56 protein-coding genes and 2 tRNA genes (1 of these 58 cut by a window edge) are annotated in these 54,027 nt (G+C 67.3%); 27 read left to right on the top strand and 31 right to left on the bottom strand.

What is annotated here, in order from left to right; all coding sequences use genetic code 11:
* Positions 1–1,348, top strand: partial view of an acyl-CoA dehydrogenase gene (locus tag ACTRWB_RS12755; protein ID WP_446902115.1) — the 3' portion only. It extends 443 nt beyond the left edge of the window; 1,348 of the gene's 1,791 nt are visible here — the last part of the coding sequence; the start codon falls outside the window, past its left edge; its stop codon occupies positions 1,346–1,348.
* Between the two features lie 96 nt (positions 1,349–1,444).
* Here ACTRWB_RS12755 and ACTRWB_RS12750 read toward each other — a convergent pair whose 3' ends face one another.
* Complete coding sequence (locus tag ACTRWB_RS12750) at positions 1,445–2,731, bottom strand: D-amino acid dehydrogenase (RefSeq protein WP_193097885.1); 1,287 nt, start codon at positions 2,729–2,731, stop codon at positions 1,445–1,447.
* Between the two features lie 145 nt (positions 2,732–2,876).
* Between ACTRWB_RS12750 and ACTRWB_RS12745 the strand changes: the two genes are divergently transcribed.
* Positions 2,877–3,365: an Lrp/AsnC ligand binding domain-containing protein gene (locus tag ACTRWB_RS12745; RefSeq protein WP_012492860.1), complete on the top strand. Its 489-nt coding sequence runs from the start codon at positions 2,877–2,879 to the stop codon at positions 3,363–3,365.
* Positions 3,366–3,455: 90 nt separating this feature from the next.
* Positions 3,456–4,634 carry a PA0069 family radical SAM protein gene (locus ACTRWB_RS12740; RefSeq protein ID WP_446902114.1) on the top strand — a complete coding sequence of 393 codons (1,179 nt, stop codon included), beginning with the start codon at positions 3,456–3,458 and terminating at the stop codon, positions 4,632–4,634.
* Between the two features lie 52 nt (positions 4,635–4,686).
* Here ACTRWB_RS12740 and ACTRWB_RS12735 read toward each other — a convergent pair whose 3' ends face one another.
* On the bottom strand, positions 4,687–5,154 hold the full coding sequence (locus tag ACTRWB_RS12735) for an NINE protein (protein WP_446902113.1): 468 nt from the start codon (positions 5,152–5,154) through the stop codon (positions 4,687–4,689).
* A 109-nt stretch (positions 5,155–5,263) separates the two neighbouring features.
* Complete coding sequence (locus ACTRWB_RS12730; protein WP_446902112.1) at positions 5,264–6,403, bottom strand: PQQ-dependent sugar dehydrogenase; 1,140 nt, start codon at positions 6,401–6,403, stop codon at positions 5,264–5,266.
* A 152-nt stretch (positions 6,404–6,555) separates the two neighbouring features.
* On the opposite strand from ACTRWB_RS12730, the gene rpsP reads away from it, so the two are divergent.
* From rpsP to ACTRWB_RS12700, 6 genes are all read left to right on the top strand, one after another.
* Complete coding sequence (rpsP, locus tag ACTRWB_RS12725; protein WP_006476550.1) at positions 6,556–6,810, top strand: 30S ribosomal protein S16; 255 nt, start codon at positions 6,556–6,558, stop codon at positions 6,808–6,810.
* Positions 6,811–6,852: 42 nt separating this feature from the next.
* On the top strand, positions 6,853–7,530 hold the full coding sequence (rimM, locus tag ACTRWB_RS12720; protein WP_193097889.1) for a ribosome maturation factor RimM: 678 nt from the start codon (positions 6,853–6,855) through the stop codon (positions 7,528–7,530).
* Position 7,531: 1 nt separating this feature from the next.
* Entirely contained in the window at positions 7,532–8,326 is a 795-nt protein-coding gene (trmD, locus tag ACTRWB_RS12715) for a tRNA (guanosine(37)-N1)-methyltransferase TrmD (protein WP_446902111.1), read from the top strand.
* Positions 8,327–8,459: 133 nt separating this feature from the next.
* Positions 8,460–8,852: a 50S ribosomal protein L19 gene (rplS, locus tag ACTRWB_RS12710; RefSeq protein WP_048249607.1), complete on the top strand. Its 393-nt coding sequence runs from the start codon at positions 8,460–8,462 to the stop codon at positions 8,850–8,852.
* 87 nt (positions 8,853–8,939) lie between these two features.
* A complete protein-coding gene (locus ACTRWB_RS12705; RefSeq protein WP_193097890.1) occupies positions 8,940–9,626 on the top strand; it encodes a CoA pyrophosphatase in 687 nt (228 codons plus the stop codon).
* 120 nt (positions 9,627–9,746) lie between these two features.
* Positions 9,747–10,685 (top strand): CobD/CbiB family protein, encoded by a 939-nt coding sequence (locus ACTRWB_RS12700; protein WP_048249605.1) that lies wholly within the window; start codon positions 9,747–9,749, stop codon positions 10,683–10,685.
* Positions 10,686–10,748: 63 nt separating this feature from the next.
* On the opposite strand, the gene ACTRWB_RS12695 is transcribed toward ACTRWB_RS12700, so the two are convergent.
* The 3 genes from ACTRWB_RS12695 to ACTRWB_RS12685 form a co-directional block, all read right to left on the bottom strand.
* A complete protein-coding gene (locus ACTRWB_RS12695; protein ID WP_048249603.1) occupies positions 10,749–11,066 on the bottom strand; it encodes a hypothetical protein in 318 nt (105 codons plus the stop codon).
* A gap of 66 nt (positions 11,067–11,132) precedes the next feature.
* Entirely contained in the window at positions 11,133–12,074 is a 942-nt protein-coding gene (gene rsgA / locus ACTRWB_RS12690) for a ribosome small subunit-dependent GTPase A (protein ID WP_048249602.1), read from the bottom strand.
* Positions 12,071–13,330 (bottom strand): M48 family metallopeptidase, encoded by a 1,260-nt coding sequence (locus ACTRWB_RS12685; protein ID WP_129514028.1) that lies wholly within the window; start codon positions 13,328–13,330, stop codon positions 12,071–12,073. The genes rsgA and ACTRWB_RS12685 overlap by 4 nt, the downstream gene beginning before the upstream one ends.
* A 117-nt stretch (positions 13,331–13,447) precedes the next feature.
* Between ACTRWB_RS12685 and orn the strand changes: the two genes are divergently transcribed.
* Positions 13,448–14,080 (top strand): oligoribonuclease, encoded by a 633-nt coding sequence (gene orn, locus ACTRWB_RS12680; RefSeq protein WP_412022245.1) that lies wholly within the window; start codon positions 13,448–13,450, stop codon positions 14,078–14,080.
* Positions 14,081–14,096: 16 nt separating this feature from the next.
* Here the strand turns inward: orn and mog are convergent, their stop codons facing one another.
* Together mog and yjgA are read right to left on the bottom strand one after the other, a co-directional pair.
* Positions 14,097–14,717 (bottom strand): molybdopterin adenylyltransferase, encoded by a 621-nt coding sequence (gene mog / locus ACTRWB_RS12675; RefSeq protein WP_419686630.1) that lies wholly within the window; start codon positions 14,715–14,717, stop codon positions 14,097–14,099.
* Positions 14,698–15,303: a ribosome biogenesis factor YjgA gene (yjgA, locus tag ACTRWB_RS12670; RefSeq protein ID WP_446902110.1), complete on the bottom strand. Its 606-nt coding sequence runs from the start codon at positions 15,301–15,303 to the stop codon at positions 14,698–14,700. Before yjgA ends, mog begins: the two co-directional genes overlap by 20 nt.
* A 127-nt stretch (positions 15,304–15,430) precedes the next feature.
* Between yjgA and pmbA the strand changes: the two genes are divergently transcribed.
* Positions 15,431–16,801 (top strand): metalloprotease PmbA, encoded by a 1,371-nt coding sequence (gene pmbA, locus ACTRWB_RS12665; protein ID WP_412022243.1) that lies wholly within the window; start codon positions 15,431–15,433, stop codon positions 16,799–16,801.
* Between the two features lie 83 nt (positions 16,802–16,884).
* Here pmbA and ACTRWB_RS12660 read toward each other — a convergent pair whose 3' ends face one another.
* Both ACTRWB_RS12660 and ACTRWB_RS12655 read right to left on the bottom strand, forming a co-directional pair.
* Positions 16,885–17,385: a dihydrofolate reductase gene (locus ACTRWB_RS12660; protein ID WP_048249596.1), complete on the bottom strand. Its 501-nt coding sequence runs from the start codon at positions 17,383–17,385 to the stop codon at positions 16,885–16,887.
* Between the two features lie 279 nt (positions 17,386–17,664).
* Positions 17,665–17,991: a hypothetical protein gene (locus tag ACTRWB_RS12655; RefSeq protein ID WP_446902109.1), complete on the bottom strand. Its 327-nt coding sequence runs from the start codon at positions 17,989–17,991 to the stop codon at positions 17,665–17,667.
* A 505-nt stretch (positions 17,992–18,496) separates the two neighbouring features.
* Between ACTRWB_RS12655 and ACTRWB_RS12650 the strand changes: the two genes are divergently transcribed.
* Complete coding sequence (locus ACTRWB_RS12650; RefSeq protein ID WP_129514034.1) at positions 18,497–19,894, top strand: sigma-54 dependent transcriptional regulator; 1,398 nt, start codon at positions 18,497–18,499, stop codon at positions 19,892–19,894.
* Positions 19,895–19,935: 41 nt separating this feature from the next.
* Positions 19,936–20,907 carry a thymidylate synthase gene (locus tag ACTRWB_RS12645; RefSeq protein ID WP_446902108.1) on the top strand — a complete coding sequence of 324 codons (972 nt, stop codon included), beginning with the start codon at positions 19,936–19,938 and terminating at the stop codon, positions 20,905–20,907.
* Between the two features lie 100 nt (positions 20,908–21,007).
* Here ACTRWB_RS12645 and ACTRWB_RS12640 read toward each other — a convergent pair whose 3' ends face one another.
* Complete coding sequence (locus ACTRWB_RS12640; protein WP_446902107.1) at positions 21,008–23,536, bottom strand: DUF6600 domain-containing protein; 2,529 nt, start codon at positions 23,534–23,536, stop codon at positions 21,008–21,010.
* Positions 23,537–23,698: 162 nt separating this feature from the next.
* Positions 23,699–24,406 carry an ArsR/SmtB family transcription factor gene (locus ACTRWB_RS12635; RefSeq protein ID WP_129514036.1) on the bottom strand — a complete coding sequence of 236 codons (708 nt, stop codon included), beginning with the start codon at positions 24,404–24,406 and terminating at the stop codon, positions 23,699–23,701.
* Between the two features lie 202 nt (positions 24,407–24,608).
* Here ACTRWB_RS12635 and ACTRWB_RS12630 point away from each other — a divergent pair, with 202 nt between their 5' ends.
* Both ACTRWB_RS12630 and ACTRWB_RS12625 read left to right on the top strand, forming a co-directional pair.
* Positions 24,609–24,749 (top strand): hypothetical protein, encoded by a 141-nt coding sequence (locus tag ACTRWB_RS12630; RefSeq protein ID WP_164991999.1) that lies wholly within the window; start codon positions 24,609–24,611, stop codon positions 24,747–24,749.
* Between the two features lie 130 nt (positions 24,750–24,879).
* Positions 24,880–25,392 (top strand): acyl-CoA thioesterase, encoded by a 513-nt coding sequence (locus tag ACTRWB_RS12625; protein WP_129514037.1) that lies wholly within the window; start codon positions 24,880–24,882, stop codon positions 25,390–25,392.
* A gap of 46 nt (positions 25,393–25,438) precedes the next feature.
* Here ACTRWB_RS12625 and fumC read toward each other — a convergent pair whose 3' ends face one another.
* From fumC to ACTRWB_RS12610, 3 genes are all read right to left on the bottom strand, one after another.
* Positions 25,439–26,833, bottom strand: a complete 1,395-nt coding sequence (gene fumC / locus ACTRWB_RS12620; RefSeq protein WP_446902106.1) for a class II fumarate hydratase — start codon at positions 26,831–26,833, stop codon at positions 25,439–25,441.
* 145 nt (positions 26,834–26,978) lie between these two features.
* Positions 26,979–28,367: a multidrug efflux MATE transporter NorM gene (gene norM, locus ACTRWB_RS12615; RefSeq protein ID WP_129514039.1), complete on the bottom strand. Its 1,389-nt coding sequence runs from the start codon at positions 28,365–28,367 to the stop codon at positions 26,979–26,981.
* A 171-nt stretch (positions 28,368–28,538) separates the two neighbouring features.
* Complete coding sequence (locus ACTRWB_RS12610; RefSeq protein WP_048249584.1) at positions 28,539–28,757, bottom strand: RNA-binding S4 domain-containing protein; 219 nt, start codon at positions 28,755–28,757, stop codon at positions 28,539–28,541.
* 270 nt (positions 28,758–29,027) lie between these two features.
* On the opposite strand from ACTRWB_RS12610, the gene ACTRWB_RS12605 reads away from it, so the two are divergent.
* Positions 29,028–29,429: a hypothetical protein gene (locus ACTRWB_RS12605; protein WP_412022237.1), complete on the top strand. Its 402-nt coding sequence runs from the start codon at positions 29,028–29,030 to the stop codon at positions 29,427–29,429.
* A 116-nt stretch (positions 29,430–29,545) separates the two neighbouring features.
* Here the strand turns inward: ACTRWB_RS12605 and ACTRWB_RS12600 are convergent, their stop codons facing one another.
* The 8 genes from ACTRWB_RS12600 to fdxA all read right to left on the bottom strand — a co-directional run bounded on the left by ACTRWB_RS12600 (position 29,546) and on the right by fdxA (position 33,916).
* Complete coding sequence (locus ACTRWB_RS12600) at positions 29,546–30,328, bottom strand: DUF4088 family protein (protein WP_048249582.1); 783 nt, start codon at positions 30,326–30,328, stop codon at positions 29,546–29,548.
* Between the two features lie 161 nt (positions 30,329–30,489).
* Positions 30,490–30,828 (bottom strand): AzlD domain-containing protein, encoded by a 339-nt coding sequence (locus ACTRWB_RS12595; RefSeq protein ID WP_048249580.1) that lies wholly within the window; start codon positions 30,826–30,828, stop codon positions 30,490–30,492.
* The gene (locus ACTRWB_RS12590; protein WP_193097898.1) at positions 30,825–31,592 is read right to left on the bottom strand and encodes an AzlC family ABC transporter permease; all 768 of its coding nucleotides are present in this window, start codon (positions 31,590–31,592) and stop codon (positions 30,825–30,827) included. Before ACTRWB_RS12590 ends, ACTRWB_RS12595 begins: the two co-directional genes overlap by 4 nt.
* A 115-nt stretch (positions 31,593–31,707) precedes the next feature.
* The gene (locus ACTRWB_RS12585) at positions 31,708–32,607 is read right to left on the bottom strand and encodes an AraC family transcriptional regulator (RefSeq protein ID WP_446902105.1); all 900 of its coding nucleotides are present in this window, start codon (positions 32,605–32,607) and stop codon (positions 31,708–31,710) included.
* Positions 32,608–32,669: 62 nt separating this feature from the next.
* Positions 32,670–33,155: a CreA family protein gene (locus tag ACTRWB_RS12580; RefSeq protein WP_446902104.1), complete on the bottom strand. Its 486-nt coding sequence runs from the start codon at positions 33,153–33,155 to the stop codon at positions 32,670–32,672.
* Positions 33,156–33,274: 119 nt separating this feature from the next.
* Positions 33,275–33,350, bottom strand: a tRNA-Asn gene (locus tag ACTRWB_RS12575).
* 70 nt (positions 33,351–33,420) lie between these two features.
* A tRNA-Asn gene (locus tag ACTRWB_RS12570) sits at positions 33,421–33,496 on the bottom strand.
* Between the two features lie 96 nt (positions 33,497–33,592).
* Positions 33,593–33,916 (bottom strand): ferredoxin FdxA, encoded by a 324-nt coding sequence (gene fdxA, locus ACTRWB_RS12565; protein ID WP_034183076.1) that lies wholly within the window; start codon positions 33,914–33,916, stop codon positions 33,593–33,595.
* A 321-nt stretch (positions 33,917–34,237) separates the two neighbouring features.
* Between fdxA and pncB the strand changes: the two genes are divergently transcribed.
* The 5 genes from pncB to rmuC all read left to right on the top strand — a co-directional run bounded on the left by pncB (position 34,238) and on the right by rmuC (position 40,208).
* Positions 34,238–35,437, top strand: coding sequence for a nicotinate phosphoribosyltransferase (gene pncB, locus ACTRWB_RS12560; protein WP_343494990.1), 1,200 nt, complete (start codon positions 34,238–34,240; stop codon positions 35,435–35,437).
* An 88-nt stretch (positions 35,438–35,525) separates the two neighbouring features.
* Positions 35,526–36,188: a LutC/YkgG family protein gene (locus ACTRWB_RS12555; RefSeq protein WP_446902103.1), complete on the top strand. Its 663-nt coding sequence runs from the start codon at positions 35,526–35,528 to the stop codon at positions 36,186–36,188.
* Positions 36,189–36,231: 43 nt separating this feature from the next.
* A complete protein-coding gene (locus tag ACTRWB_RS12550) occupies positions 36,232–37,662 on the top strand; it encodes a sodium:proton antiporter (RefSeq protein ID WP_446902102.1) in 1,431 nt (476 codons plus the stop codon).
* 81 nt (positions 37,663–37,743) lie between these two features.
* Positions 37,744–38,733: a 2-hydroxyacid dehydrogenase gene (locus tag ACTRWB_RS12545; RefSeq protein ID WP_446902101.1), complete on the top strand. Its 990-nt coding sequence runs from the start codon at positions 37,744–37,746 to the stop codon at positions 38,731–38,733.
* On the top strand, positions 38,730–40,208 hold the full coding sequence (gene rmuC / locus ACTRWB_RS12540; protein WP_446902100.1) for a DNA recombination protein RmuC: 1,479 nt from the start codon (positions 38,730–38,732) through the stop codon (positions 40,206–40,208). Before ACTRWB_RS12545 ends, rmuC begins: the two co-directional genes overlap by 4 nt.
* A gap of 90 nt (positions 40,209–40,298) precedes the next feature.
* Here the strand turns inward: rmuC and ACTRWB_RS12535 are convergent, their stop codons facing one another.
* The 6 genes from ACTRWB_RS12535 to ACTRWB_RS12510 form a co-directional block, all read right to left on the bottom strand.
* The gene (locus tag ACTRWB_RS12535; RefSeq protein WP_446902099.1) at positions 40,299–40,784 is read right to left on the bottom strand and encodes an N-acetyltransferase family protein; all 486 of its coding nucleotides are present in this window, start codon (positions 40,782–40,784) and stop codon (positions 40,299–40,301) included.
* The gene (locus tag ACTRWB_RS12530) at positions 40,781–41,056 is read right to left on the bottom strand and encodes a hypothetical protein (protein ID WP_006476519.1); all 276 of its coding nucleotides are present in this window, start codon (positions 41,054–41,056) and stop codon (positions 40,781–40,783) included. The genes ACTRWB_RS12535 and ACTRWB_RS12530 overlap by 4 nt, the downstream gene beginning before the upstream one ends.
* A 39-nt stretch (positions 41,057–41,095) precedes the next feature.
* Entirely contained in the window at positions 41,096–42,394 is a 1,299-nt protein-coding gene (gene moeA, locus ACTRWB_RS12525) for a molybdopterin molybdotransferase MoeA (RefSeq protein ID WP_446902098.1), read from the bottom strand.
* 111 nt (positions 42,395–42,505) lie between these two features.
* On the bottom strand, positions 42,506–43,123 hold the full coding sequence (gene mobA / locus ACTRWB_RS12520) for a molybdenum cofactor guanylyltransferase MobA (protein ID WP_446902097.1): 618 nt from the start codon (positions 43,121–43,123) through the stop codon (positions 42,506–42,508).
* A 35-nt stretch (positions 43,124–43,158) separates the two neighbouring features.
* A complete protein-coding gene (gene moaA / locus ACTRWB_RS12515) occupies positions 43,159–44,271 on the bottom strand; it encodes a GTP 3',8-cyclase MoaA (protein WP_412022228.1) in 1,113 nt (370 codons plus the stop codon).
* Positions 44,272–44,402: 131 nt separating this feature from the next.
* Positions 44,403–47,555 (bottom strand): Rne/Rng family ribonuclease, encoded by a 3,153-nt coding sequence (locus tag ACTRWB_RS12510; RefSeq protein WP_446902096.1) that lies wholly within the window; start codon positions 47,553–47,555, stop codon positions 44,403–44,405.
* A 721-nt stretch (positions 47,556–48,276) separates the two neighbouring features.
* Between ACTRWB_RS12510 and ACTRWB_RS12505 the strand changes: the two genes are divergently transcribed.
* The 4 genes from ACTRWB_RS12505 to ACTRWB_RS12490 are packed head-to-tail and all read left to right on the top strand — an operon-like array spanning position 48,277 to position 51,349.
* Positions 48,277–49,281: an RluA family pseudouridine synthase gene (locus tag ACTRWB_RS12505; RefSeq protein WP_446902095.1), complete on the top strand. Its 1,005-nt coding sequence runs from the start codon at positions 48,277–48,279 to the stop codon at positions 49,279–49,281.
* 5 nt (positions 49,282–49,286) lie between these two features.
* Positions 49,287–49,946, top strand: a complete 660-nt coding sequence (locus ACTRWB_RS12500; protein ID WP_446902094.1) for an HAD-IA family hydrolase — start codon at positions 49,287–49,289, stop codon at positions 49,944–49,946.
* The gene (locus ACTRWB_RS12495) at positions 49,943–50,344 is read left to right on the top strand and encodes a Rieske (2Fe-2S) protein (protein ID WP_048249560.1); all 402 of its coding nucleotides are present in this window, start codon (positions 49,943–49,945) and stop codon (positions 50,342–50,344) included. Before ACTRWB_RS12500 ends, ACTRWB_RS12495 begins: the two co-directional genes overlap by 4 nt.
* Before the next feature lie 12 nt (positions 50,345–50,356).
* Positions 50,357–51,349 carry a S49 family peptidase gene (locus ACTRWB_RS12490; protein WP_129514056.1) on the top strand — a complete coding sequence of 331 codons (993 nt, stop codon included), beginning with the start codon at positions 50,357–50,359 and terminating at the stop codon, positions 51,347–51,349.
* A gap of 51 nt (positions 51,350–51,400) precedes the next feature.
* Here the strand turns inward: ACTRWB_RS12490 and ACTRWB_RS12485 are convergent, their stop codons facing one another.
* Entirely contained in the window at positions 51,401–52,123 is a 723-nt protein-coding gene (locus ACTRWB_RS12485; RefSeq protein ID WP_343495000.1) for an SAM-dependent methyltransferase, read from the bottom strand.
* Positions 52,120–52,752 (bottom strand): Maf-like protein, encoded by a 633-nt coding sequence (locus ACTRWB_RS12480; RefSeq protein ID WP_193097910.1) that lies wholly within the window; start codon positions 52,750–52,752, stop codon positions 52,120–52,122. The genes ACTRWB_RS12485 and ACTRWB_RS12480 overlap by 4 nt, the downstream gene beginning before the upstream one ends.
* A 230-nt stretch (positions 52,753–52,982) precedes the next feature.
* On the opposite strand from ACTRWB_RS12480, the gene ACTRWB_RS12475 reads away from it, so the two are divergent.
* Positions 52,983–53,621, top strand: coding sequence for a YceD family protein (locus ACTRWB_RS12475; RefSeq protein ID WP_129514059.1), 639 nt, complete (start codon positions 52,983–52,985; stop codon positions 53,619–53,621).
* A 98-nt stretch (positions 53,622–53,719) separates the two neighbouring features.
* A complete protein-coding gene (gene rpmF, locus ACTRWB_RS12470; protein ID WP_047900174.1) occupies positions 53,720–53,899 on the top strand; it encodes a 50S ribosomal protein L32 in 180 nt (59 codons plus the stop codon).
* Positions 53,900–54,027 lie beyond the last annotated feature (128 nt).

Genomic DNA, 54,027 nt, shown 5'->3' with positions numbered 1-54,027 from the left:
CGTGCCGAAGCTGATCTCGGGCGAATGGACCGGCACGATGAACCTGACCGAGCCGCAAGCGGGCTCCGATCTGGCGCTGGTGCGCTCGCGCGCCGAGCCGCAGGGCGACGGCACGTACAAGGTGTTCGGCACGAAGATCTTCATCACGTGGGGCGAGCACGACATGGCGGACAACATCGTCCACCTGGTGCTGGCCCGCACGCCGAACGCGCCGGAAGGCGTGAAGGGCATCTCGCTGTTCATCGTGCCGAAGTTCATGGTCAACGACGACGGCTCGCTGGGCGCGCGCAACGACGTGCACTGCGTGTCGATCGAGCACAAGCTCGGGATCAAGGCGAGCCCGACGGCGGTGCTGCAGTACGGCGACCACGGCGGCGCGATCGGCTACCTGATCGGCGAGGAGAACCGCGGCCTCGAATACATGTTCATCATGATGAACGCGGCGCGCTTCGGCGTCGGGATGCAGGGGATCGGCGTGGCCGACCGGGCCTACCAGAAGGCGGCGGAATTCGCGAAGGAACGCGTGCAGAGCCGCCCGGTGGACGGGTCGGCCAAGCAGTCGGTGACGATCATCCATCACCCGGACGTGCGCCGCATGCTCGGCACGATGCGCGCGCTGACCGAAGGCGCGCGGGCGCTGGCATACGTGGCAGCCGCGCACAGCGACATTGCCCACCGCCATTCGGACGAGGCGACGCGTGGCCGTCATCAGGCAATCTACGAGTATCTGGTGCCGGTCGTGAAGGGCTGGAGCACGGAGATGGTGAACGACGTGGCGAGCCTGGGCGTGCAGGTGCACGGCGGGATGGGCTTCATCGAGGAGACGGGCGCGGCGCAGTACTACCGCGATGCGCGGATCCTGGCGATCTACGAAGGGACGACGGCGATCCAGGCGAACGACCTGGTCGGGCGCAAGACGATGCGCGACGGCGGCGCGGTGGCGAAGGCGCTGATCGCGGAGATCGACGCGACGGTGGCGGCGCTGGGCAAGCTGGACGGCGCGGCGGCGGCATCGATGAAGGCGCAGCTGGAGAAGGGCGCGCGTGCGCTGTCGTCGGTGGTGGATTACGTGGTGGCGAACGTGAAGCAGGACCCGAACGCGGTGTTCGCGGGCAGCGTGCCGTACCTGAAGCTGGCGGGCGTGGTGCTGTGCGGGTGGCAGATGGCGCGCGCGCTGGTGGCGGCGCAGGCGAACCGCGCGAGCGACCCGGCGTTCTTCGAGGCGAAGATCGCAATCGCGCAATGCTATGCGGAGCACGTTCTGGTGCAGGCAGGCGGGCTCGAAGCGTCGATCGTCGGCGCGAAGGGCAACGAGAGCGTGCTCGCGTTGACGGAAGACCAGTTCTGATCCCGCGCCACGCATTCGGCGAAACGAAAAAGGCGCCCCGCGGGGCGCCTTTTCTTTTGAGGCGAGCCGGCCCGCCTTGCCGCGGGCAGCCGCGGCTTATGCGTATGCCGGGCGCGTCTGGCCGGCCACGTCCTTCAGGTAACGATGCACCGACAGGTCGTCGGCCTGGATCGCCGGCATCTTGCCCGAGATCAGGTCCGCGAGCAGTTGACCCGAGCCACACGACATCGTCCAGCCGAGCGTGCCGTGGCCGGTGTTCAGGAACAGGTTCGACACCGGCGTGCGGCCGACGATCGGCGTGCCGTCCGGCGTCATCGGGCGCAGGCCCGTCCAGAACGTCGCTTTCGACGTATCGCCGCCGCCCGGGAACAGGTCATTCACGCACATTTCGAGCGTTTCGCGGCGCGCAGCGCGCAGCTTCTTGTCGAAGCCGACGATTTCCGCCATGCCGCCGACGCGGATGCGCTGGTCGAAACGCGTGATCGCGATCTTGTAGGTCTCGTCGAGCACGGTCGACACGGGCGCGGCCGCTTCGTTGACGATCGGCGCGGTGATCGAATAGCCCTTCAGCGGATAGACGGGGATCTTCATCAGGTTCGAGATGAAGCGGGTGGAGTACGAGCCGAGCGCGACGACGTACGCGTCCGCGCGCACCGTCTCGCTGCCGCACTGCACGCCGGCGATCTTGCCGCCCGCGATCGCGAGCGCATCGATCGGCGTGTTGTAGCGGAACTTGACGCCAAGCGATTCGGCGAGCGCCGCGAGGCGCGTCGTGAACAACTGGCAATCGCCCGTTTCGTCGCCCGGCAGGCGCAGGCCGCCCGTCAGCTTGTGCGATACGGCGGCGAGCGCCGGTTCGGCGTTCTTCAGTTCGGCCGGCGACAGCAGTTCGAACGGCACGTTCGCTTCCTGCAGCACGGCGATGTCCTTCGCCGCGCCGTCGAGCTGCTGCTGCGTGCGGAACAGTTGCAGCGTGCCGCCCGTGCGGCCTTCGTACTGGATGCCGGTGTCGGCGCGCAGCGCCTGCAGGCAGTCTCGGCTGTATTCGGCGAGGCGGACCATGCGGCCCTTGTTGACCGCATAGCGCTCGGGCGTGCAGTTGCGCAGCATCTGCCACATCCACTGGAGCTGGAAGCGCGTGCCGTCGAGGCGGATCGCGAGCGGCGCGTGCTTTTCGAACATCCATTTGACGGCCTTCAGCGGCACGCCGGGCGCGGCCCACGGCGCGGCATAGCCGGGGGAGATCTGGCCTGCATTCGCGAAGCTCGTCTCGAGCGCGGGGCCTGCTTCCCGGTCGATCACCGTGACTTCATGACCGGCGCGCGCGAGGTAATACGCGCTTGCCACGCCCACCACACCGCTGCCCAGAATGACGACTCGCATAGCTGCTCCAGATGGAAGGGACCAGGTCGAGGCCGGGCGCACCTGCGGCTCCGTGTAACCTCTAACTGATCTAGTTTTTTGCGCTATGGTATTGTCGAATGTCCAGTTTTTGTTATCGTATTTTTCCGGTTTTCAGCATAAACAAATGAGAACGCAACGTCAGCCCGTACGCTCGCTCGACAAGCTCGACCGGCGCATCCTCAAACTGCTCCAGGACGACGGCCGGATGGCGATGAAAGACCTCGCGGAACAGGTCGGACTGACCGTTACACCGTGCATCGAGCGCGTGCGGCGCATGGAGCGGGACGGCGTGATCACCGGCTATCACGCGCGGGTCGACCCTGGCCAGTTGGGTGCCGCGCTGCTGGTGTTCGTCGAGATCACGCTTGGCCACAAGGGCGGCAACATGTTCGAGCAGTTCCGCCGTGAGGTGATGAAGATCGACGAGGTGCTCGAATGCCATCTCGTGTCCGGCGATTTCGATTACCTGATCAAGGCGCGGATCGGCGAGATGGCCGACTACCGGAAACTGCTCGGCGATATCCTGCTGCAGTTGCCGGGCGCCGTGCAGTCGAAGAGCTATGTCGTGATGGAGGAAATCAAGGAGACGCTGACGATTGCGGTCGGCGAGTGACGTGCCGGCGGCCCGCTGTCGGGCCCCTTATCCCGCCCTTGGCATGCAGCACCCAATACTGTATAAATATACAGTATTGGGTGCTGGCGAATGGGTGCGCGCATGGACGATCGGTCCGACAACGAATTTCCGATAGCGCCGCCCGCGCCCCGCACGGGGCGCGGTGCGGTCGACAATCTGCAGGGGCGGTATGAAATCGCGCAGCGTGAAGCGGTCGACGACGGCTGGGCGCACGAGTCGGACGATGCCGATTTCCCCGCACCGCTGCGCACGCAGGTATTCGAGGAGCGTGCGAAGAGCATCCTGACGCACAACCAGTCGCCCGACATCCCGTTCAGCGTGTCGCTCAATCCGTATCGCGGCTGCGAGCACGGCTGCATCTACTGCTTCGCGCGGCCGACGCACAGCTATCTCGGCCTGTCGCCCGGGCTCGATTTCGAAAGCCGCATCTATGCGAAGGTCAATGCGGCCGAACTGCTCGAGCGCGAGATTTCGCGCAAGCGCTACGTGCCAGAGCCGATCGCGCTTGGCGTCAACACCGACGCCTACCAGCCGGTCGAGCGCGACCTGCGCATCACGCGCAGCGTGATCCAGGTGATGCACGATCACGGGCTGCCGTTCGCCGCGATCACGAAATCGTCGCTGATCGAGCGCGATCTCGACTTGCTCGCGCCGATGGCCGAACGCGGGCAGGTGATGGCGGCGGTCACGATCACGACGCTCGATGCTGATCTCGCGCGCACGCTGGAGCCGCGCGCGGCGACACCGGCGCGCCGGTTGCGCACGATCCGCGCGCTGCGCGATGCGGGCGTGCCGGTCGGCGTGAGCATTGCACCGGTGATTCCGTTCGTCACCGAGCCCGATATGGAGCGCGTGCTCGAGGCGTGCGCGGAAGCCGGCGCCACGCACGCGAGCTACATCATCCTGAGGCTGCCGTGGGAGGTTGCGCCGCTGTTCAAGAACTGGCTCGCCGCGCATTTTCCCGATCGCGCGGAACGCGTGATGAACCGAGTGCGCGACATGCGCGGCGGGAAAGACTACGACTCGGATTTCTCGAAGCGGATGAAGGGCGAGGGGATCTGGGCCGACCTGTTGCGACAACGCTTCCGTCAGGCCGTCAAGCGGCTCGGGCTGAACGAGCGCACGAACGGCATTCTCGATCTGTCGCAGTTTCGCGGTGCGCCGGTCGCCGCGGCGTCGGTGCCGCGCGGTGCTGCTCGCGCAGCCGGCACGAAGTCGCGCGACGACATGCAGCTGAACCTGTTCTGACCGGCGCGTCATGCAGGCGCACGAAGGGCGCCGGTGTTTAGGAAGGGGGCGCTTACTGCGAAATCTGCTTCGCTGCTTCGACCTGCGATTCGAAATACGTCTGGAACGACAGCGCGAGCGCGGTCATCAGCAGGAACGCGCCGATCAGCAGCGAGAAGATCACGACAAAGATCACGGTCCAGCCCGACCGGCTGTGCTTGCCCGTTTCGGCGTTGAATTGCGCGTCCCACTTTTCGTCGGGGCGCAGCCCGTAGACGAGTGCGGCGAGGAACGCCGCCAGCAGCGAGATCGCGCCGGGTACCGCGAGCCACCAGCCGAGGCCGGCACTGCGCTGGGTTGCGGCGAGCAGGAGGAAGCCCGGAATGCCGACGATCGTCGCGAGCAGGTGTGCCCAGCCGTACACGTCGCGAAAGCCGTACAGATAGAAGCGGTGCGCGCCGAGCGATCCGACCAGGAATGCGAGGGCGGCGGTGAGCGTCTTGGAGCGGAAGCGGCGGGACGGTGCGGTGCTGCTGGACATGGGTGGCGGCGTATTGTCGTTGACATGGGCGGCCGGCGGGCCGGCGCGGGCACGCGGCCCGGCACGCATTCTACGATGCCCGGTCGGGCCCGGTCACCCCCGACCTGCGTCAAGGTGCCGCATAGGTTACGCGGTAGATTGCGCCTGCGTGGTCGTCGCTGACGAGCAGCGAACCGTCGGGCAGCGGCAGCACGTCGGCCGGGCGTCCCCATACCGTGCCGTCGGGCCGCAGCCAGCCGGTGACGAATGGCGTCTGGCGCGCCTGGCTGCCGTCCGCCGATACGACGACGCGCATCACGCGGTAGCCGACCTTCGCGCTGCGGTTCCACGAACCGTGTTCGGCAATGAACACGTTATTGCGATACGACGCCGGAAACATCGGCCCGGTATAGAAGCGCATGCCGAGCGCCGCGACGTGCGCGCCCAGCTTCAATACGGGCGGCACATAACGGCGGCATACGCCGGCGCTGCCGAATTCGGGGTCGGGTGTGTCTCCGCCATGGCAGTATGGAAAGCCGAAGTCGAGGCCGGCACGCGGCGCGCGGTTCAGCTTGTCGTCGGGCACGTCGTCGCCCATCATGTCGCGCCCGTTGTCGGTAAACCAGAGCTCGCCCGAATCGGGGTGCCATGCGAAGCCGACCGTATTGCGCACGCCGCGGGCGACGACCTCGCTGCCGCTGCCGTCGGCCTTCATCCGGGCGATGATCGCGTAGCGGCTGCGATCGGCGAGACAGACGTTGCACGGTGCGCCGGTCGGCACGTACAGTTTGCCGTCGGGGCCGAACGCGATGAATTTCCAGCCGTGATGGTGTTCGGTCGGCAGCGCGTCGGTCACGATAACGGGCGCGGGCGGTTTGGCGAGCCGGTCGTCGATGCGGTCGAGGCGCAGGATGCGCGACACGGCGGATATATAGAGTGCGCCGTCGCGGTAGGCGACGCCGACCGGCATGTCGAGCCCGGACGCGATCACGTAGCGTGCGCTGATCCGGCCCTCGTGCATCACGAATGCATGCACGCGGCCTTCCCGGGTGCCGACATACAGGATGCCGCGCGGCGACCACGCCATTTCGCGCGCGGTCGGTACCGCGTCGGTCAGCACGTCCACATGGAAACCGGGCGGCACGACAAGTTCTTCCACCGGCAATGGCGCGGCAAGCCCCGTTGCGGACGCGAGGCAGGCAAGGCCGGCAAGCAGTGCCACGAAACGGCGCTGCGCGCGGCGCGTCGAGGCGGCGCGAAGGAGCGGCATGACGGGGGAGAGCATCCTGGACACGACGATTGTATGCCCGGCGCAGAGGCCATCCGTGGATTTTTTCCGCGTAAGTGTTTGTTGTACCTCTGGTTTCCGGCTATAATCGCGTGTTTCAGTAGTTTCGAACCCGGTTTTCCGAAGGACATCATATGGTTATCATCCGTCTGGCTCGTGGCGGCTCGAAGAAGCGCCCGTTCTACAACATCGTTGCTACCGATTCGCGTAACCGTCGTGACGGCCGCTTCATCGAGCGCGTCGGCTTCTACAACCCGGTCGCTACGAAGGGCGAATCGCTGCGTATCGCTCAGGATCGTCTGACGTACTGGCAAGGCGTTGGCGCACAACTGTCGCCGACCGTCCAGCGTCTCGTGAAGGAAGCGCAAAAGGCGCAACCGGCTGCCTAACATGGCACGGTGTGCCGGTCGTGCCGGCTGTGAGGTGGATTGATGGCGGGTCACGATTCCGGTAATGCAAGGCGCGGGCGTGCGTCATTCGGCGCATTCGTCCGCAAGCCGGTCGAGCGCGACGTTGTCGCGAACGCCGGTCCGGCTGCCGAACAGGGCGGCCATGAAGCGACGCAAGCGTGGCCTGACGACGCCGTCGAGGTCGGGGCGGTGGTCGACGCCTACGGCCTGAAGGGCTGGGTCAAGGTGGCGACGCATGCCGATGCCGGTCGCGGCGGCGACGCGCTGCTTAACGCGCGCCGCTGGTGGCTGGAACGCGGTGCGGAGCGGCTTTCCGTCCGCATCATGCAGTCGAAGACGCACAGCGACACGGTCGTTGCGCAACCCGCGGGCGTCAGCGACCGCGATGCCGCGCTGGCTATGCGCGGCTTTCGTGTGTTCGTGCGCCGGGAAGATTTCCCGGCATTGGCCGCGGACGAATTCTATTGGGTCGACCTGATCGGTCTCGAAGTCGTCAACGAGCAATCGGTGGCGCTCGGGAAGGTGAGCGGGATGATCGACAACGGCGTGCATTCGATCATGCGTGTCGAGTATCCGGCGACCGGCAAAGACGGTCAGCCGACCACCGACGAACGGCTGATTCCGTTTGTCGGCGTCTACGTCAAAACGGTGGATCAGGCGGCGCGTCGTATCGTCGTCGACTGGGAAGCCGATTACTGAAATGAACCAGGTTACCGAGAGCGCGGTGCAGTTCGACGTCGTCACGCTCTTTCCCGAGATGTTCCGCGCACTGACCGACTGGGGAATCACCAGCCGGGCCGTCAAGCAAGGGCGCTTCGGGCTGCGCACCTGGAACCCGCGTGATTTCACGACGGACAACTACCGCACGGTCGATGATCGTCCGTACGGCGGCGGTCCGGGCATGGTGATGCTGGCCAGGCCGCTCGAGGCCGCGATCGGCGCCGCGAAAGCGGCGCAGGCGGAGCAGGGCATCGCGAGCACGCGCGTCGTGATGATGTCGCCGCAGGGCGCACCGCTCACGCACGAGCGGGCGATGCGGATGGCGCAGGAGCCGGGCGTTGTCGTGCTGTGCGGCCGCTACGAAGCGATCGACCAGCGTCTGCTCGATCGTTGTGTCGACGAGGAGATCAGCCTCGGCGATTTCGTGCTGTCCGGCGGAGAACTGCCGGCGATGGCGATGATGGATGCCGTCGTGCGGTTGTTGCCCGGTGTGCTGAACGATTCGCAGTCGGCCGTGCAGGACAGTTTCGTCGACGGCCTGCTCGATTGTCCGCACTACACGCGCCCGGAGGAATACGATGGCGTGCGCGTACCGGACGTGCTGCTCGGCGGGCATCATGCCGAGATCGAGCGGTGGCGGCGCCAGGAAGCATTGAGGAATACGTTGCGGAAGCGGCCGGACCTGATCGTCCGGGCGCGCCGCGAGAAGTTGTTGAGCCGTGCCGACGAGGCCTGGCTTGCGAACCTCGCACGCGAAGCGAAGAACGCCTCCTGAGGCGGCGTCGCGGGCGGGAATTGGCGGTGTCGTGCATGCGTGCGCGGCGCCTGATGTGAATCCATCCTCTATCGGGGCCAGGCCTGGAAGCAGGCGGGTGCCAACGCCGACACGATGGCATAAGGAGTCAGTAATGAATCTGATCGCAAAACTTGAGCAGGAAGAAATCGAGCGCGCGCTCGCCGGCAAGACGATCCCCGAATTCGCCCCGGGCGACACGGTGATCGTGAACGTGAACGTGGTTGAAGGTACCCGCAAGCGCGTTCAGGCTTACGAAGGCGTCGTGATCGCGATTCGCAGCCGTGGTCTGAACTCGAACTTCATCGTCCGCAAGATCTCGTCGGGCGAAGGCGTCGAGCGTACGTTCCAGACGTACTCGCCGCTGCTGGCGAGCATCGTCGTGAAGCGCCGCGGTGATGTGCGTCGTGCAAAGCTGTACTACCTGCGCGAGCGTTCGGGCAAGTCGGCTCGAATCAAGGAAAAGCTGGTGTCGAAGGATCGCGCCGCAGCAGCTTCCCAAGAGTAAGAGCTGTAAGGAAAAAGCACCCACCCGGGTGCTTTTTTCATTCTGGCGCGACAATATGCTCGATACAACACGAACCCGAGAGCCCCATTGAATCGCCGCCCCATCATCGATCCCGAAGTCTTGCCGGTCGAAGGCACCGGCGCCGGCCTGCCCGCCATCGATCCCCGCCTGATGACGCCGTCCGGCCTGCGCGACCGTTTCGCGCGCACGCCCGAATGGAGCGTCGAGCCGGGCGAGGCGAAGCTGCAGGAGGGCATCGATCCGCGTAGCGCGGCCGTGCTGATGCCGCTCGTCGTCCGCGAGTCGGGTCTCACCGTGCTGCTGACCCAACGCGCCGATCACCTGAACGACCATGCCGGACAGATCAGCTTTCCCGGCGGCCGGCGCGAACCGTTCGATCGAGATGCGACTGCAACCGCGTTGCGCGAGTCGAAGGAGGAAATCGGGCTCGCCGCCGAACGCGTCGAGATCCTCGGCGCGCTACCCGACTACCTGACCGGCACCGGCTTCTGCGTGTCGCCGGTGGTCGGCCTCGTGCATCCGCCGTTCACCGTGCAGGCCGACACGTTCGAAGTGGCCGAGATTTTCGAGGTGCCGCTCGCGTTCCTGATGAATCCCGCGAACCATCAGGTCCGCGTGTTCCGTTGGGATGGCGGCGAGCGTCGTTTTTTTGCGATGCCTTATCCGAACGACAAACCAGACGGGCATTACTTCATCTGGGGCGCAACTGCCGGCATGTTTCGCAATCTGTACCGCTTCTTGGCCGCCGGCTAGGCGCATACACCGGCCGGCGCGCGCGGCCGGCTGCCGGGCGGCCGCGCCGGCAGCCATGCGGGGCTTACGCTGTGCTATCGTTATGCAAAAAATGACATAACTCCGAAGACGGCGCCACGCATGACTTTCTTTTCGGTTCTCCTCGCCCTCATCATCGAACAGGTCCGCGCGTTGTCGCCGAACAATCCGGTGTTCGCGCTGTTCCAGTTTCATGCGGAAACCGTCGCGCATGGTCTCGACGCAGGCAAGCAGAAGCACGGCATCCTCGCATGGCTCGCGGTCGTGCTGCCGTGGGTGCTGATCGTCGCGCTGATCTATTTCCTGCTGTTCAAGGTGAGCTTCGTGCTCGCGTTCTTGTGGAACGTCGTCGTCGTGTATTTCACGCTAGGCTTCCGCCAGTTCAGCCACTACTTCACCGACATCCACCTCGCGCTCAACAACGACGACGTGCCGCGCGCGCGCGAAATCCTGCACGAGTGGACGGGCATCGACACGGTCGACATGCCGGTCGGCGAAATCGTCCGCCATACGCTGATTCACGCGGTCGTCGCATCGCATCGCCACGTGTTCGGCGTGTTCTTCTGGTATGTGCTGCCGATCGGCCCGGCCGGCGCCGTGCTGTACCGGATTTCCGAATACCTCGCGCGTAGCTGGTCGACGCCGGGCGACGACCGCACGGCCGCATTCTCGACGTTCGCGCAGCGCGCGTTCTTCGTGATCGACTGGATTCCCGCGCGGCTGACCGCGCTCGGCTTCGCGATCGTCGGCAATTTCGAGGATGCGATCTACGCGTGGCGCAATCACACGCGCCAGTGGCCCGACCCGAACGACGGCGTGCTGCTGGCAGCCGGCAGCGGGGCGCTCGGTGCGCGTCTCGCGGGGCCGCTCGCGGAACCGTCGAGCCTCGATGCGCTGGCGGTCGGCGACAGCGGTCCGTTGACGGTCGGTGACGATTGCACGCCGCGTACGCTGCAATCGGCAGTCGGCCTCGTCTGGCGTGCGGTGATCCTGTGGATGATCCTGCTGCTGATGCTGACGCTCGCCGTCTGGGTGTCGTGACAGGGCAGTGCAGCGTCCGATGAAAGGCAAAGGCCGGCTTGATGCCGGCCTTTTTGCTGGGGGTCAGTCGTCGAGAGGATCGCGTACGGCGCCGCATTGCCAGCACGCGGTGAACTGGGCCTCGAGCGCTTCGCCGCATTGCCGGCAGCGCCATGGCGAGGCGCCGGCCGACGGACCGTGCGACGCCGCATCGAGGAGCCGGCGCGCGAGCGCGTCGTCGCGCTCGTCGTCGAGCCACAGCTCGGGCGTGCAGGCGTCGGCGGGCAGGCCGCCGAGCGCGCCGGTCGCGTAGCAGTTATGCAACTCGCAACCGATGCCGGCCACCTGAAGCACGTTGGCCCAATGCTGTGCCGTCGCGAGATTGGGTGCCTTGAAACGCATGGCCGCTCCTGTCGGTGAAGGCCGGCCCCGCAAGGCGTGGCCGGCCGCCGTGCGCGCGTCGCGCGATCAGCGGACGATCTGGCTTGCCTCGTGCACGAGCTGCGCGTACAGCGCGTGCCGCGACGGCGCGATGCGGCCGTCGGAGACGGCTTCGAGGATCGCGCAGCCGGGCTCGTGCAGATGATGACAATTATAGAAACGGCAGTCCGCGAGCAGCGGCCGGAACTCCGGAAACGCGCGCTCGAGACGGCCCTCCGTCAGGTGGTAGAGGCCGAATTCCTGGAAGCCCGGCGAATCGATCAGTGCGCCGCCACCCTCCAGCGGGTAGAGGCGCGTGAACGTCGTCGTGTGGCGGCCGCTGTTGAGCGCGGCCGAAATCTCGCGCGTCGCGGCTTCGGCATCGGGAACGAGCAGGTTCACGAGCGTCGACTTGCCCATCCCGGACTGGCCGAGCAGGATCGTCGAATGTCCGGCGAGGTGCGGCATCAGTTGCGCGCGCGCGTCGTCGGGCGAGCCCTTTACCGACAGTTCGAGCACGTCGTAGCCGAGCGCGCGGTACGGCGCGAGGCGCTCGCGTGCGACCGGCAGCGCGGCCTCGACGTCGATCTTGTTCAGCACGACGATCGGCTTAAGCTCGTTCGCCTCGGCGGCGATCAGCGCGCGGCCGAGCAGGTCCTCGCTGAAATAGGGCTCGGTCGCGAGCACGATCAGCAACTGGTCGAGGTTGGCGGCGAAGAGCTTCGACTTGAACTGGTCGGAACGGTACAGCAGGTTGCGTCGTTCGCCGATCTCGACGATCACGCCCTGGTCGGCCGACGCGATTTCGTACGCGACGCGGTCGCCGACTGCAATGTCGCTCTTCTTGCCGCGCGGGAAGCACTGCAGCATCGGGCCGCCGTCGTCGGGCGCGACGATGTAGTGGCGCCCGTGCGCCGCGATCACGCGGCCTTCGACACGCTGCGCGCCCGACGCGCGCGGGGCCGGCTTGCGGGAGGTCGGCCGGCTCATGCGTGCTGCATCAGGCGGTCGATCCGCTGCGAGGCGGGCGGATGCGAGTAGTAGAAGGCCGTGTAGACGGGGTCGGGCGTCAGCGTCGACGCGTTGTCCTCGTAGAGCTTCACGAGCGCGCTGACGAGATCCTGCGCGTCGGTCTGGCTGGCCGCGAACGCGTCGGCCTCGAATTCGTGCTTGCGCGACGTGAGGCTGCTGAACGGCGTCGCGAAGAACAGGAACACGGGAATCGCGAGGAAGAACAGCACGAGCGCGGCGCCCGCGTTGCTCGTGTCGAGCGACGGCACGACGCCGAGGCCCGTATAGAACCACGTGCGCTGCGCGAGCCAGCCGAGCAGCGCGAGCAGCACGAGACTCAGCACGAACGACACGAGCATCCGCTTCATCACGTGGCGGCGCTTGAAGTGGCCGAGTTCGTGCGCGAGCACGGCCTCGATTTCCTGGCCGGACAGGCGCGCGAGCAGCGTGTCGAAGAACACGATCCGCTTCGATGCGCCAAAGCCCGTGAAATACGCGTTGCCGTGCGCCGAGCGGCGGCTGCCGTCCATCACGAACAGCCCCTTCGCCGCGAAGCCGCAGCGCTTCATCAGCGACTCGATGCGCGAGCGCAGCGCGTCGTCCTTCAGCGGCTCGAACTTGTTGAAGATCGGTGCGATGAAGGTCGGGTAGATCAGCAGCACCAGCATCTGGAACGCGACCCAGACGATCCAGGTCCACAGCCACCACAGGCTGCCGGCCTGGTTCATCAGCCACAGCACGACGAACAGCAGCGGCAGGCCGAGCGCGGCGCCGAGCAGCGAGTTTTTCAGCATGTCGGTGAAGAACAGCCGTTTCGTCATCCGGTTGAAGCCGAAACGCTGCTCGATCCCGAACTGGCGGTAATACTCGAACGGGATATCGATCACGCTCGTGATCACGAGCACCGCGGCGACGAGCGCGACCTGCTGCCCGTAGCCGCGGCCGAGCCAGCCGGTCAGCAGCGTGTCGAGCGCGCCGACGCCGCCGAGCAGCGTGAGGCCGACCAGCACGGCGGCGCTGACGACGATCTCGAGCATCGTCAGCCGGGTGCGCTCGACCGTATAGTCGGCCGCGCGCTGGTGGGCGGTCAGCGGGATGGTTGCGCTGAACTGCGCAGGCACGCCGTTGCGGTGCGCGGCGACGAAGCGGATCTGCCGTGACGCGAGCCACAGCTTGGTGACGACCATCGCGAGCACGGCGAGCGCGAACAGCAGGGTGAACGAAAAGGGTGACATCGAAGGCGCCAAAGGGTTCTATGCGAGAATTATATGTTCTTGCGGACCGGGCTCGCTGACGCGATGCCGGCCGCCCGGGCGGCGCCGCGCGCCGTCCGCCATTTTCCAGGATGACTCATGACCGATACCGCCGCTTCCACCAGCCAGCCCGCGCTCGTGCGCAACGAGTTGAACCTCGTCTGGCTCGACATGGAGATGACGGGCCTCGACCCGGATAACGACCGCATCATCGAAATCGCGGTCGTCGTGACCAATTCCACGCTCGACATCGCCGTCGAAGGCCCGGTGTTCGCGATCCACCAGAGCGACGAAACGCTGGCGAAGATGGACGAATGGAACAAGTCGACGCACGGCCGCTCGGGCCTGATCGACCGCGTGCGCGCGTCGACCGTGACCGAGGCGGAAGCCGCCGCGCAGCTGCAGGCGTTCCTCGCGCAGTACGTGTCGCCCGGCAAGTCGCCGATGTGCGGCAACTCGATCTGCCAGGACCGCCGCTTCATGGCGCGCTGGATGCCGGAGTTCGAGAAATTCTTCCACTACCGCAATCTCGACGTCAGCACGCTCAAGGAGCTGTGCCGCCGCTGGCAGCCCGCGATCTACAAGGGCTTCCAGAAGCGCGCGATGCACACGGCGCTCGCGGACATCCACGAGTCGATCGACGAGCTGAAGTATTACCGTGAGCATTTCCTGATTCCGGCCGCGTCGGCGTCGGCATCGGCTTCGACAGGCGAGTCCGCGCCGGCCGCCTGAGCGGGCCGGCACGCGCTCAGCGAGGCGCGCGCTGCGCGCTTTTCGGCCGGAACGCCGCGACCACCGCGGCGTCGGTCTCGATGTACGGGCCGCCGATCAGGTCGATGCAGTAGGGCACCGCGGCGAAGATGCCGGGCACGGTCGACTTGCCGTCGGCGTCGCGCAGCCCTTCGAGCGTTTCCCGGATCGACTTCGGCTGGCCGGGCAGGTTGACGATCAGCGCCGCATGGTCGGCCATCTCGCGGATCACCGCGACCTGCCGCGACAGGATCGCGGTCGGCACGAAATTCAGGCTGATCTGCCGCATCTGTTCGCCGAATCCCGGCATTTCCTTCGTCGCCACGGCAAGCGTGGCCTCGGGCGTCACGTCGCGGCGCGCGGGGCCGGTGCCGCCCGTCGTCAGCACGAGGTCGCACCCGGCGACGTCGACGAGCTCGGCGAGCGTGGCGGAGATCGTCGGCGCATCGTCCTGGATCAGGCGCGTTTCGGCGCGCCACGGCGAGACCAGCGCACCGGCGAGCCATTCCTGCAGCGCCGGAATGCCTTTGTCCTCGTAGACGCCCGTGCTCGCGCGATCGCTGATCGACACGAGGCCGACGACGAGTTCGTCAGGATGATTACGCTTCGTCGTCGTCATGGTCGTCTCCGGCGTCGTCCGATGCTTCGTCGTCCGCATCGGGCGTGCCGCTCGAGGTCTTGATCCACTGGAACAGCTCACGGAAATAGCGCGGCGGCTTGCCTTGCTGCGCCTCCTTGCGTGCGTTGCGGATCAGCGTGCGGCCTTCCTGGATGTCGGCTTCCGGGTGCTGGCGCAGGAATTCGGTCAGCGCGTCGTCATTGGCGAGCAGCTGTTCGCGCGTGCGCTCGATCCAGTGCAGGCGGGCCGTCGCGGCCTTGTTCACGCCGCGCTGTGCGTCGAGGGCGGTGCGCAACGCGGCCGTTTCGTCGTCGGTCAGCGAGCGCATTACGCGGCCGACGTACTGGAGCTGGCGGCGCTTGCCTTCGTGATCGGTGATCCGGCGCGCCTCGCGAACGGCGTCCGACAGGCTTTCGGGCATCGGCATGCGCTTCAGCGCGTCTTTCGGCAGATCGACAAGCGCCTGGCCGAGCACCTGCAGCTCGTGCATCTCGCGCTTCAATTGGGATTTGCTGGGGCGATCGTAGCCGTTGTCGTCGTCCTCGACGGCATGCTCGATCGGCTGGATTCGGGTTTTGCGTGTCATAGGCGGCATTGTATCGCGGCGCGGACACCCCAAGCTTGTCGGTGCGCGGCCCCGGACCTTGCTATGATCGCGGGATACGCAACATTTTGAACATGCGGGCGCCCGCCCGCCACCGGATACCAAGACGATGGCAGCCAATCTCGACGTACAAGCGCGCTATTTCCCGCACACGCAGGACCAGCTCAAAGAAATCGCCTCGGACATCCTTCGCCATGCGAAGGCACTCGGCGCGACGGACGCCGCGACCGAAATCTCCGAGGGCGACGGCCTGTCGGTGTCGGTGCGGCGCGGCGAAGTCGAAACGATCGAGCACAACCGCGACAAGATGGTCGGCGTGACGGTGTTCCTCGGCAAGAAACGCGGTAACGCGAGCACGTCCGACTTCTCGCCGGCCGCGATCAAGGATACCGTTGCCGCCGCCTACAACATCGCGCGTTTCACGGCCGAGGACGAAGCGGCCGGCCTCGCCGAGGCCGAGCTGCTCGAAACCGACCCGCGCGACCTCGATCTCTATCACCCGTGGGCGCTGACGGCCGACGAAGCCGTCGAGCTCGCCCGCCGCGCGGAAGACGCCGCCTTCGCGGTCAGCCCGCAGATCCGCAATTCGGAAGGCGCGAGCGTGTCGGCCCAGCATTCGCAGTTCGTGCTCGCGACGTCGCGCGGCTTCCTGTCCGGCTACCCGTACTCGCGCCACTACATCGCCTGCGCGCCGATCGCGGGCAGCGGCCGTCACATGCAGCGCGACGACTGGTATTCGTCGAAGCGCAGCGCGATCGATCTCGCGGCGCCGGAAGCGGTGGGCCGTTACGCAGCCGAGCGCGCGCTCGCGCGGATGGGCGCGCGTCGTCTCGACACCCGCAAGGTGCCCGTGCTGTTCGAGGCGCCGCTCGCGGCCGGCCTGCTCGGCGCGTTCGTGCAGGCCGTGAGCGGCGGCGCGCTGTACCGCAAGACGTCGTTCCTCGTCGACAGCCTCGGCAAGCCGGTGTTCGCGCCGCACATCCAGGTCGTCGAGGATCCGCACGTGCCGCGCGCGATGGGCAGCGCGCCGTTCGATGAGGAAGGCGTGCGCACGCGCGCGCGCAGCGTCGTCAAGGACGGCGTCGTCGAAGGCTACTTCCTGTCGACCTATTCGGCACGCAAGCTCGGCACGCAAACCACCGGCAACGCGGGCGGCTCGCACAACCTCGCGCTGCGCAGCTCGAACACGCAGCCGGGCGACGATTTCGACGCGATGCTGAAGAAGCTCGGCACGGGCCTGCTGCTGACCGAGCTGATGGGGCAGGGCGTGAACTACGTGACGGGCGACTATTCGCGCGGCGCGGCGGGCTTCTGGGTTGAGAACGGCGTGATCCAGTATCCGGTCGAGGAAATCACCGTCGCGAGCACGCTGCAGGAAATGTTCCGGCATATCGCCGCGATCGGCGCCGATTCGATCGTGCGCGGCACGAAGGAAACCGGCTCGGTGCTGATCGAGCAGATGACGATCGCCGGGCAGTAAGCGGCGCGCGGCGCCTGCCGCCATGAAACGAAAAAGCCCGACCGGCGTGAGCCGGTCGGGCTTTTCTCATTGTGCGCGACGCGTCAGCCGTGCTTGCGCGCGTAGACGACGAACGCATAGCCGAACGTGTTCGGCGCGGCCGCCTCGTGCGCTTCGCGCGAGACTTCCTGCCAGTGCGCGGCGTCGGGCGCCGGGAACGATGCATCGCCGTCGAAGTCGGCATCGATCTCGGTGACGACCAGCTTGTCGGCGAGCATGAGGCCTTCCGCGTAGAGTTGCGCGCCGCCGATCAGGAATGCCTCGGGCACGCCGTCGCGCGCGGCGAGCGCCAGTGCATCGGCGAGCGACGTGACCGTGTCGCAACCATCGAAGCGACGCGCCGCGTCGCGCGTGACGACGATATTGCGACGGCCCGGCAGTGGCCGGCCGATCGACTCGTGGGTCTTGCGGCCCATCACGATCGGCGCACCCATCGTCGTGCGCTTGAAGAAGGCGAGATCTTCGGGAAGTTTCCAGGGCAACTGGTTGTCGCGGCCGATGATGCCGTTGCGGGCACGCGCGACGATCAGGGTCAACGTCGTCATGAAGGTCGGGGAAGAGGAAAACCGGAATGGCGCCGATTCTACCGGAACGGCGACGTGTGCCGGATTCCGTGCACACGTGCATGCGTCAGCGCTCTTGCGTTGCGAGCCGCGACACGTGATGCAATGCGTCGTGACGATCGACTGAATAAAAAAAGTGCCCGCCGGGGGACGGAGCACAAAACCGTTTCGTGTTGCGGGATCGGCGACGCCGGTTCGGATCGATGCTTCCCGCCTGTTCAAATCAATACGGAATCCTTATCGAATGGATCGGCGCATGCATCATTGACGCGTACTGCCTTGCGCGTTGTGTTCCATCGCGTGCTGCACGTCGCCTGATTGCGGAACCGGGAGCGGCATCGGCAACTGGGGCGGCGGCGGGATCTCGTCCCACAGCGTCACCGAGGTCTTGCCGGTCGACTGCGATTGCGGTGCCGACACGGTCACGATGCCGAACCCGTTGCCGTACTGCATGCTCGGCGCATTTTCGGCCAGCAGCATCGCGCGATCCGGCGTCACGCTTTCGTCTGCATACGCCGACGCGAGCGGGCCCGCGGCCACGAGCGCAATTGCCATCGATACGAAAGAAAGTAAAAGATGTTTGCGCATGGTTGCGGTCTCCGGTGTATTCCGTATCCAGCGAAATACATGCCATCGTGCCGGGACCGTTGTCGCAACTGCGATTCGTGCGCAAGCGTTGAGAATTGTGGCTGAAAACGCCTGAAAATGTTTCAGGCGTGAAACGAGGGGGCTCGGGAATACTGCGGATTCAATCGATACGCTTCAAGGATGAAAATCTGCGCATGTGTTGATGAAAGAACGCCTCGCTGCACAAGTGCTATGTGCAGATGATTGACATGCATCGACCTCCTGAGCGATTCGGCCGTATCGCCCATGGCGCTGAAATCGGTTTGTCGTATTCGGTGCCTATAACTAAGCTGTCGTGACCAAAATAACTGGACGCGAGATAAGCGCCATCATGCGAGGCTTTGCGTTGCCGCGCATCGGCATGGCGAATCGATCTGCCCTCGGCTGACCCGATTCGATCCTTTTCGCACGTGACCTTCCTGGCGTGCGCGGCAATCGTTAGACGGTTGATGAACGGGGTGAGGATATGGGAGCCGATCAGCGGCACGTGATCTACTATTCGCGCGAACCGAACGACGCGTTGCGCGGCCATTTCGACGAATGCGGCTGGCGTGTCGATCTCGCAGAGACCGTGCGCGACGTACGACGCGTCGTGCAGCACGGTGTTGCAACGGCCGGCCTGCTCGATTTCTCGCCAGGCTTCAAGCCCTCGGACCTGCGCGAACTCGAATCCTGTCTGACCATTCAGCACATCGGCTGGATCGCGGCGACGCGGCGCGGCCAGTTGCAGGATGCGACGCTGCGCCATCTCATTCGCGACTATTGCTTCGACTACGTGACGATGCCGTACGAGACGTCGCGGATCGTCGAGACCGTCGGTCATGCGCACGGCATGGTCGCGCTGACCGATTCCGTTGCGCCGCCCGTCGGCGCAGGACGCAGCGAAGGCGAGATGGTCGGCACCTGCGATGCGATGCTCGGGCTCTTCAGGACGATTCGCCGCGTCGCGGCGACCGACGCGCCGGTGTTCATCTCCGGTGAATCGGGCACCGGCAAGGAGTTGACTGCGGTCGCGATTCACGAACGTTCATCGCGCGCACAGGCGCCGTTCATCGCGATCAATTGCGGTGCGATCCCGTCGACGCTGCTGCAGGCCGAGCTGTTCGGCTATGAGCGCGGCGCATTCACCGGCGCGAACCAGCGCAAGATCGGCCGCGTCGAGGCCGCCAACAGCGGCACGCTGTTTCTCGACGAGATCGGCGACCTGCCGCTCGAAAGCCAGGCAAGCCTGCTGCGGTTCCTGCAGGAAGGCAAGATCGAGCGGCTCGGTGCGCACGTGTCGGTGCCCGTCGATGTGCGCGTGATCTGCGCGACGCACGTGGACATGGAAGCGGCGTTGCGCGAAGGGCGGTTCCGCGAGGACCTGTACCACCGCCTGTGCGTGCTGAAGATCGAGGAGCCGCCGCTGCGTGCGCGCGGCAAGGACATCGAGGTGCTCGCGCGTCACATGCTCGAGCGCTTCAAGGGCGATGCGCATCGCCGCCTGCGCGGCTTTTCCCCCGACGCGGTGGCCGCGCTGTACGGCTATTCTTGGCCGGGCAACGTGCGCGAGTTGATCAACCGTGTGCGCCGCGCGATCGTGATGTCGGAGGGCAGGATGATCACCGCGGCCGATCTCGAGCTGAACGATTACGCGACGCTCGCGCCCGTGTCGCTGCTGGAGGCGCGGGAGGCGGCCGAGCGGCAGGTGATCGAGCAGGCGCTGCTGCGCCATCGCGGCCGTTTCGCGGATGCCGCACGCGAACTCGGCGTGTCGCGCGTCACGCTCTACCGGCTGATGTGCGCGCACGGAATGCGCGATCGCGGCGATACGCTGGCAGGGTTTTCGGCGCCGTTGCCGGAGCTTCCGCATCACGCTTGCTAAAATTGGCGGGTACGGCCGCCCTCGCGGCCGAAGGAACCCGCATGAAACAGTACCTCGACCTCGTTCGTACCATTCTCGATACTGGCACCTGGCAGGAGAACCGCACGGGGATCCGCACCATCAGCATGCCGGGCGCGATGCTGCGCTTCGACCTGCAGCAGGGCTTCCCGGCCGTGACGACCAAGAAGCTCGCGTTCAAGTCCGCGATCGGCGAACTGGTCGGTTTCCTGCGTGCATCGCGCAGTGCGGCCGAGTTTCGGGCGCTCGGCTGCAAGGTATGGGACGCGAACGCGAACGCGAACGCGCAGTGGCTTGCGAACCCGTATCGCCAGGGCGTCGACGATCTCGGCGACGTGTACGGCGTGCAATGGCGCCAGTGGCCGGGCTACAAGGTGCTCGACGCGGGCGCCGACGCGCAGATCGCCGATGCGACGCGCCGCGGCTTCCGGATCGTCACGCGTTTCGACGAAGACGGTGCGCCGAAGGTGTTGCTGTACAAGGCGATCGACCAGTTGCGCCAGTGCCTGGACACGATCGTGGAGAACCCGGCCGACCGTCGGATCCTGTTTCACGCATGGAATCCGGCCGTGCTCGATCAGATCGCGCTGCCTGCGTGCCATCTGCTGTACCAGTTCCTGCCGAATGCGACGAAGCGCGAGATCTCGCTGTGCCTGTACATCCGCAGCAACGACGTCGGACTCGGCACGCCGTTCAACCTGACGGAAGGGGCGGCATTGCTGTCGCTCGTTGGCCGGCTGACGGGCTACACGCCGCGCTGGTTCACGTATTTCATCGGCGACGCGCACATCTACGAGAACCAGCTCGACATGCTGCAGCAGCAGCTCACGCGCGAGCCGTATGAAAGCCCGCGGCTCGAGATCGCCGAGCGCGTGCCCGAATACGCGAAGACGGGCGTCTATGCGCCCGAGTGGCTGGAGCAGATCGAGCCGTCCGATTTTTCGCTCGTCGGCTACCGTCACCATGAGCCGCTGACCGCGCCGATGGCGGTCTGATCGCCCGGCTTGGGCGCGCGATTTCATCGATTCGCGCCCGCAGAAACAAGGCCCGACCGGCTGATGCCGGTCGGGCCTTTTTGTTTCATGTTTGCGGCACTTACTGGCGGTGCCGCTCTTCGTGACCGCCTTGCGGCGGCGGGTTGTTCTGGCGCGGTGCCTCGACGTGCGGCGCCGGTTGCGGCCGCGGTTCCACGTGCGGCGCGGGCATCGCCGGCCGCGGCTCCATGCGCGGCGCCTGCGGCTGCGGGCGCGGCATTTCATGCACGGCGGGGGCCGGCGGACGGTACTCGTTCACGCGCGGCGGCGCGACATCGCGGTGCGGCGCGGGCTGCGCGAAGTCGGCGCGCGGTCGCGGTGCCGGGGCGGCCCGTTCCGGTTGCGGCTGTGCATGCTGGGCCGGCGTCGGGATGTCGGGGCGCGGACGCGGCTGCGGCTGCGGAATCTGCGCCGTATTGTCGAACCGCGGTTGCGGCAGCGCGCGCGGCGCTTCGTTCCGGCCGCCGGGCTGCAAGCCCTGCGCGCCCTGCGGGCCCGGCACGCCTTCCTGACGCGGCACCGCCGCGCTGCGCACCGGCGGCAGCGCATTCTGTCCTGCCGCATGCAGCGCGGTCGGCGGGGCGGGGCGCTGACGATCCATCGGCGCGTGCGGCTGCATCCACGCGGGCGACGGCGCCTCGGCCGCGCGCGCATTGCCGATGCCCGGCAGCGCGTTGCCGGCCACCGGCGGATGCGGGACACCGTTGCCGGGCCCGAATGCCTGATGCGGCGCCGGCGTGCCGGGAGCCTGCGGCATGCCGCCGTTCGCGAAGCGCGGTGCATTGGGATTTTCGCCGTTCGCCGGCCGCGCGGCATTCGGCTCGCCCGGCACCGGCGCGCCCGGCCGTGCGGCCTGCACGGCGGGCGGCTGGCCTTCGTGCGACGCCCGCGCCGGTTGCACGACAGGGCCGTGCGGATTCACGAGCTGCACGTTATGCATCGCCCATGCGCCACCGTTCGGGTTGCCCGGAACGCGGACCGGGCGAGCCGCATAATCGGCCGGCACGTTCGTCTTCACGACGGGAGCGCCGGCACCCGGCACGCGCCCGCCTTGCTGCGCGAGGTGAGCGGCGGCCTGGTCGCGATACGCGGCCGGCACGGCGGGATTGCGCGTCGCGACGTACGGATGCTGCGCGATCGCCGCCGGCGGGCGGTAGCTGGCATTGCGCAGCCCGCCGGTAAAGCTCTGGCGCACCGGTGCAATGCCGGGCGTGCCCGACATCACGTGCGCATTGCGCCATTGCTGCGGATCGACGTGCTGCGAGAAGTGCGCGACAGGCTGGCCGTGCACGAACGCGGAGGCCGGTACGGCCGTAATAGCGTGCGGCGCGCGGAAGTTTACGTACGTCTTGTTGATGTTGGTGATATTGGTGATGTTCGTCACGTTCACGGTCTTGTTCACGTTGACGTTGTTCACCACGATGTTGCGGTTCACGCGGTCGTAGTAGTGCGGGCTCCAGCCGCCCCAGCCCGGGTGCCACGCTTCGCCGGGGCCGAGCGCGAACCATGCGCAGCCGGCTGCGGCGACGCCGCCGACCGTGAGCGCGACGCTCCAGTCGGGACCGCCGCCACCGCCCACGAACGCGACGAGCGCCGGCGCATAGACAGGCGGCTGGCTGACGACCATCGGGCCCGGCACCCATGCCCAGCTGTCGTCCACGTATGCCCAGCGGCCGTAGTGATACGGTGCGAAGCCCCACGGGGCGTCATCGACCCACGTCCAGCCCCACGGTGCCTGCCAGATCCAGTGGCCGTCGTGATACGGCGCCCAGTCGGCCGGTGTGTCGTTCGGCACCCATACCGAGCCGTAATTCGGGGTTTCGCGCCACGTGCCGTTCGCGTCGAGATCCTGGTAGCCGGGAATGTCGCGGGACACGTAGCGGGCCGACACCGAGCGCTCCTCGGCCGCGTCGCGGCTGGCGGCCCACTGGTCGAGCGCATCGGGGCCGGGGGCGGCCGATTGCTGCGCGACCTGCAGGTCGGTGCCCGTGAACACGACCTGCTGCCCGGGCGACAGCGGGTACTGCCCGTTGCTGCCGTAGACGGTCGCGCTGCCGCTGCGCACCGTGACCGTCGTGCTCGTGCCGTTCGGTGCGACGTCGACGCGATAGTCGCCGGGGCCCGTGATGCCGAGCGCGAGGTTCGGCGTGTCGATTTCGTACGACCCGCCTGCCGGCAATTCGCGCACGTGCGTCGATACGGTGCCGAGGCCCACTTTCAGCTGCGTCGTCGTGTCGTCGAGGTTCAGCACCGACAGGCTCGTCGAATCGCCGAGCCGCACCGCGGTCGAGCCGATGTGCAGTTCCGAGCGCGCGCCGGCATCGTTCCAGAGCTGGTCGCCGGTCGTCAGCGGCCGGTTCACGGCGGCATACGACCAGGTATCGGTGCCGGCCGGTTCGGTCGTCACGGCGCCCGACAGATAATTGAGCCGCGCGACGCGGCTGGGCGGGTCGCCGCCCGGTTGCCGGGCCGCGGCTGCATACGGCGGGGCATCGGACGATTGCGCGAATGCGGGGGGCAGTGCCGCAAGCGCGACGAACGCGAGCAGCGTGTAGCGGGCGGTTCGCTTGAGCGTGAACAGGGTGGCCATGATGAGCGTCTTCGTCGTTATCGCGGCGCGTCGATTCGTGCCGTTGAGTTCACAATATCCGCTCGGCCTGTTTCAATGCTCTGTGTTTTGTAAGCCGGATGGCACGCGATGTAACAAAACCTGTCCATCGCGCGCCGTTGTCGTGCAGCCGCAATGCCGGCGTCAAGCTGACGTAAGCCACCCGTCGAAAACCTGCTGTCCGGGCACGGTCACCCGCAGCACGCGCGGCCGTGCGGAGCGCTCGATCCAGCCGTGCGCGCAGAAGCTCTCGAGCAGCGCCGCGCCGAGCGCGCCGCCGAGATGCGAGCGCCGCTCGCTCCAGTCGAGACAGCCGCACGCGAAGCGGCGCCGGCGCGTGCGCTGCTGCGCGACGTCGATACCCCATTGCGCGAGCGCCTGGGTGCCGAGTTCGGTGGTCTCGATTTCATTGCCGTCGGCGAGCAGCCAGCCACGCGCGGTGAGCCCGTCGAAGATGCGCACCGCGAGCTCGCCGGCCATGTGGTCGTAGCAGGTGCGCGCATAGCGCAGTTCGGCCGGCACCGTGCGCGACGGCGGCGGAACCGGGCGGTGCGGCGCGGCCGCGCGGGCAACGTTCGCGAGCGCTTCGAGCGACGCCGCGATGTCGGCCGATGCGATGCGGTAGTAGCGGTGCCGGCCGCGCACGTCGAGGGCGAGCAGGCCGCCTTCGGTCAGCCGCGCGAGGTGGGCGCTTGCGGCGGACGGCGACAGCCCCGCGATCATCGTCAGTTCGCCGGCCGGTCGTGCGCTGCCGTCCATCAGCACCCACAGCATCGCGGCGCGCCCGGGGTCGGCGATCAGTGCGCCGATGCGGCTCAGGCCCGGAAAGTGGTGGTCGTCATGATCGGTCATCGTCGTGTCTCGTCAGGCGGGATGAGTTGCAGTGTAGTGGGTGCGGGCATTCGATGTTTCGGATCTGGATGAAATGTCGGATGCAGTGGCGCCGGCGCGGGCACCGTTCATGCGGCGGACCGGAACTGCGACCCGTTGCGGGGCGCGCGTAGAATGGCCTGACGCGGCGGCAGCGGGCCGCCGCATGTGACACGATGCAACGATGAAGACGATTTTCTGTTTGTTGGCGGCCGCGCTCGTGTGTGCGGCCTGTGCGCAGGGCGGCGCGGGTGCGTCCGGCGAGCGGGGCGGCAGCATCGAGATGTACGGGACGATCGACCAGGGCATCACGGTGCGCCGCTGACGGGTGCCAGCGGGGTGCGTTGCGGGTGCGGTTGCCGCAGCCGCGCCACACGGGGCGTACCGCGACGCGTTGCCGCAGCGCAACGTATAATGGCCCGATTACAGTGCCCCTGCCGCCTGGAGCCAACAAGATGTCCCAACCGTCCCCCGTACCGGCCGCCCTCGACCGCACCGAAACCGTATTCCGCTTCCTCGCCGAGCCGTCGTCCGTGAACTTCGGCGGCAAGGTGCATGGCGGCGCGCTGATGAAGTGGATCGACGAGGTCGCGTATGCGTGCGCGGCCGTCTGGTCGAGCCGTTATTGCGTGACGGTCAGCGTCGGCAACATCCGCTTCCAGCGTCCGATCCTGGTCGGCAATCTTGTCGAACTGAAGGCACGCGTCGTCGCGACGGGCCGCACCAGCATGCACATCCATGTGTCCGTGCATGCCGGCGATCCGAAGGGCGGCGTGCTGCGCCAGACGACCGACTGCCTCGTCGTGTTCGTCGCGGTCGACGAGAACGGCAACCCGGTGCCGGTGCCGCCGTTCGTGCCCGAGACGCCCGAGCAGAAGGTGCTCGCGAAGTATGCGGCCGACGTGCGGGCCGCGCTCGACAAGATCGTCGAGATGAAACCCGAAGAGGTCGCGAAGGGCGCGGTCTGACCGCAACGGGCGCCGCGCAGTTCGCGCCGCGCCCATTGCCCTGCCGTTACCGCGATCCGATCATCTGCTCGGGACGCACCCACGCATCGAATTCCGCCTCGGTCAGGTAGCCGAGCGCGAGCGCCGCTGCCTTCAGCGTCGTGCCTTCCTTGTGCGCCTTCTTCGCGATCTGCGCGGACTTGTCGTAGCCGATGTGCGGGTTGAGCGCCGTCACGAGCATCAGCGATTCGTTCAGCAGCAGGTCGATGCGCGTGCGGTTCGGCTCGATGCCCACCGCGCAGTGGTCGTTGAAGCTCCGCGCGCCGTCGGCGAGCAGTCGCACCGACTGCAGCACATTGTGCGCGATCATCGGCCGGAATACGTTCAGTTCGAAATTACCGCTCGCGCCGCCGACGTTGACCGCGACGTCGTTGCCGAACACCTGGCAGCACAGCATCGTCACGGCTTCCGACTGCGTCGGGTTCACCTTGCCCGGCATGATCGAGCTGCCCGGCTCATTCTCCGGAATCGACAACTCGCCGAGACCGCAGCGCGGCCCGCTCGCGAGCCAGCGGACGTCGTTCGCGATTTTCATCAGGCCGGCCGCGACCGTCTTCAATGCACCGTGCGCGAACACCAGCGCGTCGGCGGCCGCCATGACCTCGAACTTGCTCGGCGCCGTCACGAACGGCAGCTTCGCCAGCCGGCCGATTTCGTCGGCGACGCGCACCGCGAACTCCGGATGCGCATTCAGCCCCGTGCCGACCGCGGTGCCGCCGAGTGCAAGTTCGTACAGGTGCGGCAGTGCCGATTCGACGTGGCGGATGCTCTGGTCGAGCTGCGCGACGTAACCGGAAAACTCCTGGCCGAGCGTGAGCGGCGTGGCGTCCTGCAGGTGCGTGCGGCCGATCTTCACGATGTCGGCGAACGCCTTCGACTTCGCGTCGAGCGTCGTGCGCAGCGTGCGCAGTGCCGGCAGCAGGTGGTTGACGATCGCGTACGCGGCCGCGACGTGCATCGCGGTCGGGAACACGTCGTTCGACGACTGGCCGCGGTTCACGTCGTCGTTCGGATGAACCTTGCGCGCTTCGCCGCGCTCGCCGCCCATCAGTTCGCTCGCGCGATTCGCGATCACCTCGTTGAGGTTCATGTTGGTCTGCGTGCCGGAGCCCGTCTGCCACACGGCGAGCGGGAATTCGCGCGGATGCTTGCCGGCGATGATCTCGTCTGCCGCGTCGATGATCGCGCGCGCCTTGTCGTCGGCCAGCACACCGAGCGACTGGTTCACGGCTGCCGCGGCGCGCTTGACGATCGCCAGCGCGTGGATCAGCTCGGGCGACTGCTTCTCGGTCGAGATCCGGAAATTCTGCAGCGAGCGCTCGGTTTGCGCGCCCCAAAGTCGGTCGGCCGGCACGGCGATTTCGCCGAACGTGTCGCGTTCCATCCGAACTGCTTCGTTCATGATGCACTCCTCCTGGAAAGGGGAAAGGCCGCGCGTCGTCGCGCGGCATCAGACGTATCGTGAGGCAGTCGCGCCGCTCGCGCGGCGTCTCGAGGTGTTCAGCCGACAAGCATAGCGCCGGCCGCGATTTTGCGTCGTGTCGCGCTCAGCGCGGCGACGTCGCAAGTGACGCGCTCTTCAGATGAAAGCGCCACGCCATCAGCACGGCCACGCTGGCAAGGCCGGCCGCGAGCCCCCACCAGAGGCCCCGGGCACCGAGGCCCACGTGGAACGCGAACCAGTAGCCGGTCGGAAAACCGATGCCCCAGTAGCCGAGGGTCGCCGCGAGCATCGGGATGCGCGTGTCCTTCAGGCCGCGCAACGCGCCCGACGCGACGGTCTGCGCGCCGTCGACGATCTGGAACACCGCGGCGATGCCGAGCAGCGATGCGGCGAGCGACACGGTGGCCGCGTTCGACGGATCGTCGAGGTTCAGGTACAGGCCGACGATCGCATGCGGCGCGACGATCAGCACGATGCCCGACAGCGTCATGAACGCGACACCGAGGCCAAGTGCGACGAAGCCCGCATGCCGCGCGGCGACGGGCGCCCCGGCGCCGACCCAGTAGCCGACCCGCACGTTGGCGGCCTGGCCGATCGCGAGCGGTACCATGAACGCCACCGACGCGACGTTCAGCGCGATCTGGTGCGCGGCCAGCGACGTCGCACCGAGCACGCCGATGGTCAGGCCGGTTGCGAGGAACAGCGTCGACTCGACCCCGTACGTGATCGCCACCGGCCAGCCGATGCCGATCAGTTCGCCCATCATGGGCAGTTTCGGGCGCGCGGCGGTGACGAAATGACGGAAGCGTTGCCGGCCGTGCAGCAGCCAGATCAGTGCGAGCGCGGTGAGCCAGATCGTGATCGTCGTCGCGACCGCGGAACCGAGGAAGCCGAGGCGCGGCAGCCCGAACGCGCCGTGGATCAGCCCGTAGTTCAGCACGGCATTGACGCCGACGCCGCCGATCGACACCCACAGCAGCCGCTTGGCGGCGCCGATCGCCGGCAGGAACGCGCGCATCAGCCCGACGCCGATCAGGCTGCCGAGTGCCGCGTAGCGCAGGATGCCCGTGTATTCGCCGACGTGATGCGCGAGCAGCGGCGGCTCGTGGAACATCAGCAGGATCGGTTCGGACAGCGACAGCGCGACGATCGCGGGAATCGCGAGCAGCACGGACAGCGCGAAGCCCGTCCAGTAGATGTGCGGCACGCGGTGCTCGGCCTGCGCGCCGCGCGCGTGCGCGACGCTCACGCTGACCGACGACAGCACGCCCTGCAGGATGGTGACGATGACGAAGAAGAAGTTCGCGCCGAGGCCGCCTGCCGCGAGCGAATCGGGGCCGAGCGAACCGAGCAGCACCGTGTCGGTGACGCTCATCGCCATCTGCGAGAGTTGCGCGATCGCGAGGGGTGCGGCGAGGCGCGCGGTATCGGCGGCGTGACTGGACAGGGACGGCGGCGCGGCGGCCGTCCGCGTGAAAGCGGAATGCGACATGGAATGGGCGCTCACACGGGTGCGGGCCCGCGCTGTATGTATTTATTTTGAGAGACGGTTAGCTTACGGCTTTATTCGTACCGTGTCGAACGCGCGCGCCGATGGCCATGTCGCGGACAGGGGGAACCCCAGGGCCGGTTCCCGCTGGTCCGTCATTCGGACGGGCAGGCCCTACGCTTCGCGTACCGCGATGCGCGTGTCGCCCAGCAATACGACCTGGCCCGCGCGGATCTTGCAGGTCTTGCGCAGCTCGACCGCGCCGTCGACTTTCACCGCGCCGGACGCGACGATCAACTTCGCGGTGCCGCCGCTGTCCGCGAGGCCGGTGATCTTGAGAAGGTTGTGCAGCTCGACGTAGTCGCCGGTCAGCGTGAAATCCAGATTGGGCATGACGAGGAAGGTGCGCGTTGCGCGGGAGGAATCGCCCCGCATCATACGGCACCGCGGGCCGGCGCGCGAGCGCGGGCGGCCGCGGCATGCAGTTGTTAAGGACTGTGAGCGATTCGTCAGCAAATGAAACGGTGGGTAACAGTCTGAGAGATTCGAGAACCGGCCGTGCCCGCCGCGGGTCTTTTGTCGTACCTGCTGCGTGTTGCGGCGGGGGACGCGACAGGCCGCATCGCTGCGGTCGGCGCTCACAATTTCTTGAGGAGAATTGCCATGTCCAAGATTCGTACGATGCTGATCGGTGCCGCGCTGACGGCGTTCGCCACTTCGGCCGCGTTTGCCCAGACGGGCACGGCGGCGCAGGGTGCAGCCGGTGCCGGCATGCAGGCGCAGACGCCGGCGGCGGGTGTCGGAGCAGGCGTGCAGGGCAGTGCAGGCGCGAACGCGTCGGGCAATGCGGTGGGCGGCGCAACCGATGCAGTCGGCGCGGCAGCCGATGGCGCGAAGGATACGGCGTCGTCGGCCGTCCACTCGGCCAAGAAGCACACGAAGCATGCCGCGAAGTCGGCCAAGAGCCATGTCGGCTCGGCCAAGGCGAAGGCCGGCGAAGCGACCGAAGGCGGCGCATCGGTCGGCGCGGAGGGCGGTGCATCGGCCCAGGGCGCCACGCAGTAAGCGGTGCCCGGCGCTGTCGCGACGCTCGCCCCGGGCGGCGCCCCGCGACGGCGGTTATCTGACGGCCCGGTTCGTTTCGCTCGAACCGGGCCGTTTTCATGGGTTCATGCGTGCCGTTATGGCCGGCGCTGTCCCTGGCTTTGCCCCTGTCCCTGCGCCGGCCGCGCGGCAGCCGGCGTGAATACGCTGCGCAGCCACACGGCGAGCCGCGCGAACACGTCGTACGGCTCCTCGACGAAGATCTCCGGCTTCAGCAGCCGCAGGTATTCCATGATCTGCTGCGCTTCCTGCTTCTGGAACGAGCCATGCGCGAGCCCGAGCCGCAACAGCCCGCGCAACTCGCCGAGCTTGTCGCGCGCCGTGCTGCCGACGCTCATCTCGCACGCGAGCTTCGCCTCGTAGATCCGTTGCCGCAGCGATTCCGCGAGCCGCCACGCGGGCGTCTGCATCAGTTCCTCGAGCGTCTGGATGTCCTGCGCCGCGCCCTTGATCTGCGCGGCGAGCGGGTCGATCAGCGACGGGTCGCCCTGCGCTTCGGCGACGATCGCCTTCGCCCAGTCGCGGCAAGCCTTCGCGAGTTCGTCGGGAGTCCATTCGGAGCGCGACGCGAAGCCGAAGCCGAATTCGCCGGCCTGCCGCATCAGGATCGCGACGACGTCCGGAAATTCCTTGTCGAGCGTGCGCTTTGCCCACGCATACTGGCCGCCCTGCAGCATCCGCTGCACGGCGTGCTCGGTCAGCGGCACCATGTTGTCGAGCAGTTTGGCGCGCAGGAAATCCTCGAACGACGGCGTCGCGAACTGCGGGTCGAGTTTCAGCGACACGCGAACGAACGCGTCGTAGTCCTTGCGCAGGGACTCGAGCGTGTCGTCCTTGAGGGAAAGGGTGATCTGGCCCATGAATCTTCTCGATGGCGGCCCGCGCAAGCCGACGGCCGGCACGGCGCACCGGGGCGGGCGCAGCGTCGACTGACCGGTGCGCGCCGAGGCCGGTGGCGGGTCTTCATTCCCTTTATCGGCGCGCCGGACGAAAACTTGAGCGCGCGTGGCCGAGCGTTCGCTCAGGCGGGCAGCCAGTGCGGCAGCACGATCCCTTGCCAGAAAAAGAACACCGCGAGCCCCGCTGCGATCGTGACGAGCGGGCGGCGGGTCGCCGCCGACACCAGCACGGCGGCGAGCGCGCCGACGAGCTGCGGATTGCGCCAGGTCAGCTCGGCCGTGCCGCCGTGCGGCGAGACGGTCATCGGCACGATGATCGCGGTCAGCACGGTGACGGGCACGAAGCCGAGTGCGGTCCGCACGAGCGGCGGAAAGGCCAGCCGCTCGCCGAACAGGAACAGCGTCGAGCGGATCGCGTACGTGATGACGGCCATCCCGAGAATCAGCAGCGCGTAGTTCACGATGCGGCCTCCGTGCGCGAGCCGGCGCGTGCGCGTTCGTGGAGCAGTGTGAGCGCGACGCCGATCGCGACGCCGGCGGCGACTGCGCCGAGCAACCCGAGCTTGTACGGCCAGCCCTGCCAGAAGTACGCGAGCGTGCCGGCCGTCGCGGCCGCCGCGAAATAACGCAGCGTGCCGAGCTGCGGGACGACGATCGCGATGAAGGTTGCGGCCATCGCGAAGTCGAGGCCGAGCGACTGCAGGCCCGGGAAGGCCGCGCCGAAGCCGATGCCCGCGAGTGTCCAGACCTGCCAGTTCAGGTACATCGCGAGACCGGACCCGAAGAAATAGTGGGGGCCGATCGTGCCGGGCGCGAAGTGCCGGTAGTGTGCATAGGCGACCGCGAACACCTCGTCGGTCATCAGCGCGCCGAGCGTCGCGCGCCAGCGCAGCGGCAGGTGCGCGACATAGGGCGCGAGCGTCGCGCTGTACAGCAGGTGGCGCAGGTTCACGATCAACGTCGTCGCGAGTACGACGACGAAGCTCGCGCTGCCCGCGATCAGGCCGAGCGCGATGAACTGCGCGGAGCCCGCGAACACCGCGAGCGACATCAGCGCGCCGTGCCATGCGGCGAGCGGGCCGCCGCCGACGAGCGTGCCGAAAATCACGCCGAACGGCGCCGCGCCGATCATCATCGGGATCGTGTCGCGCGCACCGTCGAGCCATTCGTTCAGCGGGCGGCGAGGGGGTGACGCGGGTGTCGGGTTCGAAGAGCGCTTTTCCATGAACTGCAGGATAGCGGGCCGGCGGGGTGCCGGCTTGTATGTTCTTGCGCTCGCGGGGGCGTGGCAGCGCTGCCGGTATCGCGGCCGCCGGATGCGGGGTGCGCGATGCCGCGTGTCAGCTTGCCTGCCAGCGCCCTGGCGGCACACCGAACATCCGTTTGAAATGCCGGGTGAAGTGACTCTGGTCGACGAAGCCGCTGGCCGCCGCGACATCGGCGACGGGCACGCCCGCGCGCAGCGGCGCCAGCGCGCGCTGCAGGCGCAACTGGTTGCGCCATGCATGCGGTGGCATGCCGGTCGTGCGGGTGAACAGGCGCGCCGCGTGGAACGGCGACAGGCCGGCTGCTTGCGCGACTTCGTCGAGTGTCACGGTGCACGTGAGGTCGGCGGCGAGCCGCTCGCGCATCGCGTCGACGCGCGGTTCGTCCGCGGCGAGCGGCGCCGGTCGCGGCAGCGCGTCGGCATGGCGGACGATCAGCGTCGACAGCGCGTCGAGCATCGCCATTTCGGCGGCGAGCGGATCGTAGATGCGGGGTGCGTTGGATGCCGGATCGTCGGCCGCCTGCCCGTGCGCATGCGAGGACAGGGCGCGCTCGCTGCCGGCTTCCATCATCCGGTGCGCAAGCGTGAGCCGGGCTGCGAGATCGGCGTCTCGAATCACGTCGGGGGCAAACCACGGTGCATCCTGCGGGCGGCCCGCGATCGCACTCGTGAGTGCGCGGATGAATTCGACCGGCATGTAGCTCACGCGGTAGCACCAGCCTTCGTCGGCCGCGCGCGAACCCGTATGCACTTCGCCGGGATTGATCACGGGCACGGTGCCCGTTTCGGCGACATAACCGCTGCCGCGATAGGTGAAGCGTTCCGCGCCTTCGAGAATCACGGGAATCGTGTACGCGTCGTGCCAGTGGGGTGCGAACGTGTGGTCGCGATAGGTGGCCGTGACGAGATCCGCATCCGGCAGCAGCGGCGTGCGCCAGTAGCGTGCGGAGTCGGGAAGACGGGTGGCGGACATGATCGGGCGCGGGAGCGGTCGAACCGACAGTGTATCGCTCGCGCGCCCGTCCGGTGCGGGCCTTACTTGACCGGAATCGTCGGGCCGGCCGGCATCGGCACCGCGGTGACGGCGTTCTTCGGGCTGCCGCTGACGATGCGGTCGCTGTAGGTCAGGTAGACGATCGTGTTGCGTTTCTTGTCGACCACGCGCACGACGTGCAGCGTCTTGAAGATGAACGACATGCGCTCGCTGAACACGTCGGTCTGCTGCTTGAGCGGTTCCTTGAAGCTGATCGGGCCGACCTGCCGGCACGCGATCGACGCTTCGCTCGGATCCTCGGCGACGCCGAGCGTACCCTTGATCCCGCCCGTGCGTGCGCGCGACACGTAGCAGGTCACGCCCTGGACGACCGGATCGTCATACGCTTCGACGACCACGCGGTCGGAGCCCGTTACGCGGAAATGGGTGTTGACGCTGCCGACTTCCTCCGCGTGCGCGAGCGGTGCCGCGGCGAATGCGGAAAGCAGGAGGGCGAGGGGGGCGCAGGAAAGGAGACGATGCTTCATCGATGGAACCGGATACGGATGCGGGACGAAGACTCTAGCATGCGCACGGCCGGGCCACGAAAGGCGGAAGGGCGGCCGGAAAAACAAAAGGCCCGTCGAATGACGGGCCTTTCGCTGTCTGGCTCCCCGACCTGGGCTCGAACCAGGGACCTACGGATTAACAGTCCGGCGCTCTACCGACTGAGCTATCGGGGAATAAATCGGTACATCTGCGTTTGCGTCACCAGCAAAAAGCCCGTTCAATTTCAACGGGCATTTGCGTTTTTGGCTCCCCGACCTGGGCTCGAACCAGGGACCTACGGATTAACAGTCCGGCGCTCTACCGACTGAGCTATCGGGGAACAAACAGCAGAGAAACGAGATTGTATGGAGTGTTGGCTAACCTGTCAATACCTTTGGGCCGTAGCGAACAAAAAATTTCTGCGGCCGCCGCGCGATCAGCGCTCGAGCAGGTGCAGCTTGTCCTGCACGTCCTTCCACTCGTCCGCATCGGCCGGTGCCGGCTTGGTCTTCGTGATCGACGGCCAGCCCTTTGCCAGCTCGGCGTTCAGCTCGGTGAACTGCTGCTGGTCGCCCGGAACGTCCTCTTCGGCATAGATCGCATTGGTCGGGCATTCGGCGACGCACACGGCGCAGTCGATGCACTCGTCCGGATCGATGGCGAGAAAGTTGGGACCTTCACGGAAGCAATCCACCGGGCACACATCCACGCAGTCCGTGTATTTGCACTTGATGCAGCCTTCGGTCACAACGTGAGTCATTAAAACGCTCCTGCTTGGCGGTATATATGGGGTGGCGTTTGCGCCAAAAGCGGCATTGTAACTGAAGCGCAAAACCCGCATGCCGTGGTCGGCTATCCGGCTTATATCGTTTCGTGATTAGTTTATGGGGCCCCGCCCAGGGGGGGGCCGCTTAAGGGCCGAAGGGGCGCGCCACCGGGCACCCGCGCACCATGCGCCGGCACGACGAGGCGGCAGGCGGTTTCCCGATGGTCGGGCACGCATTCGGGTAACATGGCCGACAGACCGGGCGGCGCGCGGTGCGCCGGGGCCCTGTCACGATATTGGCGGTGCCGTAAAAACATGATCATCACTTCGCTGCTCGACACGGATCTCTACAAGTTCACGATGATGCAGGTCGTCCTGCATCACTTTCCCGCTGCAAGCGTCGAATACCGTTTTCGGTGCCGCACGCCCGGCGTCGATCTCGTTCCGTATATCGACGAGATCCGCGACGAGGTGCGCGGCCTGTGCTCGCTGCGTTTTACCGACGTCGAACTCGACTACCTGCGGCGGATGCGCTTCATCAAAAGCGATTTCGTCGACTTCCTCGCGCTGTTCCACCTGAACGAGAAGTACATCTCGATCACGCCGTCGCCGAAGGGCAACGGCGAGATCGACATCGAGATCACGGGGCCGTGGCTGCACACGATCCTGTTCGAGATCCCGGTGCTCGCGATCGTCAACGAGGTCTATTTCCGCAACACGCAGCGCGAGCCCGACTATCGCGAAGGCCGCGAGCGACTGCGCGAGAAGATCAAGCTGCTCGGCGCGAAACCCGAGTTCGCCGACTGCAAGATCGCCGACTACGGTACGCGCCGGCGCTTCTCGAAGGTCTGGCACGAAGAGGTCGCGCTCACGCTGCGCGACGGCCTCGGCCCGCAGTTCGCGGGCACGAGCAACGTGCTGTACGCAATGAAGCACGACATCACGCCGCTCGGCACGATGGCTCACGAGTACCTGCAGGCGTGCCAGGCGCTCGGCCCGCGGTTGCGCGATTCGCAGATCTACGGCTTCGAGATGTGGGCGAAGGAATATCGCGGCGACCTCGGGATCGCACTGTCGGACGTCTACGGGATGGATGCGTTCCTGAACGACTTCGACATGTACTTCTGCAAGCTGTTCGACGGCGCGCGCCACGATTCGGGCGATCCGTTCGAGTGGGGCGAGCGGATGCTGCGCCATTACGAGGCGAACCGTTGCGACCCGCGCACCAAGGTGCTGGTGTTCTCGGACGCGCTCGACATCCCGAAGGTCATGCAGCTGTACGAACGATTCCGCGGCCGCTGCAAGCTCGCGTTCGGCGTCGGCACGAACCTCACCAACGATCTCGGCTACGTGCCGCTGCAGATCGTGATCAAGATGGTCCGCTGCAACGGCCAGCCGGTCGCGAAGCTGTCGGATTCGCCGGGCAAGAGCATGTGCGACGACAAGGCGTATCTCGCGTACCTGCGCCAGGTGTTCGGCATCGCGCAGCCGGTCGAGGAAGACGCGTCGAAGTGAGCGTCGGCCGGACGGCCAAAGCTGCGGTGCGGCGAGGGCGGCCGGTATAATCCGACGGTATCGCCCGCCAACGTCACGAGGACCGTTCATGGACACTTCCGCTGCCCGTCGCCAGATCCTCGCGCGCATCCGCGCGGCGCAGGGGCGCGCGGCCGAACCCGACGCAGCGGAGCACGACGGCGTCGCCGACTATCTCGCCCGTCATCCGCAAGGCCCGCGCCCGCCGGCGTCGGCCGATCTCGTCGCCGCATTCGTCGAAGAAGCGGCGCGTCTGTCGACGACGGTCGACGAAGTCGCGACGCTTGCCGACGCACCCGCCGCCGCCGCGCGTTATCTGTCCGCTCACGGCCTGCCGATGCAGGCCATCGCATGGCGCACACTGGCCGATCTCGACTGGGCGGGCGCAGGCCTGTCGGTCGAATGCCGCAAGCCGCGCGACGGCGATCTCGTCGGCCTCACCGGCTGTTTTTGCGCGACCGCCGAAACGGGCTCGCTGGTGCTGCTGTCCGGCCCCGATACCTATGCGTCGGCCGGCCTGCTGCCGGAGACGCACATCGCGATCGTGCCCGCGTCGCGGATCGTCGCCGGTCATGAAGACGCGTTCGCGCTGATCCGCGCGGAGCGCGGCGAATTGCCGCGCGCGGTCAATTTCGTGTCGGGCCCGTCGCGCACGGGCGACATCGAGCAGACCATCGTACTGGGCGCGCACGGCCCGTACCGCGTTCACGCGATCGTCGTACGGGGCGCATGACGCACCCGCAGCATCCACTACCACTCGAACAAGGAAGTTCTGCATGAAACGACATGCCGCCTGGGCGGGCATGGCGTCGGGAATCGCGCTTGGCGCCGTTCCCGCGCTCGCATCGGCCGCCACGCTCGACGGTGCCACGCTGTCCGCGCTCTGGGGCATCCCGTTCGCCGGGATCCTGCTGTCCATCGCGCTGTTTCCGCTCGTCGCCCCGGTGTTCTGGCATCACCATTTCGGCAAGATCGCAGCCGGGTGGGCGGTCGTGTTCCTGATCCCGTTCGCGTTCGCATTCGGCGCGGGCACCGCGTTCGGCACGCTCGTGCATGCGCTGCTCGAGGAATACATCCCGTTCATCGTGCTGCTCACCGCGCTCTATACGGTCGCGGGCGGCATCTGCGTGAACGGCAACCTGCACGGCTCGCCGAAGCTGAACACCGCGATCCTCGCGCTCGGCACGCTGCTCGCGAGCGTGATGGGCACGACGGGCGCCGCGATGCTGCTGATCCGGCCGCTGCTGCGCGCCAACGACAACCGCAAGCATATCGTGCACGTCGTGATCTTCTTCATCTTCCTCGTCGCGAACGCGGGCGGTTCGCTGTCGCCGCTCGGCGATCCGCCGCTGTTCCTCGGTTTCCTGAACGGCGTGAGCTTCTTCTGGACGACCACGCATCTCGCGCTGCCGATGCTGTTCATCTGCGTCGTGCTGCTCACGCTGTTCTTCGCGCTCGATACGTACTTCTACCGGAAGGGCGGCGAGGAGCGGCCGGCCGCGCTCGATCCGACGCCCGACGGCGCGGCGCTGTCGATCGACGGCAAGATCAACTTCGTGCTGCTGCTGGCCGTGGTCGCCCTCGTGCTGATGAGCGGCATCTGGAAGCCTGGCATCACGTTCGACGTGTGGGGCACGCACGTCGCGCTGCAGAACCTTGCACGCGATGTCTCGCTGGTGGTTGTGACGCTCGCGTCGCTCGCGCTGACGCCGCGTTCGGCGCGCGAGGGCAACGCGTTCAACTGGGCGCCGATCGAGGAAGTCGCGAAGCTGTTCGCGGGGATCTTCGTGACGATCGCGCCGGTGATCGTGATCCTGCGCGCGGGCGCGGACGGCGCGTTCGCGCAGATCGTTCATCTCGTCACCGGGCCGGACGGCAAGCCGATCGACGCGATGTACTTCTGGGCGACCGGCATCCTGTCGTCGTTTCTCGACAACGCACCGACCTATCTCGTGTTCTTCAACCTCGCGGGCGGCGATGCACAGACGCTGATGACGACCGACGCCTCGACGCTCGCCGCGATTTCCGCGGGCGCGGTGTTCATGGGCGCAAACAGCTATATCGGCAATGCGCCGAACTTCATGGTGAAGGCGATCGCCGAATCGCGGGGCGTGAAGATGCCGAGCTTCTTCGCGTATCTCGGCTGGGCGCTCGTCGTGCTGATACCCGTATTCCTGCTGACGTCGTGGCTCTTCTTCCCGGCGTAAGCTGACGATTTTCAACCTCGCGCGGGCGATCGCGGCGGCGCACGGCGTGCCGCGACGGGCCTGCTGCATGCGGAGATGGCGATGCAGAAGATTCTGGTCGCGCGTCCGATCTTTCCGGACGTGATCGAACGGCTCGAGCAGTATTTCGAAGTCGATTGGAACAATGGCGACGCGCTTGCCGCCGACGCGCTCGCCGCGCGTCTGGCCGACAAGGACGGCGCGCTGACGGCGGGCGACCCGGTCGGCGCGGCTGCGCTCGCGGCGGCGCCGCGCCTGCGCGTCGTGGCGAACATGGCGGTCGGCTACAACAACTTCGACATGGCCGCGTTCAACGCGGTGAATGTGCTCGGCACCAACACGCCCGACGTGCTGAACGAGTCGACCGCCGATTTCGGCTGGGCGCTGATGATGGCTGCCGCGCGCCGTATTGCCGAATCCGAACACTGGCTGCGCGCCGGTCACTGGCAGAAGTGGGCGTACGACGGTTTTCTCGGCAGCGACATTTACGGATCGACGCTCGGCATCATCGGGATGGGCCGCATTGGCCAGGCGCTCGCGCGTCGCGCGCGCGGCTTCGGGATGCAGGTGATGTATCACAACCGGTCTCGGGTCGCGCCCGAGATCGAGGCCGAGCTGAATGCCGAATACGTGTCGAAGGATGCGCTGCTCGCGCGCGCCGATCACGTCGTGCTCGTGCTGCCGTACACGAAGGAGAACCATCACACGATCGGCGCGGCCGAGCTCGCGAAGATGAAGCCCACCGCGACGCTGACCAACATCGCGCGCGGCGGGATCGTCGACGACGCGGCGCTGGCCGTCGCGCTGCGCGACGGGACGATCGCCGCGGCCGGCCTCGATGTGTACGAAGGCGAGCCGGCCGTGCATCCGGCGCTGCTCGAGGTGCCGAACGTCGTGCTGACGCCGCATATCGCGAGCGCGACCGAAAAGACCCGGCGCGCGATGGCGAACCTCGCTGCCGACAACCTGATCGCCGCGCTGGGCGAGGGGCCGCGCGCGGGGCAGCCGCCGAATCCGATCAACCCTGACGTGATCGGGAAGCCGCGCGCATGACGATGACGTTGTTGCTTGCGGCGGTCGTCGTGCTGGCCATCGCGCTCGCGGTGGCGATCGTCGCGCTCCTGCGTGGCGGCGGCCGCCACGACGATGTGGCGGTCCTCGGCGACCAGATCGAGGATGCCGCGCATGCGCAGTCGCGTGCGGTCGAGCGGCTTGAGCGCGAATTGCGCGGCGAGATCGTCGAGAACGCGCGCGGCTCGCGCACCGAGCTGGCCGGCAGCTTCGCGCAGCTTCAGCAGACGCTCGCCGCGCAACTGACGAGCGTGGCGACCGTGCAGAACAACCAGATCGAGGGCTTCGCGCAGCAGCTCGGCAAGCTCGTCGCCGGCAATGCGCAGCAGTTCGACGCGATGCGCGAGAGCGTGCAGCGCCAGGCGCAGCAGGCGCGCGAAGAGCAGACGGGCGCGCTCAGGATGTTCGGCGATACGTTGAACCGGCAGCTCACGCAGCTGACTGAGGCGAACGACCGCCGGATCGGCGAGGTGCGCGCGACGCTCGAACAGCGGCTGAAGGAAATCGAGACCAACAACGCGGCGAAGCTCGAGGAGATGCGCCGTACGGTCGACGAGAAACTGCACGCGACGCTCGAGCACCGGCTCGGCGAATCGTTCAAGCTCGTATCGGACCGGCTCGAGCAGGTCCATCGCGGGCTCGGCGAGATGCAGACGCTCGCGGCGGGCGTCGGCGACCTGAAGAAGGTGCTGACCAACGTGAAGACCCGCGGCACCTGGGGCGAAGTGCAGCTCGAGGCGCTGCTCGAACAGATCCTGACGCCCGACCAGTACGCGAAGAACGTCGCGACGGTGCCGAAGAGCGCCGAGCGCGTCGAGTTCGCGATCCGGCTGCCGGGCCGCGATGCCGGCACGCGCGATGCGCCGCCGGTGTGGCTGCCGATCGACGCGAAATTCCCGCGCGAAGACTACGAGCGGCTGATCGATGCGCAGGAACGTGCCGATGCGGTGGCCGTCGAGGAGGCGGCCCGTGCGCTCGAGGCGCGCGTGCGGCTGGAAGCGCGCACGATCGCCGAGAAGTATGTCGCACCGCCGCACACGACCGATTTCGCGCTGCTGTTCCTGCCGACCGAGGGGCTCTACGCGGAAATCCTGCGCCGCCCGGGGCTGACCGATCTGCTGCAGCGCGACTATCGCGTGACGGTCGCCGGGCCGACGACGCTCACCGCGTTGCTGAACAGCCTGCAGATGGGGTTCCGTACGCTTGCGATCGAGCAGCGGTCGAGCGAGGTGTGGCAGGTGCTCGGCGCGGTAAAAACGGAGTTCGGCAAGTTCGGCGACGTGCTCGCGCGCACGAAGTCGCAGCTCGAAACGGTCACGCGTTCGATCGAGGCCGCCGAGCAGCGCACGCGCGTGATGAACCGCAAGCTGAAGCAGGTCGAGGCGCTGCCGGGCGACACGGCGGCCGGGCTGCTCGGCGATGAAGGTACCGATGGCGCCGATGCGGACGACGCGTGACGTGCGTTGCCGACACCGGCTGGAAAGACAAAACGGGCGCCGCGGCGCCCGTTTTCCTTTGAAGCGATCGCCGGCGCGGCCGGCCCGCGCTCAATGTCCGGCGAGCGTGTCCAGTGCGTCGCCCGTCACGCGAACGATGCGCCAGTCGGGCAGCACGGTTGCGCCCATCTTTTCGTAGAAATCGATCGCGGGCTGGTTCCAGTCGAGGACCGACCATTCGAAGCGCCCGCAGCGGCGCTCGACGGCCAGTGCCGCGAGGTGACGCAGTATCGCGGTGCCGAGGCCCGAGCCGCGCTGCGACGGCTGCACGTACAGATCCTCGAGATAGAGGCCGCGACGGCCGAGGAACGTCGAATAGTTGTGGAAGAACAGCGCATACGCGACGATCGCGCCATCGCGCTCGGCAACGAGCGCTTCAGCTGCGGGCCGCTCGCCGAACAGCGCGTCGGCGAGATCCGCTTCGGTCGCGACGAACAGGTGAGTGAGCTTCTCGAACTCGGCCAGCTCGTGCATCAGCGCGAGGATCGCGCCGACGTCGCGGGCTTCGGCCGCGCGGATCAGCGGCGTGTCGCTCACGCTTCCTCCGGCGGGTCGGACAGCACGATCTCGATGCCGCCAAAGCGCGACGCGACCCAGTTGTACGCATGGCATGCGATCCACAGCAGCACGAAGCCGAGGATCGCGTTCAGCAGCAGCGCGCTCAGGATCGTGCTCAGTTCGACCATGCCGTAGCGGATATACGCGACGAGAATGCCGAGCAGCACGATCGGCACGCTGAACGTCAGGTAGACGAGGATCAGCGCCTTCGCGGTCTGTCCCGCGGCGATGGACGAGATTTGTTTTTTCATGTGCGGATTGCCCCCGTAGAGATATACCGATTGTGGAATTCAGATCAGGCCGTCGAGCGGCAGGATGTCGACCGGGGCGCCCGCGTCGACTGCCGCGGTATCGTGGCCCAGAACGATGAAACAGTTGGCGGCCGCGAGGCCGCTCAGCGACGCGGAACTCTGCGAACCGGCCGGCGCGACGTGCCAGCAGCCGTCGGCGGCGCGCGTCGCGATGCCGCGCAGGTATTCGGTGCGGCCCGGACGCGTCTTCAGCGCCTGCGTGCTGATGGCCGGGTACATCGCCGGCGGCGGTGTCTGCGCGCCGGCCAGCGTCAGCAGCGCGGGGCGCACGATCGCGTAGAACGTCACGGCCGACGCGACCGGATTGCCGGGCAGCCCGAAAAACAGCGCGTGACCGGCGCCGTCGGCCGCACGTGCGAGCGTGCCGCACGCGAGCGGCCGGCCGGGCCGCAGCGCGAGGCTTGCGAACGTCACGTCGCCGAGCCGCGCCATCACGTCGCGCGTGAAGTCGGCTTCGCCGACCGATACGCCGCCCGACGTGATCACCGCGTCGGCCTGCGCGGCGACGGCGTCGCGCAACGCGGCTTCGAGCGCGGCCGGATCGTCGCGGACGATCCCGAGATCGATCGTGTCGACGTGCAGCCTTTCGAGCATCGCGATCAGCATCCCGCGATTGCTGTCGTACAGCGCGCCGCGGCCGAGCGGTTCGCCGGGCTCGCGCAGTTCGTCGCCGGTCGAGAAGACGGCGACGCGCACGTGGCGGCGCACCGTGACGTCGGTGATGCCGAGCGATGCGAGCAGGCCGAGATCGGCCGGCCGCAGGATGCGGCCCGCGGCGAGCGCGCAGGCGCCGCGCGCGAGATCCTCGCCGGCCCTGCGGCAGTTCGCGCCGCGCGCAACGTCGTGCGCGGCGAAACGGATCGTGTCGCCGTCGACGCGCACGCGTTCCTGCGGAATCACCGTGTCGCACCCGGCCGGCATCGGTGCGCCCGTCATGATGCGCACGCATGAACCGGCCGCCACGGCGCCATCGAACGGATGGCCGGCGAACGCGGTGCCGGCGACCGTCAGCGCGATGTCCCCCGGCGACGACGCGTACGCGCCGGCGCCACCGTCGAACGCATACCCGTCCATCGCCGAGTTGTCGTACGCGGGGATGTCGAACGGTGCGTTCACGTCGGCCGCGAGTACGCGGTCGAGCGCATCGCGCAGCGTCACCGTGTCGCACGCATCGACGGGCACCGCGAAGCGGCACGCGAGCGAGCGCGCGTCGTCGAGCGACAGCGGAGCATCGGAATCGGGTGCGGATCGGGAAGCGGGCGAGGATTGCGTGATCATCAGTCGGACTGCGCCGCAAGGCGTATCGGGTTCGTGGCCGGTGGCGCGAGGAGGATGCCTGGGCGCGGGTTTCGCGTGCGGTGGGCGCCGGGCGGGAACGGCGCGGGGCCGTCAGCGGCGGGCCAGCGCGGCGAGTTCCTGCCAGGAGTTGGCATTGTAAAACGCACGCTCGTCGTGAAACTCGACTTCGACCGTCTTGTGGCGTGCGTACCACGCACGCACCTTGCGGTCGCCGGCCGCGAGCCGGGCGGCGACATCGTCGGCCAGCGACGTGCGCAGCAGCGCGAACGTCGGCTGCGGCGAGCGCGTCTGCTGCGCGTCGACGGTCACCGCCATCGCGACGTCGGCCTGCTGCGCGTCGAGCGCCGCATGCAGCCGTGCGACGAGGTCGCCGGGCAGATAGGGCGTGTCGCACGGCGAGCACGCGACGAGCGGCGCGCGCGCCGCCCGCATGCCGGCGAGCAGGCCCGCGAGCGGGCCGGGGAAGTCGGGCGTTTCGTCGGCCACGATGCGCGCGGCGAACGGCGCGCCGAGCTCGGCATAACGGTCGGCATGGCGATTCGCGCTGATCAGCGTCTCGTCCACCTGCGGCGAGAGCCGGCGCAGCACGTGCAGCGCGAGCGGCGTGCCGTCGAGCAGCTGCAGCCCCTTGTCGACGCCGTCCATGCGCGTGGCGCGCCCGCCTGCGAGCAGCAGGCCGGCGATTGAAGGAGAGGCGGAAGCGGGCATCGGGAGAACGCGGAAAGGGGAAAGGGCGCTGTGCGTCAGCCGCCGATATACGACATTTCGACGCGCTTGGCCGTGCCGTCGGGTGCGGCTTCGGCCGACGCGCTGCCGCGCAGTTGCGAATAGCGGTCGGTACGGGCCTGCCAGATGCGCGCGATCGCGGTCGCGATCTCGGCGTCGCTCGCGCCGCCGCGCACCAGCGCGCGCAGGTCGTGGCCCGTCGACGCGAACAGGCACAGGTACAGCTTGCCTTCGGTCGACAGCCGCGCGCGCGTACAGTCGCCGCAGAAGGCCTGCGTGACGCTCGAGATCACGCCGATCTCGCCGCTGCCGTCCGCATAACCCCAGCGCTGCGCGGTTTCGGCCGCGGTGTGTGGCTCGAGCGGCACGAGCGGGAAATGTTCGGCGATGCGCGCGACGACGTCCGCCGACGGCAGCACCTCGGTCATGTTCCAGCCGTTCGACGTGCCGACGTCCATGTATTCGATGAAACGCAGGATCACGCCGGTGCCGCGGAAACGCTCGGCCATCGGCAGGATCTCGCTGTCGTTGGTGCCGCGCTTCACGACCATGTTGACCTTGATCGGCGCGAGGCCCGCGGCCTGGGCGGCGAAGATGCCGTCGAGCACGTCGGCGCTCGCGAACTCGGCATCGTTCATGCGCTTGAACAGCGTTTCGTCGAGCGCGTCGAGGCTGACCGTCACGCGCGTGAGGCCGGCGTCCTTCAGCGCGCGCGCCTTGCGCGCGAGCAGCGAGCCGTTGGTCGTCAGCGTCAGGTCGAGCGGGCGGCCGTCGTGCGTCGTCATGCGCGCGAGGCGCTCGATCAGGAATTCGAGATTCTTGCGCAGCAGCGGTTCGCCGCCCGTGATGCGGATCTTCTCGACGCCATGTGCGACAAAGAGTCGCGCCACGCGTTCGATTTCCTCGTGCGTGAGCAGCGCGCTGTGCGGCAGGAACGGGTAGTCCTTGTCGAACACGGCGCGCGGCATGCAGTACACGCAGCGGAAGTTGCAGCGATCTGTCACCGAAATGCGCAGGTCGCGCAGCGGCCTGGCGAACGTGTCGGCCAGCGTGCCGTCAGGGGCATGCGCGACGCCGGAGACGTCCGGCATCCCGCTGACGTCGGCGAGAGGAATGATGCGTCGGGACATGTTGAAAGAAGTGCGAGCCAGACCTGTATTTTAGCCGCAAGCGGCCGACCGGACCGGTGGGCGGAAACCCGCAGCGCGGACGTGAAAAAGCCCGCCGGAGGCGGGCTTTTCCTGGTCGGGCGATGCGCCGGTTAGTGGTGCGTCGTTTCGACCTGCTGCATCGGGGCCGAATCGGCCGCCGGCAGCGCCTTGCGTTCGCGCGGCACGCGGGCCGGACGCGGGAGTCGCGACGCGGCTTCCTGCGCAGCGGCAAACTTGTCGGCGTCCGTGTTCACCCAGACGAGACCGGCCTGCTCCAGCACGACATCCAGGCTCGCCGAAGCGGGCGCGGCGGCCGATTGCACGGGAGCCGGTGCCGCAACGGCCTCGACCGCGACCGGCGCCGCTTCGACAGGTGCCGGCTCGACAGCCACCGGAGCGGCTTCGATCGTCACGGCCGGTGCGGCTTGCTCGACGGGCGCGGACTGCGGCGCCTCGACGGCGGCCGGGGCTGCCGGCACTTCCGGCACTTCGAACGCGTCGGTCGGCGAAACCGCGACCGGGGCCGGACCGGCTTCCGTATCGACGGCCGGTGCGACCGGTGCCGGTTCTGCAGCTTGGGCGGCAACGACCGGTTCGACCGGAGCGGCCGGAGCCGCTTCGACGTGTACCGGTGCCGGTTGCGGCTCGACCGCGGCCGGTGCGACCGGTTCGGCATGGTGCTCGACCGCTGCTTCGACGGCGACGGCGCCTGCCGCGGCCACGGCCGCGACGACTGCCGGTGCGGCCGTGTGAGCCGGTTCGGCGGCGACCGGTGCTGCCGGCGTCACGGTTTGCGCTGCGGTTTCGCCATCCGTGCCTTGCTCGGCCTGGTCGACGAGTGCGCCGTCTTCGTCACGCTCGCGACGACCGCCACGGCGGCCGCGACGACGACGACGACGTTCCTCGCCGTCACGCGCGACGGCTTCCGCGTCGGCGGTCAGGTCGGCGCCGGGCAGCGCTTCTGCGACAGCCTTGTCGGCTTCCGATTCCGGATGGTTTTCGCCACGGGTGACGGTCTCGAGCGTGGCCGCATGCTGGGTCGGCTTGCGGCGCTCGCCGCGCTCGCGACGCTCGCCGCGTTCCTGGCGCTCGCCACGGCCGGCCGCGTCGACGGCTTCCGGCTGCTCGGCACGCTCGCGCGGTTCGCGGTTCTCACGCGGTTCGCGCGGCTCACGGCTTTCACGCGGCTCGCGCGGTTCGCGGCCTTCACGCTGGCCACGGCCCTCGCGACCCTCACGGCCTTCACGACCCTCACGGTTCTCGCGACCTTCACGCGGTTCACGGGCCTCGCGCGGTTCACGGCCTTCACGCGGTTCGCGCGCTTCCTTGCCTTCGCGTTCCAGGCGTTGCGGCTGGCCACGGCCTGCCGCGGCCTGGTCGCGGCCGCCTTGTGCCTGCTGGGCGCCGCCGCGACGGTTGCGGTTGCGATCGCCGCCGCGCTGCTCGGTCTTCTCGGTACGCTCGCGCGCCGGACGGGCTGCCTGCTCCTTCGCCGGTGCCGGAGCAACCGGTGCGGGCGCCGGAGCCGACGACACGCCGAACAGGCCCTTCAGCCAGCCGATGAAGCCGCCGCTTGCCGCGGCGACCGGTGCGGGCGCTGCGACGGGCTCGACCGGGCGCTGCGGTGCCGGGGTCGGTGCCGGACGCTCGGGCGTGATGCCCTTGACCGCGGCTTCCTGCTTCGGCTTCACGTCGGCCGTGCGCTTGCTGTAGCCGGTTTCCGACTCGAGTTCGCGAGCCGCTTCCTCGGCCATCTTCCACGAGGCGCGCGGATCGTCGAGGCGTGCGTCGTCGTGGCGCAGGCGCTCGAGCTTGTAGTGCGGCGTATCGAGGTGCTTGTTCGGGATCAGCACGATGCCGACCTTGAAGCGCGACTCGATCTTGTTGATTTCCTGACGCTTTTCGTTGAGCAGGAAGGCGGTCACCTCGACCGGCACCTGGCAGTGGATCGCCGCGGTGTTTTCCTTCATCGCTTCTTCCTGAATGATCCGCAGGACCTGCAGCGCGGACGATTCGGTATCGCGGATGTGGCCGGTGCCGTTACAGCGCGGGCAGGTCACGTGGCTGCCTTCCGACAGGGCCGGGCGCAGACGCTGGCGCGACAGCTCCATCAGGCCGAAGCGGGAGATCTTGCCCATCTGCACGCGGGCGCGGTCATGCTTGAGCGCGTCTTTCAGGCGCTGCTCGACTTCGCGCTGGCTCTTCGCCGATTCCATGTCGATGAAATCGATCACGATCAGGCCGCCGAGGTCGCGCAGGCGGAGCTGGCGGGCGACTTCGTCGGCCGCTTCGAGGTTCGTGCGGGTCGCCGTTTCCTCGATGTCCGCGCCCTTGGTCGCGCGCGCCGAGTTCACGTCGATCGCGACGAGCGCTTCGGTGTGGTCGATCACGATCGCGCCGCCGGACGGCAGCGGCACCGTGCGCGAGTAGGCCGTTTCGATCTGGTGCTCGATCTGGAAGCGGGAGAACAGCGGCACGTCGTCGTGGTAGCGCTTCACCTTCGACACGTTGTCCGGCATCACGATGTCCATGAACGCACGGGCCTGATCGTGGATCTCGGTCGTGTCGATCAGGATTTCGCCGATATCGGGCTGGAAATAGTCCCGGATCGCGCGGATCACGAGGCTCGATTCCAGGTAGATCAGCATCGGCTGGCCGGAATTGCCGCTTTGCGATGCCGCTTCGATCGCGCGCCACAGCTGCAGCAGGTAGTTCAGGTCCCACTGCAGTTCCTCGGCGCTGCGGCCGATGCCCGCGGTACGGGCGATCATGCTCATCCCGTCGGGAATCTGCAGTTGCGACATCGTCTCGCGCAGTTCCTGGCGCTCGTCGCCTTCGATCCGGCGCGACACGCCGCCGCCGCGCGGATTGTTCGGCATCAGCACCAGGTAGCGGCCGGCGAGCGAGATGAAGGTCGTGAGGGCGGCGCCCTTGTTGCCACGTTCTTCCTTCTCGACCTGGACGATCAGTTCCTGGCCTTCGCGCAGGGCATCCTGGATGCGCGCGGAGCGCATGTCGATGCCTTCCTTGAAGTACTGGCGGGCAACTTCCTTGAACGGCAGGAAACCGTGGCGATCTTCGCCGTAGTTGACGAAGCACGCTTCGAGCGACGGCTCGATGCGGGTGATGACACCTTTGTAGATATTGCCTTTGCGCTGTTCGCGCCCGGCTGTCTCGATGTCGATATCGATGAGCTTTTGCCCATCGACGATGGCGACGCGCAGCTCCTCCTGCTGCGTCGCATTGAACAGCATGCGTTTCATGAACGACTCCAGGCAGCTCCGCGCCGGCGCTTCGCGGTTGTCAGTCGCGAGAGCGGGAACGACGGCAGGCCGCACCTTGTTGTGTTGTCACAAGCACGCTGGAGCGGGAACGATGGCGGGGAGAATTGCCTGAAGAGGCGCTTGGGCCCGATAGACGGGGCCGGCGGCCGTAGGGCACCTGCGAATACGGCTTCAAAGCACGGCGTTCACACACCGCACGCTGCAAAAGCGCGCTAAGCCTGAGTCCGGGCATTGCCACGGGCGCGCGCAATGCGTCGCGCGCGCCGACGGGCGGCAGATGCTGCGGCTTGGGCCGCAGCGGGGAGTATCGAATCCAGCCCGACTTTCCCGCTTGGGGTGTACTTCCCTGGTTTGACGTCGCCAAGCCCCGCACGCTTCGCGGGGCCAAATCGGGCGCAACGCCGTAATTTTCGCAACCTGCAGCCTGCGGACGCACTTCGCGCCGTCGGGCTGCCGATCAAATTCTTTTCAACCAACTTTCCGTTACCGCGGCGCCTTGCCGACCGAATCCGCCTGTGGGCGCGATCCTTGCCGACGGTCGGCGCCGTGCGTGCAACTTGCTGCATCTCTTTGATTAGGGGCGAGCAGCGGACCCCCGGCGCAAGTAAAATAACGGTTTCCGCTTGCGCCTTGCCCGACTCGGTCGGGGCCGGCCGATCAGGCCACCCTCAACGTCAGGCTGGGCAAAATTATATTCAGTATGAATGAGTTAGGCAAAATATCCCAGAATTCGGTCGCAAGCGGCCAGGTATCGATGATCCAGATCGACGAAAACTCGGCCGGTCAGCGGATCGACAACTTCCTGTTGCGCGTCTGTAAGGGCGTGCCGAAAAGCCATATTTACCGGATCCTCCGCAGCGGCGAAGTGCGTGTGAATAAGGGCCGGGTCGATGCGCAGTATCGCCTCGCGGACGGCGACATCGTCCGCGTGCCGCCGGTGCGCGTGGCGGCGGCGGACCTCGCGCGCGCCGACACGCCGGTCGTGCCGCTCGCGAATTTCGACGTGCTGTACGAGGATGATGCGATGCTCGTCATCAACAAGCCGGCCGGGGTCGCCGTGCACGGCGGCAGCGGTGTCGCGTTCGGCGTGATCGAGCAGATGCGCCAGGCGCGCCCGCGCGCGAAATTCCTCGAACTCGTGCACCGGCTCGACCGCGAGACCTCCGGGATCCTGATGCTCGCGAAGAAGCGCACGGCGCTCGTGGGCCTGCACGAACAGATCCGCGAGAACCGGATGGACAAGCGCTACTTCGCCTGCGGCCACGGCGAATGGCAGTCCGACTGGGGCCGCCGCCGCGCGGTGAAGGTGCCGCTGTTCAAGTATTCGACCCCGGAAGGGGAGCGCCGCGTGCGCGTGCAGGACGACGGGCTGCCGTCGCATACGGTGTTCAACCTCATCGATCGCTGGCCCGACTACGCGCTCGTCGAAGCGGAACTCAAAACGGGTCGGACCCATCAGATCCGCGTGCACCTCGCGCATCTCGGCCTGCCGATCGCCGGCGACGCCAAGTATGGCGATTTCGCATTGAACAAGGCGCTGGCACGCGCGAACGCGCAGCCGTCGTTGAAACGGATGTTCCTGCATGCATACCGGCTGCGGCTCGCTCATCCGCTGACCGGCGAGGCACTGCAGTTCGATGCGCCGCTGCCGGACGAATGCCGGCGCTTTCTCGACCAACTCAGCGCACTGCGCGATACCGCCTGAACCGCATGGCTCGACAGCAATTTGACCTGATCGTCTTCGACTGGGACGGCACGCTGATGGATTCGACTGCGCACATCGCGCACAGCATCCAGGCCGCATGCCGCGATCTCGGCCTGCCCACGCCGTCCGACGAGGCGTCGCGCTACGTGATCGGCCTCGGCCTGCGCGATGCGCTGCAGATTACGGCTCCGACCCTCGATCCGTCCGACTATCCGCGGCTGGCCGAGCGCTACCGCTTTCACTATCTGCTCGACGACCAGCGCATCGAGCTGTTCGCCGGCGTGCGCGAACTGCTCGCCGAGCTGCGCGACACGGGCTACCTGCTCGCCGTCGCGACCGGCAAGGGGCGGGTCGGGCTGAATCGCGTGCTGGACCAGTCGAAGCTGACGAGCCTGTTCGACGCGACGCGCTGCGCGGACGAGACGTTCTCGAAGCCGCATCCGGCGATGCTGCAGGAGCTGACCCGGGAACTGGGGCAGGATCTGTCGCGCACCGTGATGATCGGCGACACGACGCACGACCTGCAGATGGCCGCGAGCGCTGGCGCGGCCGGCGTCGGCGTCGCGTACGGCGCGCACACGGCCGATGCGCTGGCGGCGCTCACGCCGCGCTTCGTCGCGCCGGACGTCGTCGCGCTGGCTGAGTGGCTGCGGGAGCACGCATGAGCGCGGCGCCGGACGCCGTGCGCGTGTGCGCATCGGACGCGCTGGCCGATGGCGGCGCCGGCGTGCGCGTCGACGCGACGCTGCGCGGCGAGCAGGCTGTCGTGTTCTTCGTGCGCTACGACGGTCGCGCCTATGGCTACCTGAACCGCTGCGCGCATGTACCGATGGAACTCGACTGGGCCGAAGGGCAGTTCTTCGAGTCGTCGGGCCTCTACCTGATGTGCGCGACGCACGGCGCGATCTATGCGCCGGATACCGGCAAGTGCGTCGGCGGCCCGTGCCGCGGCGCCCGTTTGCGGCCGGTCGAGGTCGACGAGCGCGACACGCCGGACGGGCGTGCGGTATTCTGGGTGCCCGACGCCGACCTGCGTCCCGCCGTTCCTGCTACGACCGACTAACGACAATACTGCATGGCCGACCAACCGAATTCCCCGGAATCCTCCTCCCGTCCCGACAGCCGCGAACCGAACTGGGAGCGCGCGGCGCTCGAGCGGATCGCGCTCGCGGCGGTCAAGGAGCAACGCGCGGCGCGGCGCTGGAAGATCTTCTTTCGCTTCGCGTTCCTCGGCGTGTTCGTGCTGTTCGCGTTCGCGCTGATCGATTTCTCGAGCGATTCGAAATTTTCGTCGAGCGGCCGGCATACGGCGCTCGTCACGATCGACGGCGAGATCGCGGCCGGCGTCAACGCGAACGCCGATGACATCAACACGGCGCTCGACGCCGCGTTCGACGACGACGGCACGGCCGGCGTCGTGCTGCGGATCAACAGCCCGGGCGGCAGTCCGGTCCAGGCCGGCATGGTCTACGACGAGATCCGGCGGCTGCGCGCGAAGCACCCGGACAAGCCGCTGTACGTGGTCGTGACCGACATGTGCGCGTCGGGCGGTTATTACATCGCGGCCGCGGCCGACAAGATCTTCGTCGACAAGGCGAGCATCGTCGGGTCGATCGGCGTGCTGATGGACGGTTTCGGCTTCACGGGGCTGATGGGCAAGCTCGGCGTCGAGCGGCGCCTGCATACGTCGGGCGAAAACAAGGGCTTCTACGATCCGTTCTCGCCGGAGACGCCGAAGATGGACGCACATGCGCAGGCGTTGCTCGACCAGGTGCACGCGCAGTTCATCAAGGCCGTGAAGGATGGCCGAGGCAAGCGGCTGCACGAGACGCCCGACATGTTCTCGGGCCTGTTCTGGACCGGCGAGAAGAGCGTCGAGCTCGGGCTCGCCGACGGCTACGGCACGACCGACACGGTCGCGCGCGATGTGCTGAAAGCGCCCGATCTCGTCGACTATACGGTGAAGGAAAGCCTGACGAACCGCGTCGCGCGCAAGTTCGGCGCGGCCGTTGGCGGTGCCGCGATGAAGGCGCTCACGGCCGGCGGCGCGTCGTTCAACCTGCGCTGAGCGGCGGCTGACGGGCCGCCATGGCCTGCACGTCAGCCGCCGGCCGTGGCGTCAGTTCGCGAGCAGCAGGAAGATTGCAGGGCGCTTGTGCAGATTGGGGGCAGGCGCCTTTTTCCAGTCCGCTACGGTGCGGCTCGCGATCGTCTCGGTTGCGAGGGTCAGGTCGGCCGCGACGCAGATCTGCGTCGACGGCGCGCAAGTCGCGACGAGTGTGTCGAGCATCGCCTGATTCCGGTACGGCGTTTCAATGAAGATCTGCGTCTGGCGCGCCTTGCGCGACAGCTGCTCGAGTTCGCGCAGGCGTTTCGCGCGTGCGGCCGCGTCGACCGGCAGGTAGCCGTTGAACGCGAAGCTCTGGCCGTTCAGGCCCGATGCCATCAGCGCGAGCAGGATCGAACTCGGCCCGACGAGCGGCACGACCTTCACGCCGCGCTCGTGCGCGCGGCGAACCAGCAGTGCGCCGGGGTCGGCGACGGCCGGGCAGCCGGCCTCGGACACGAGACCGGCGTCCGCGCCGGCCAGCACGGGCGCGAGCAGCCGGTCGACTTGGCCGGCCGGCGTATTGACGTTCAGCTCGCTGATCTCGATTTCCTGGATCGGGCGCGTCGTGCCGATCTTCTTCAGGAACGCACGCGTCGTTTTCGCGTTTTCGCCGATGTAATAGCCGAGCGTGCCGGCGCGTGCCTGAACGGCCGCGGGCAGCACGGCGGCGAGCATCGATTCGTCGCCTTCGCCGAGCGTGTTCGGGACGAGGTAAAGCGTGCCGGCCGTCATGCGCGGTCTCCACGGTTGGTTGCAAACAAAGGGAATTCCGTGGCGCGCAGCATCCGCGTGAGCGCGATCAACGGCAGGCCGACGAGCGCGGTCGGGTCGTCCGAGTCGATCGCGTCGAGCAGCGCGATGCCGAGCCCTTCGGACTTCGCGCTGCCGGCCACGTCATATGGCGTCTCCGCGCGCAGGTACGCGTCGAGTTCGGCCTCGGACAGCGTGCGGAAGCGCACGCGCGTGACGACGTCCTCGACCTGGGCTTCGCCCGTGCGGCTGTCGTACAGGCAGAGCGCGCTGTGGAATTCGACTTCGCGGCCCTGCATCGACACGAGTTGCGCGAGCGCGCGCTCATGCGTGCCGGGCTTGCCGATCTGAAGCCCGTCGAAGGTCGCGACCTGGTCCGACCCGATCACGAGCACGCCGTCCGGCGCGTCGATCGTCGCGGCGACGGCGCGCGCTTTCGCGCCGGCGAGGCGCAGGGCGGTCATGGCGGGTGTTTCGCCGTCGAGCGGGGTTTCGTCGAGGTCGGGCGACACGACGTCGAACGGTACGCCGAGGCGCTCGAGGAGCGCGCGGCGGTAGCGGGAACTGGAGGCAAGAATCAGCCGCGGCAGGCGGCAAACGGTTTCCGGCATGGTCGGTTGGATCGGTGAGTCGTGAGGTGTTGGGCGGCGTTGCGCGGACGCAAGCTTAAGTGATTGACCGCAAAAGGTAAAACAGGTATGCTTTCCCGCTTTTCGTCGACAGGCTTCCGTCGTGGTGGCGCCTGTCGGGTCTTCGGAAGTAAAGTACGTCATCCGCGGATGAGCCGTACGTGAGCGGCGCCAAGCCGGATTCGCAAGTCAGCCTGTAGGCAGGAGCGCACATGAACACTTCTTCTGGCAAACCTGCTGCGGCACCACTTGATCCGCACGCAGTCGACCTGTTCGAATTCGCCCGCAGCGGGCGGCAGGCAGCAGGTGCGGTGCACCTTTCGCAACTGCCGCGCATGTTAAACGAAGTGCCGATGGACGCGCCAGATCGCGACACGGTCTTCACGTGGCAGGCGGAAGGGTTCACCCAGAAAGAGTTGCAGGACGACGGCGCCGATGGGCAGCAGCCGTATCTGCGTCTCGCGGTACATGGCCATGCATGGCTCACGTGCCAGCGCTGCGTGACGCCGTACGACCAGACGTTCGGTGTCGACATGGTTTACCGGGTCGTCGCGACCGAAGAAGAAGCTGAAGAATTTCCGCTCGACGACGATGAAGCCGATGTGATCGTGGGCTCACGCCAGTTCGATCTCGTCGACTTGATCGAAGAGGAATTGCTGCTTTCGTTGCCGCTCGTGCCCAAGCACGAGGTTTGCCCGGCAGTTCACGAAAGCCTCGTGTCGGGTGCGAGCGGTCCTGAGGAAGAGGCGGGCGAAGAGTCCGGCGAAGCCGAGGACGAAGGCAAACGGCCGAATCCGTTCGCAGCGCTGCAAGCGCTGAAGAAGGACGGTGACGGCACCAAGAAACACTAAGCAGTTGTGGCGCGGGAAGGCGTAAGGGCTTTGGGCCAGGGTAGTTAAGCGCCGGATCGGGCTGTGTTAGAATCCGGAAAATTATTTAGGAGTTAGTCATGGCAGTCCAGCAAAACAAGAAGTCGCCGTCGAAGCGCGGCATGCATCGTTCGCACGATTTCCTGACGGCGTCGCCGCTGGCAGTCGAGCCGAGCACGGGTGAAGTGCATCTGCGTCACCACGTCAGCCCGAACGGCTACTATCGCGGCAAGAAAGTCGTCAAGACGAAGAACGACTAAGCGTCAAGTCACGCGTTGCGCGCTACGTTCGCCGTTCGCGTGACAACTGGTTCGCTTGACACTTTCCTGGCGCAACAAAAAGGCGGCATTCAACTGCCGCTTTTTTGTGCCTGAAATTCGTCGCATTC

This window comes from Burkholderia sp. YIM B11467, assembly GCF_052952715.1.
Note: the sequence above shows the minus strand (reverse complement) of the source record. Positions and strands in the feature narration are given on the sequence as shown.

Bases quoted from the DNA above. Each gene is read 5' to 3' on its own strand.
- rpsP (WP_006476550.1), top strand. From the start codon at position 6,556: ATGGTTATCATCCGTCTGGCTCGTGGCGGCTCGAAGAAGCGCCCGTTC.
- ACTRWB_RS12630 (WP_164991999.1), top strand. From the start codon at position 24,609: ATGAAGACGATTTTCTGTTTGTTGGCGGCCGCGCTCGTGTGTGCGGCC.
- ACTRWB_RS12555 (WP_446902103.1), top strand. From the start codon at position 35,526: ATGGACACTTCCGCTGCCCGTCGCCAGATCCTCGCGCGCATCCGCGCG.
- ACTRWB_RS12655 (WP_446902109.1), bottom strand. From the start codon at position 17,991: ATGCGCAAACATCTTTTACTTTCTTTCGTATCGATGGCAATTGCGCTC.
- ACTRWB_RS12700 (WP_048249605.1), top strand. From the start codon at position 9,747: ATGACTTTCTTTTCGGTTCTCCTCGCCCTCATCATCGAACAGGTCCGC.
- rimM (WP_193097889.1), top strand. From the start codon at position 6,853: ATGGCGGGTCACGATTCCGGTAATGCAAGGCGCGGGCGTGCGTCATTC.
- rplS (WP_048249607.1), top strand. From the start codon at position 8,460: ATGAATCTGATCGCAAAACTTGAGCAGGAAGAAATCGAGCGCGCGCTC.
- pmbA (WP_412022243.1), top strand. From the start codon at position 15,431: ATGGCAGCCAATCTCGACGTACAAGCGCGCTATTTCCCGCACACGCAG.
- yjgA (WP_446902110.1), bottom strand. From the start codon at position 15,303: ATGACACGCAAAACCCGAATCCAGCCGATCGAGCATGCCGTCGAGGAC.
- orn (WP_412022245.1), top strand. From the start codon at position 13,448: ATGACCGATACCGCCGCTTCCACCAGCCAGCCCGCGCTCGTGCGCAAC.
- ACTRWB_RS12610 (WP_048249584.1), bottom strand. From the start codon at position 28,757: ATGCCCAATCTGGATTTCACGCTGACCGGCGACTACGTCGAGCTGCAC.
- ACTRWB_RS12480 (WP_193097910.1), bottom strand. From the start codon at position 52,752: ATGCCGGAAACCGTTTGCCGCCTGCCGCGGCTGATTCTTGCCTCCAGT.
- ACTRWB_RS12650 (WP_129514034.1), top strand. From the start codon at position 18,497: ATGGGAGCCGATCAGCGGCACGTGATCTACTATTCGCGCGAACCGAAC.
- ACTRWB_RS12585 (WP_446902105.1), bottom strand. From the start codon at position 32,607: ATGTCCGCCACCCGTCTTCCCGACTCCGCACGCTACTGGCGCACGCCG.
- ACTRWB_RS12600 (WP_048249582.1), bottom strand. From the start codon at position 30,328: ATGGGCCAGATCACCCTTTCCCTCAAGGACGACACGCTCGAGTCCCTG.
- ACTRWB_RS12580 (WP_446902104.1), bottom strand. From the start codon at position 33,155: ATGAAGCATCGTCTCCTTTCCTGCGCCCCCCTCGCCCTCCTGCTTTCC.
- ACTRWB_RS12740 (WP_446902114.1), top strand. From the start codon at position 3,456: ATGGGTGCGCGCATGGACGATCGGTCCGACAACGAATTTCCGATAGCG.
- ACTRWB_RS12660 (WP_048249596.1), bottom strand. From the start codon at position 17,385: ATGACGACGTTGACCCTGATCGTCGCGCGTGCCCGCAACGGCATCATC.
- ACTRWB_RS12475 (WP_129514059.1), top strand. From the start codon at position 52,983: ATGAACACTTCTTCTGGCAAACCTGCTGCGGCACCACTTGATCCGCAC.
- ACTRWB_RS12640 (WP_446902107.1), bottom strand. From the start codon at position 23,536: ATGGCCACCCTGTTCACGCTCAAGCGAACCGCCCGCTACACGCTGCTC.
- ACTRWB_RS12635 (WP_129514036.1), bottom strand. From the start codon at position 24,406: ATGACCGATCATGACGACCACCACTTTCCGGGCCTGAGCCGCATCGGC.
- fdxA (WP_034183076.1), bottom strand. From the start codon at position 33,916: ATGACTCACGTTGTGACCGAAGGCTGCATCAAGTGCAAATACACGGAC.
- ACTRWB_RS12545 (WP_446902101.1), top strand. From the start codon at position 37,744: ATGCAGAAGATTCTGGTCGCGCGTCCGATCTTTCCGGACGTGATCGAA.
- pncB (WP_343494990.1), top strand. From the start codon at position 34,238: ATGATCATCACTTCGCTGCTCGACACGGATCTCTACAAGTTCACGATG.
- ACTRWB_RS12685 (WP_129514028.1), bottom strand. From the start codon at position 13,330: ATGTCACCCTTTTCGTTCACCCTGCTGTTCGCGCTCGCCGTGCTCGCG.
- ACTRWB_RS12590 (WP_193097898.1), bottom strand. From the start codon at position 31,592: ATGGAAAAGCGCTCTTCGAACCCGACACCCGCGTCACCCCCTCGCCGC.
- ACTRWB_RS12490 (WP_129514056.1), top strand. From the start codon at position 50,357: ATGGCCGACCAACCGAATTCCCCGGAATCCTCCTCCCGTCCCGACAGC.
- ACTRWB_RS12605 (WP_412022237.1), top strand. From the start codon at position 29,028: ATGTCCAAGATTCGTACGATGCTGATCGGTGCCGCGCTGACGGCGTTC.
- ACTRWB_RS12530 (WP_006476519.1), bottom strand. From the start codon at position 41,056: ATGAAAAAACAAATCTCGTCCATCGCCGCGGGACAGACCGCGAAGGCG.
- ACTRWB_RS12495 (WP_048249560.1), top strand. From the start codon at position 49,943: ATGAGCGCGGCGCCGGACGCCGTGCGCGTGTGCGCATCGGACGCGCTG.
- moaA (WP_412022228.1), bottom strand. From the start codon at position 44,271: ATGTCCCGACGCATCATTCCTCTCGCCGACGTCAGCGGGATGCCGGAC.
- ACTRWB_RS12745 (WP_012492860.1), top strand. From the start codon at position 2,877: ATGAGAACGCAACGTCAGCCCGTACGCTCGCTCGACAAGCTCGACCGG.
- ACTRWB_RS12730 (WP_446902112.1), bottom strand. From the start codon at position 6,403: ATGCCGCTCCTTCGCGCCGCCTCGACGCGCCGCGCGCAGCGCCGTTTC.
- ACTRWB_RS12505 (WP_446902095.1), top strand. From the start codon at position 48,277: ATGAATGAGTTAGGCAAAATATCCCAGAATTCGGTCGCAAGCGGCCAG.
- rpmF (WP_047900174.1), top strand. From the start codon at position 53,720: ATGGCAGTCCAGCAAAACAAGAAGTCGCCGTCGAAGCGCGGCATGCAT.
- ACTRWB_RS12485 (WP_343495000.1), bottom strand. From the start codon at position 52,123: ATGACGGCCGGCACGCTTTACCTCGTCCCGAACACGCTCGGCGAAGGC.
- trmD (WP_446902111.1), top strand. From the start codon at position 7,532: ATGAACCAGGTTACCGAGAGCGCGGTGCAGTTCGACGTCGTCACGCTC.
- ACTRWB_RS12510 (WP_446902096.1), bottom strand. From the start codon at position 47,555: ATGAAACGCATGCTGTTCAATGCGACGCAGCAGGAGGAGCTGCGCGTC.
- ACTRWB_RS12500 (WP_446902094.1), top strand. From the start codon at position 49,287: ATGGCTCGACAGCAATTTGACCTGATCGTCTTCGACTGGGACGGCACG.
- ACTRWB_RS12750 (WP_193097885.1), bottom strand. From the start codon at position 2,731: ATGCGAGTCGTCATTCTGGGCAGCGGTGTGGTGGGCGTGGCAAGCGCG.
- fumC (WP_446902106.1), bottom strand. From the start codon at position 26,833: ATGAACGAAGCAGTTCGGATGGAACGCGACACGTTCGGCGAAATCGCC.
- ACTRWB_RS12625 (WP_129514037.1), top strand. From the start codon at position 24,880: ATGTCCCAACCGTCCCCCGTACCGGCCGCCCTCGACCGCACCGAAACC.
- ACTRWB_RS12550 (WP_446902102.1), top strand. From the start codon at position 36,232: ATGAAACGACATGCCGCCTGGGCGGGCATGGCGTCGGGAATCGCGCTT.
- ACTRWB_RS12735 (WP_446902113.1), bottom strand. From the start codon at position 5,154: ATGTCCAGCAGCACCGCACCGTCCCGCCGCTTCCGCTCCAAGACGCTC.
- rmuC (WP_446902100.1), top strand. From the start codon at position 38,730: ATGACGATGACGTTGTTGCTTGCGGCGGTCGTCGTGCTGGCCATCGCG.
- rsgA (WP_048249602.1), bottom strand. From the start codon at position 12,074: ATGAGCCGGCCGACCTCCCGCAAGCCGGCCCCGCGCGCGTCGGGCGCG.
- mog (WP_419686630.1), bottom strand. From the start codon at position 14,717: ATGACGACGACGAAGCGTAATCATCCTGACGAACTCGTCGTCGGCCTC.
- ACTRWB_RS12695 (WP_048249603.1), bottom strand. From the start codon at position 11,066: ATGCGTTTCAAGGCACCCAATCTCGCGACGGCACAGCATTGGGCCAAC.
- moeA (WP_446902098.1), bottom strand. From the start codon at position 42,394: ATGATCACGCAATCCTCGCCCGCTTCCCGATCCGCACCCGATTCCGAT.
- mobA (WP_446902097.1), bottom strand. From the start codon at position 43,123: ATGCCCGCTTCCGCCTCTCCTTCAATCGCCGGCCTGCTGCTCGCAGGC.
- ACTRWB_RS12645 (WP_446902108.1), top strand. From the start codon at position 19,936: ATGAAACAGTACCTCGACCTCGTTCGTACCATTCTCGATACTGGCACC.
- norM (WP_129514039.1), bottom strand. From the start codon at position 28,367: ATGTCGCATTCCGCTTTCACGCGGACGGCCGCCGCGCCGCCGTCCCTG.